This window comes from Nesterenkonia suensis (assembly GCF_054782935.1).
In genome coordinates this window covers 112717-169133 of the sequence record NZ_BAAGRN010000009.1, presented here as the reverse complement: position 1 = coordinate 169133, position 56417 = coordinate 112717, and the positions used below count along the sequence as shown (strand labels likewise).

Sequence of the window (56417 nt, the reverse complement as noted above, 5' to 3'; positions counted from 1 at the left end):
CCGCCCTCGCGCTCGGCCATGGCCGGGGCGATCACGGTGAACAGCTCGTGGACGACCGCCTGGTTGGTGGCGTTCTTGGCACTGAGCTGGCCGACCACCTGGCGGCGAGCCGCGAGGTCGCCCTTCTTCGCGATGGTGATCAGACGCTCGGCGAAGGGGCGCAGGCGCTTGGCCTTCGTCACCGTCGTGGTGATCGAGCGGTGCTCGAACAGGCTGACAGAGAGGTTCTGCAGCATCATCTTCTCGTGCGACGGGCTGCCGCCCAGGCGCGGTCCCTTGGTGGGGGTAGGCATGGTCTCGTTCTCCTTGGATGGTGCGCCGCCGGGTCACAGCCCCCGCGACGCGCAGATGGTGTCGTGTGCGTCAGTTCCTCAGAACTGCTGCTCGCCCTCGAGGTACTCGCCCTCGCCCGCCTCCTGGAAGCGGGCCGCCGTCGGGTCGAAGCCCGCCGGAGAGTCCTTCAGGGACAGTCCGAGCTCGGTGAGCTTGTCCTTGACCTCGTCGATGGACTTCGCTCCGAAGTTCCGGATGTCCATCAGATCTGCCTCGGAGCGTGCCACGAGCTCACCGACCGTGTGGATGCCCTCGCGCTTGAGGCAGTTGTAGGACCGCACGGTCAGCTCGAGGTCCTCGATCGGCAACGCCATGTCCGCCGCCAGGGCCGCATCGGTCGGCGACGGGCCGATCTCGATGCCCTCCGCGGCGACGTTGAGCTCACGGGCCAGCGAGAAGAGCTCGACCAGCGTGGTCCCGGCCGAGGCCAGGGCGTCACGCGGCGCGACGGACGGCTTGGTCTCGACGTCGACGATGAGCTTGTCGAAGTCGGTGCGCTGCTCGACACGGGTCGCCTCGACCTTGAAGCTCACCTTCAGGACCGGCGAGTAGATGGAGTCGACCGGAATCCGGCCGATCTCCGAGTCGCCCGCCTTGTTCTGCGAGGCCGAGACATAGCCGCGGCCACGCTCGACGGTCAGCTCCATGTCGAGCTTGCCGTCCTCGTTGAGAGTGGCCAGGTGGAGCTCCGGGTTGTGGATCTCCACGCCGGCCGGCGGCGTGATGTCGGCAGCGGTGACCTCGCCCGGGCCCTCCTTGCGGAGGTAGGCGACGACGGGCTCGTCATGCTCTGAGGAGACCGAGAGCCGCTTGACGTTGAGGACGAGCTCAGTGACGTCCTCCTTCGCACCGGCGATGGTCGTGAACTCGTGGAGCACACCGTCGATCCGGATGCTGGTCACCGCGGCACCAGGAATGGAGGAGAGCAGGGTGCGACGCAACGAGTTTCCCAGGGTGTAGCCGAATCCCGGCTCCAGGGGCTCGATGACGAAGCGCGAACGATTCTCTGCGACGACTTCTTCGGTCAGCGTGGGGCGCTGTGCAATGAGCACTGATGGTTCCTTTCAGAGTGCATCCGCTATATGACGCAATCTCAGCGATGATGATGCTCAGCTCCGCCGCGGCCCGTCAGGCCGCGGCGGAGTTCGGTGTCCTGTCGAAGGTCGCTCAGACGCGACGGCGCTTCGGCGGCCGGCAGCCGTTGTGCGCGCTCGGGGTGACGTCCGAGATGGACCCGACCTCGAGGCCGGCGGCCTGCAGGGAGCGGATGGCGGTCTCCCGACCGGAACCCGGGCCCTTGACGAAGACGTCGACCTTGCGCATGCCGTGCTCCTGGGCACGCTTGGCGGCCTGCTCGGCGGCCATCTGCGCGGCGTACGGGGTGGACTTGCGGGAACCCTTGTGCCCCACCTCGCCCGACGACGCCCACGAGATCACGGCGCCGGTGGGATCCGTGATGGAGACGATCGTGTTGTTGAAGGTGGACTTGATGTGGGCCTGGCCCTGGGTGATGTTCTTGCTGGCCTTGCGGCGCGGCTTGCGAGCCGCTGCACGTGTCTTGGGGGGCATACTCTCTCCGTGACTCAGTTGGTCTGATCTGCGTGTGCCGACCGGTCCGTGGGACGGACGGGCGCGGACATCACGCCGAACTACTTCTTCTTGCCTGCGACGGTCCTCTTCGGACCCTTGCGGGTGCGGGCATTGGTCTTGGTGCGCTGACCGCGGACCGGCAGGCCACGACGGTGGCGCAGGCCCTGGTAGGAACCGATCTCGACCTTGCGGCGGATGTCGGCGGCGACTTCACGGCGGAGGTCACCCTCGACGGTGAAGCTGCCTTCGATGTAGTCACGCAGAGCGACCAGCTGCTCGTCAGTCAGGTCCTTGACGCGAGTCTCCGGGTCGATCCCGGTGGCCTCGATGGCCAGCTTGGCGCGGGTCTTGCCGACGCCGTAGATGTAAGTGAGTGCGATCACCGTGCGCTTCTCGCGCGGGATGTCCACACCAGCCAGACGTGCCATGTGGCAGTCCTCCTCTTTCCTGTCCGAAGGTCTTCAGCAGTGCGTTCCCTCTGGGATCCGCCGATGCGGGCATCGGCGGCATCCGGTGTCGGAGGTGACACCGTCATCGGGTCTCCGGCCTTCGGCAACCGGAGGTGTGTCCATGCAGCTCATCCACGGACTGCACTGCCATTCATCATTGAGCTGTGGGTCGAACGCGCAGGCGCCCTCACTTCATCGTGTGCAGAAGGTGAGGAGCTCAGCCCTGGCGCTGCTTGTGGCGCGGGTTCTTGCAGATCACACGGATCACGCCGTTGCGGCGGATCACCTTGCAGTCAGAGCAGATCTGCTTCACGCTGGGGTGAACCTTCATGGCTTTCCTCTTTACTTGTAGCGGTAGACGATACGTCCACGGTTGAGGTCATACGGGCTCATCTCCACCACGACCCGATCCTCGGGGAGGATCCGGATGTAGTGCTGGCGCATCTTGCCCGAGATCGTGGCAAGTACCACGTGGTCGTTCTCCAGACGCACACGGAACATCGCGTTGGGGAGGGCCTCGGTCACGCGGCCCTCCACCTCGATCACACCTTCTTTTTTACCCATATGCTCCACACCGTTCGCGACTCCCCCGTCTGGCGCCTGCATGAGCATGAGGACGACGGCGCCCACCGACCCGGTCCAGGACGGCGCAACGCACCGCCTGACCCGTGATCATGAGGAATGATGCCGCCGCACACCTGTGCGGGCCGGGAGAATCTGGTTCTGTTTCTGACAGACGCCGCTGGGCCCCGCCGTCCCGGGGACCGGGGACGCAGGACGCCCGCCGGTCTGCAGGCACGGCTGAACCACAGAGACAACCAGCAGTCAATAGTACCTGAGACCGCGTCGACCCGGCAATTCGTCGAGACGTCAGCGGATCGGGGTCACCGGATCGGCACTGGGGAGACCCCGAGCGGCTCGAGTTCGGAGGCTCCTCCGTCGGGTGCCGTCAGCACCCAGATTCCCCCGTCGTGTCGGGCGACCGAGTGCTCCCACTGGCTGGCACGGGTGCCGTCCTCGGTCACCACAGTCCAGTCGTCGTCGAGCACCCGGGTCTCGATCCCGCCGCGCGTGAGCATCGGTTCGATGGCCAGCGCCAGCCCGGGCTTGATCCTGGTGCCCTTCATGCCGGTGGCGTAGTTGAAGACGTCCGGCGGCAGGTGCATCGCCGAGCCGATCCCGTGGCCGACATAGTCCTCCAGGATGCCGAGGGGCGCTCCTGTCTGGGAGACGACATGCTCCTCGATGGCCTCGCCGATCTCCCCGACATGGCGGGCCGTGGCGAAGGCTGCGATCCCCCGCCACATCGCCTGGCGGGTGATCTCCGAGAGCCGCTCGTCGCCGGCGTCGGCCGTGCCCGTCTCAGAAGAGCCCAGGATGACGGTGCGTGCCGAGTCGGAGTGCCAGCCATCGATGATGCAGCCGCCGTCGATCTTCAGCACATCCCCTGCGTTGAGGATCCGGTCACCGGGGATGCCGTGCACGACCTCCTCATTGACCGAGGTGCAGATGTGCCCGGGGAAGCCGTGGTAGTTCAGGAAGTTCGGCTTCGCCTCGTGAGCGGCGAGCACCTCAGCGAAGACCGCATCGAGCTCCGCCGTCGTGCGTCCCGGCTCGGCGGCGGCGACAGCGGCGTCGAGCGCCTCACACAGCACCGAACCTGCGGCGTCCATAGAGGCCAGCTGCTCGGGCGTCTTGAGCTCGACGCGGGGACGGGAGAACATCAGCCGCGGATCGCTTCCATGATGCGTCCATAGACCTGGTCGATCTCACCCAGCCCGTCGACCTGACGGAGCAGGCCCCGGGAGTCGTACTCGGCGATCATCGGGGCCGTCTCTGTCTCGAAGAGCTCCAGACGGCGGCGGATCGCGGACTCGTCGGCGTCGTCCTCACGCCCCTCGATCTCCGCGCGCTTCTTCAGCCGCTGGGTCAGCTCCTCGCGGTCGGCGGTGAGCTCCAGCACGACGTCGAGCTCCACCCCCAGACGGGAGAGCATCCCGTCCAGAGCGGTGACCTGGGTGCGGTTGCGCGGGTAGCCGTCGAGCAGGAAGCCGCCCGCAGCGTCCTCCCAGGAGAGCCGGTCCTCGACCATGCGATTGGTGACCGAGTCCGGCACAAGCTCACCGGCGTCGACGTACTTCTGCGCCTCCTGGCCCAGTGCGGTCTGGCCCTTGATGTTGGCCCGGAAGATGTCTCCGGTGGAGATGGCCACGATGCCCAGCTCCTCGGCGATCCTCTTCGACTGGGTTCCCTTGCCGGACCCCGCAGGTCCGACGATCAGCATACGCGTCATCGCAGCAGCCCTTCGTAGTTCCTCTGTTCCATCTGAGCGTTGATCTGCTTCACCGTGGTCAGACCCACACCCACCATGATGAGGATGGACGTGCCGCCGAACGGGAAGTTCTGGCTGGCACCGATCAGCACGAAGGCGATCAGCGGGATCAGGGCGATGAAGCCCAGGTACAGCGAGCCGGGGAAGGTGATCCGGGAGATCACGTACGCCAAGTAGCTCTCCGTGGGTCGACCGGCTCGGATGCCCGGGATGAAGCCGCCGTACTTGCGCATGTTCTCCGCGACCTCGTTCGGATTGAACGTGATGGTCACGTAGAAGTACGTGAAGCCGATCGTCAGCAGGAAGAACACGGCCATGTAGACCGGGTGGGTGCCGCCGCCGAAGTATGTCTGGATGAGTTCGGCGAACCATCCGAGCTCCTCCCCCGGAGCCGGCTGGTTGAACTGCAGGTACACCGAGGGAAGCATCAGCACCGAGGAGGAGAAGATCACCGGGATCACCCCGGCCATGTTCACCTTGATCGGGATGTAGGTGGAGGTCCCACCGACCGTGCGGCGCCCCACCTGGCGCTTCGCGTACTGCACCGGCACACGGCGCTGGGACTGCTCCACGAAGACCACTGCCGTAATGGTCACCAGACCGATGAGCATCACCAGGGCGAAGGTGCGCCAGCCCTGCACAGTCCAGATCTCGCCCATCGCGCCCGGGAAGCCGGCGGCGATGGAGACGAAGATCAGGATCGACATGCCGTTGCCGACCCCACGCTCGGTGATCTGCTCACCGAGCCACATGATCAGCGCGACACCGGAGGTCATCACCAGGATCATCAGGACGATGACCCACAGGGAGTCGTCCGGGATGATCGGGATGTCGCAGCCCAGCAGCGCACCGGTGCGTGCGGTGGCCACCAGCGTGGTGGCGTTCAGCGTGGCCAGACCGATGGTCAGGTACCGCGTGTACTGCGTCAGCTTCGCCTGACCCTGCGGGCCCTCCCGCTGCAGCGTCTCGAAGCGCGGGATGACCACGCGCAGCAGCTGCACGATGATGGCCGCGGTGATGTAGGGCATGATCCCCAGTGCGAAGACGGAGACCTGCAGCATCGCTCCGCCGGAGAACATGTTGACGAAGGAGTAGACGCCCCCCTCCTGGTCGAACAGCGCCAGGCACTGCTGGACAGCGCCGTAGTCCACCCCGGGGGCCGGGATGAAGGCCCCGATGCGGTAGATCGTGATGATCCCGATCGTGAACCAGATCTTACGGCGCAGGTCGGGCGTCTTGAACACCCTGGCTAGTGCGCTGAACAAGCGTCCTCCTGTGGATGGTGCCTCGGCATGGCGATGGTGCGGAGCCGCCGGAGTGCGGCGGCCACACAAGTAGCCATACTAACGTCACATGCGCGGCCGGTGAGAATCCTGCCGGGGCCCAATGCCCCGTCAGGCGTCCTCAACGGTCTCAGCGCGGCGAACGATGGATGGGAAACGGATGCACGACGGCCCCCGTCGCACGCGACGGGGGCCGTCATGGATCAGCGATGGGCCGTTCAGTCCTGAGCCGGAGCCGGACGCAGGTCCAGCCTGGCGACCGAACCGCCGGCCGCGGTGATCTTCTCCTGCGCGGATGCGGAGAAGGCGTGAGCCTTCACCTGCAGCGCGGCGGAGACGTCACCGGTGCCGAGCACCTTCACCGGGCGACCCTTCTTGGCCACACCCTTGGCGACCAGGATCTCCGGGGTGACCTCGCCGCCGTCGGGGAAGAGCTCCCCGAGCGTGGACAGGTTCACCGGGGAGAACTCGACCCGGTTCGGGTTCTTGAAGCCGCGCAGCTTCGGAAGACGCATGTGCAGCGGCAGCTGCCCACCCTCGAAGCCGGCGCGGACCTGGTAGCGGGCCTTGGTGCCCTTGGTGCCGCGGCCTGCCGTCTTGCCCTTGGACGCCTCACCACGGCCCACACGGGTGCGGGCCTTCTTGGAGCCGGGGGCCGGACGCAGGTCGTGGACCTTGAGGACCTCGGACTCGGCAGCGTTGTTCTCTGCCATCACTTGCCCTCCTCAACATTCACGAGATGCTTCACTGAGTTCAGCATGCCCACGGTGACCGCATCGGCGTCCCGGACCACAGTGTGGCCGATCCGCTTCAGACCCAGCGAACGCAGGGTGTCACGGTGCTTCGGCGTGGCGCCGATGGTGGACTTCTTCTGGGTTATCTCCAGCGTGCTGTCGCTGGGGACCAGGTTCTTCGCGGTGGTGTAGTTGACAGTCACCCTCATGCACCTGCCTTCTGCGCACGAGCCTCGCGGTCCGCCTCCATGGTGCGGACCATCGGGGCCGGTGCGACCTCGTCGAGGGCCTTGCCGCGGCGGGCGGCCACGGCCTGGGGCTCCTCGAGCTGCTTCAGGGCGTCGATGGTGCCATGCACGATGTTGATCGCGTTCACCGAGCCCATGGACTTGGTGAGCACGTCATGGATGCCGGCGCACTCCAGCACGGCGCGGACGGGACCACCGGCGATCACACCGGTACCGGCCGAGGCCGGACGCAGCAGCACGACGCCGGCGGCGTCCTCGCCCTTGACCAGGTGCGGGATGGTGGAGCCGACGCGCGGCACGCGGAAGAAGTTCTTCTTGGCCTCCTCCACGCCCTTCTGGATCGCGGCGGGGACCTCCTTGGCCTTCCCGTAGCCCACGCCGACCATGCCGTCGCCGTCGCCGACGACGACCAGCGCGGTGAAGCTGAAGCGACGACCGCCCTTGACGACCTTGGAGACGCGGTTGATGGTCACGACGCGCTCGAGGAACTTGTCCCGGTCGTCCTCGCGGCCACCACGTCCCCGGCCTTCGCCGCGACCGCGCCCACGGCCACCACGGCCGCCACGCTCGTCACGGCCGGAGCTCTTCTCGGCGGCCTGCTGGGTCTCGCCGACCTGCGGCTGCTGAGCAGCCTGGGCGGCGTTCTCGTTGGCCTCAGTCACAGATGAGTCCTTCACAGTGTTGTCGGTGTTCTCACTCACAGCTTCAGACCACCCTCCCGAGCGCCGTCGGCGACGGCGGCCACGCGACCGTGGTACTTGTTGCCGCCGCGGTCGAAGACCACGGCCTCGATGCCGGCAGCCTGGGCGCGCTCAGCGATCAGCTCGCCGACCTTCTTCGCTTTGGCGGTCTTGTCAGCGTCCGAGCTGCGCAGGTCCGCCTCCATCGTGGTGGCGGACACCAGGGTCCGGCTGCGGTCGTCGTCGACGACCTGAGCCACCATGTGGCGAGCGGAACGGGTGACCACCAGGCGCGGACGCTCGGCGGAACCGCTGATCCGCTTGCGCAGGCGGAGGTGACGACGGCCGCGGGCAGCGGACTTCGACTTGCCCTTGATACCAATAGCCATGCGTTACTTACCTGCCTTTCCGGCCTTGCGGCGAATCTGCTCGCCCTCGTAGCGCACGCCCTTGCCCTTGTACGGGTCGGGCTTGCGCAGCTTGCGGATGTTGGCGGCGACTTCGCCGACCTGCTGCTTGTCGATGCCGGAGACCGCGAGCTTGTTGGCACCTTCGACCTGGAAGGTGATGCCCTCAGGGGCGGAGACCGGGACCGGGTGCGAGTAGCCCAGGGCGAACTCGAGGTCCGAACCCTTGGCCTGCACACGGTAACCGGTGCCGACGATCTCGAGCTTCTTGGTGTAGCCCTCGGTCACACCGATGATCATGTTGTTGATCAGGGTGCGGGTCAGACCGTGCAGCGAGCGGGACTCACGCTCATCATCGGGGCGGGTCACCGTGATGGTGCCCTCCTCGATGGTGACGATGATGCCCTCGGAGAGGGTCCGGTGAAGCTCACCCTTGGGGCCCTTCACGGAGATATCACGGCCGTCGAGGGAGACCTCGACGCCGGCAGGGATGGTGATCGGAAGACGACCGATGCGTGACATTGTGCTTCGACTCCTTCCGGTTACCAGACGTAGGCGAGGACTTCCCCGCCGACGCCCTTCTTGGCAGCCTGCCGGTCCGTGAGCAGACCGGAAGAGGTGGACAGGATCGCGATGCCCAGGCCGCCCAGCACGTGCGGGAGGTTGTTGGACTTCGCGTACACCCGGAGACCGGGCTTCGAGATGCGGCGCAGGCCGGCGATCGAACGCTCACGGTTCGGGCCGAACTTGAGGTCGATGACCAAGGTCTTGCCGACCTCGGCCTCCTCCTCGCGCCACTCGGTGATGTAACCCTCGGCCTTGAGGATGTCGGCCACCCGCACCTTCAGCTTGGAGCTGGGCATGGAGACCTGGTCGTGGAAGGCCGAGTTGGCGTTGCGCAGACGAGTCAACATGTCTGCGACTGGATCAGTCATTGTCATGTGGGGCGTGTGCCCTTCCTCGCCGCGGTTTCCGATCTCCGAAGGAACGCATCGCCACCGGCCGGGCCGGCGGTGACGGAACCTCTGGTGAAAGGACCTGCGGCGTAGTGATTACTGTTCGGTCTTGAAGGGGAAGCCGAGCGCCTTCAGCAGCGCGCGGCCCTCGTCGTCGGTCTTGGCGGTGGTCACCACGGTGATGTCCATGCCGCGGGCGCGGTCGATCTTGTCCTGATCGATCTCATGGAACACCGACTGCTCGGTCAGACCGAACGTGTAGTTGCCGTTGCCGTCGAACTGCTTGGGGCTCAGGCCGCGGAAGTCACGGATGCGCGGGAGCGCCAGCGTGACCAGGCGGTCGATGAACTCCCACATGCGGTCGCCGCGCAAGGTGGTGTGCGTACCGATCGGCTGACCCTCACGCAGCTTGAACTGCGCGATGGACTTGCGGGCACGAGTCACCTTCGGCTTCTGGCCGGTGATGTTGGTCAGGTCACGCACCGCGCCGTCGATGATCTTGGAGTCGCGTGCGGCCTCGCCGACGCCCATGTTCACCACGACCTTCACCAGGCCGGGGATCTCCATGACGTTGCCGTAGCCGAACTCGCTCTGCAGGGCATCGCGGATCTCGGAGCGGTACTTGGTCTTCAGACGGGGGGTGATCTTCTCAGTCACGCTCTGCACCTCGGTCATCACAGGTCCTTTCCGGAGGCCTTGGCGTAGCGGACCCGCACCGTCTTGGTGCGGCCGTCACGCTCGACGGTCTCCTCCCGGTAGCCGACACGGGTGGGCTTGCCCGACTCCGGGTCCACCACGGCGACGTTGGAGATGTGGAGGGGGGCTTCGGACTCGACGATGCCTCCCTCGGTGCTGCCGAACTGGCCGGCACGGAGGTGACGCTTCACACGGTTGACGCCCTCGACGACGACCCGTTCCTTGGCGGGCTGCACCTCGAGGACCTTGCCCTGCTTGCCGCGGTCTTTGCCGCTGAGCACCTGGACGAGGTCGTCCTTCTTGATCTTTGCCATGAGTCAGAGCACCTCCGGCGCGAGCGAGACGATCTTCATGAACTTCTTGTCGCGCAGCTCACGACCCACCGGCCCGAAGATTCGGGTGCCGCGGGGCTCCGGAGTGTCACCCTTGAGGATGACGGCAGCGTTCTCATCGAAGCTGATGTAGGAGCCGTCGTGACGGCGGGTCTTCTTCTTGGAACGGACGAGCACAGCCTTGATGACGTCGCCCTTCTTGACGTTTCCGCCGGGGATGGCGTCCTTGACGGTGGCGACGAACGTGTCGCCGATGCCTGCGTAACGGCGTCCGGAACCGCCGAGAACACGGATGACCAAGATTTCCTTGGCACCGGTGTTGTCAGCGATCTTCAGCCGCGATTCCTGCTGGATCACGTAGTTATCTCCTGTCGTCTCGCCGGTTCTCGTCGTCCATCCGACGAGCCTTGCGGAACTTCTTCGGGAACACTCCCCCGCCGCTTACCCCCGTGGTCCATCGCGTCAGGCGCGATCTGTCACTGTCCACGGGGCCGAGGCGGCCTTGGGGGACATGCGCTTTCCTCGACCCTCCCGGCTTCACAGCCGGCGATGAGGGCCCGCGAGATGGATGGTCCCGCTATAAGGGCGCACAGCCTCAATATCATACCTGAAAACAGTTCGGGACCCAACTCACGAGGGTGAGTCGGGTCCCGAACGATGTCCGGCTCTCACAGCCGGGGCCGCTGCGGCGGCTCTGACGAGGCCTCGCAGCAGACGATCATCAGCTGATGATCACTTGGCCTTCTCGATGATCCGCACCAGACGCCAGCGCTTGGTCGCCGAGAGCGGGCGAGTCTCCGAGATCTGCACGGTGTCGCCGATGCCGGCCTCACCGTTCTCGTCGTGGGCCTTGAACTTCGAGTGCCGCTTCATCACCTTCCCGTACAGGGAGTGCTTGCGGCGGTCCTCGACCTCGACCACGATGGTCTTGTCCATCTTGTCGGACACGACGACACCGCGGAGGTTCTTGCGGTAGTTGCGCTCCGTGCCCTGTGCTTCTGTGCTGTTCTCGCTCATGATCAGTCCTCAGCCTTCTCTTCAGTGGACTCCGCCTCGGCGCCGACCATCTCGCGGATGCCCAGCTCACGCTCCCGGAGGACCGTGTAGATCCGGGCGATGTCCCGCTTGACGGCCTTCAGACGACTGGAGTTCTCCAGCTGACCGGTGGCGGACTGGAAGCGCAGGTTGAACAGCTCCTCCTTGGCGCTGCGCAGCTGGTCAGCCAGCGCAGCCTCATCCATGGTCGAGAGCTTCTCAACCGTCAGATCCTTGGATCCAACTGCCATCGTCACTCACCACTCTCTCGACTGATCACGCGTGCCTTCATCGGCAGCTTGTGGATTGCCAGACGCAGGGCCTCCTTGGCGACCTCTTCGCTGACACCGGACAGCTCGAACATCACGCGTCCGGGCTTGACATTGGCGACCCACCACTCGGGCGAGCCCTTGCCGGAGCCCATACGGACCTCCGCGGGCTTCTTGGTCAGCGGGTGGTCCGGGTAGATGTTGATCCACACCTTTCCGCCTCGCTTGATGTAGCGGGTCATCGCGATACGTGCCGACTCGATCTGCCGGTTCGTCACGTAGGAGTGGCTCAGGGCCTGGATCCCGTACTCACCGAAGGCGAGCTCGGTGCCACCCTTGGCCTGGCCGCGACGCTTGGGCTTGTGCGGCTTGCGGTACTTGACTCGACGGGGCATCAACATCAGCCCTGACCTCCTTCTGCACCAGACTCGGCGCCCTGGGGCTGAGCCTGCTCGTCACGGCTGCGACCGCCACGACGACGACGCTCACCGCCGCCCGGGCCGCCACGACCACCGGGGCCGCCACGACCGCCGCGACCGCCACGCCCCGAGGGCTGGGCGGCCTGCTGTGCGGCCAGCTCCTTGTCGGTCAGGTCACCCTTGTAGACCCAGACCTTGACGCCGATGCGACCGAAGGTCGTCTTGGCCTCGTGCCGGCCGAAGTCGATGTTCGCCCGCAGGGTGTGCAGCGGCACGCGACCCTCACGGTAGAACTCCGAACGGGACATCTCGGCGCCGCCCAGACGACCGGCGCACTGGATACGGATGCCCTTGGCCCCGGCACGCATCGCCGAGGAGATGGCCTTCTTCATCGCACGGCGGAACGCCACGCGCGAGGCGAGCTGCTCGGCCACACCCTGGGCGACCAGCTGAGCGTCGGTCTCGGGGTTCTTCACCTCGAGGATGTTCAGCTGGATCTGCTTGCCGCTGAGCTTCTCGAGCTCCCCGCGGATGCGGTCGGCCTCGGCACCCCGGCGACCGATCACGATGCCCGGCCGGGCCGTGTGGATGTCCACCCGGACGCGGTCACGAGTGCGCTCGATCTCGACCTTGGAGATGCCGGCGCGCTCGACGCTCTTGTTGAGCAGCTCCCGGATCTGGACGTCTTCCTTCACGAAGTCCTTGTAGCGCTGACCCGGCTTGTTCGAGTCGGCGTACCAGTGGGAGACGTGGTCAGTGGTGATGCCCAGACGGAAACCATTGGGGTTGATCTTCTGTCCCACTACTGATCCCCACCTTTCTCTTCCGTACCGACCACGACGCTGACGTGGCTGGTGCGCTTGTTGATGCGGTATGCCCGACCCTGGGCACGCGGCCGGAACCGCTTCATGGTCGGTCCCTCGTCCACACGGGCCTCGGTGACGTAGTAGTCGTCCTCGTTGAAGGCGACACCGGCCTTGTCGGCGTGCTGGCGAGCATTCGCCAGAGCGGACGCGACCACCTTGTACACCGGCTCAGAGGCAGCCTGCGGGGCGAACTGGAGAATCGCCAGTGCCTCGTTTGCCTGCTTGCCGCGGACAAGGTCGACGACGCGCCGGGCCTTCATAGGCGTCACACGCAGGTAGCGCGCAATTGCCTTGGCTTCCATTGCTTTCCTTCTCTCGTCTCTCGATAGAAGAGGCTCACGTTCACTCATCCCTTGCACGGGATCAGCGACGCTTGCCCTTCTTGTCGTCCTTCACATGGCCGCGGTACGTGCGGGTCAGAGCGAATTCGCCGAGCTTGTGCCCGACCATCGACTCGGTGATGAACACCGGGATGTGCTTGCGACCGTCGTGCACGGCGATGGTGTGGCCGAGCATGTCCGGGATGATCATGGAACGGCGGGACCAGGTCTTGATGACGTTCTTGGTGCCCTTTTCGTTCTCAGCGACGACCTTCAGGTACAGGTGCTGATCAACGAAGGGGCCCTTCTTCAAGCTGCGTGGCATGTCTCCAGGCTCCTATCGCTTGTTCTTGGTACGACGGCGACGCACGATGAGCTTGTCGCTCTCCTTGTTGGGGCGACGGGTGCGACCCTCGGGCTTGCCGTTCGGGTTCACCGGGTGGCGTCCGCCGGAGGTCCTGCCCTCACCACCACCGTGCGGGTGGTCGATCGGGTTCATGACCACACCGCGGACGGTCGGGCGGATGCCCTTCCACCGGTTGCGGCCGGCCTTGCCCCAGTTGATGTTGGACTGCTCGGCGTTGCCCACCTGACCGACGGTCGCACGGCAGCGGACGTCGACGTTGCGCACCTCACCGGAGGGCAGCCGCAGCTGGGCGAACCTGCCCTCTCGGGCCACCAGCTGGATGGAGGCTCCGGCGGAACGGCCGAGCTTGGCACCGCCGCCCGGACGCAGTTCCACCGCGTGGATCACGGTGCCCAGAGGGATGTTGCGCAGCGGCAGGTTGTTGCCGGGCTTGATGTCGGCGTTCGGACCGGACTCCACCGGCGCACCCTGCTCCAGCTTGGCCGGGGCCAGGATGTAGCGCTTCGTCCCGTCGGCGAAGTGCAGCAGCGCGATGCGAGCGGTGCGGTTCGGGTCGTACTCGATGTGCGCGACCTTGGCCGGGACGCCGTCCTTGTCTGCCCGACGGAAGTCGATCAGACGGTACTGGCGCTTGTGACCGCCACCCTTGTGACGAGTGGTGATCTTGCCCGAGCTGTTGCGGCCGCCGCTCTTGGACAGCGGGCGCAGCAGGGACTTCTCCGGGGTGTCCCGGGTGATCTCTGCGAAGTCGGCCACCGACGAGCCACGCTGGCCCGGAGTGGTCGGCTTGAGGTTACGGATAGCCATGTTCTACTTCCTCGATTAAGTGGTCTCCGCCAGGCGTCAGCCCAGCGGACCTCCGAAGATGTCAATGTTGCCCTCTTTGAGGGTCACGATCGCGCGCTTGGTGTCGTTGCGCTGCCCCCAGCCGAAGCGCGTGCGCTTCCGCTTGCCGGAACGGTTGATCGTGTTCACGGAGTCGACCTTCACGGAGAAGATCTTCTCCACGGCGTACTTGATCTCCGACTTCGTGGCCTTCACGTCGACGAGGAACGTGTACTTGCCCTCGTCGATCAGGCCGTAGGACTTCTCCGAGACGACCGGTGCGATGACCACGTCCCGGGGGTCTTTCTCGGTCAGGACGCTCACTTGGTCTCCTCCTTCTCGGCGCCCGCCTGCTGCGCGAGGAAGGCGTCATAGCCGGCCTGGGTGAACACCACGTCGTCGGAGACGACGACGTCGTAGGTGTTCAGCTGGTCCGAGTACAGCGTGTGGACGTTGGGCAGGTTGCGGGTCGACAGCGCGGCGACGTCGTCGCTGCGGTCGATCACGACCAGCCAGTTGCGGTTCTGGCCGCTCAGCGAGGCCAGTGCCTCCTTGGCGGCCTTGGTGGACGGCGTCTCGGTGACGAGCGCGTCGACCACGTGGATCCGACCGTTGCGTGCCCGGTTGGACAGGACACCGCGCAGAGCGGCGGCCTTCATCTTCTTCGGGGTGCGCTGCGCGTAGCTGCGCGGGGTCGGACCGTGGACGATGCCGCCGCCGATCATGTGGGGGGCGATCATCGAGCCCTGACGAGCACGACCGGTCCCCTTCTGACGGAACGGCTTCGCGGTGGTCCCGGACACTTCGGCGCGCGTCTTGACCTTGTGCGTGCCCTGACGGGCGGCGGCCTGCTGTGCGACGACGACCTGGTGGATCAGCGCGACGTTGGTCTTGGCGTCGAAGACCTCGGTAGGGAGGTCGACGGAAACCTTGTTGGCCATGTGGATCATGCTCCCTTCACTGCCGTGCGAACCAGGACGACCTGGCCGCGGGCGCCGGGGACGGCGCCCTTGATGAGCAGCAGGTTCTTCTCGGCGTCCACGCCGTGGACGGTGAGGTTGTGCGTGGTGTGACGCTCGTTGCCCATCCGACCGGCCATGCGCACACCCTTGAAGACGCGGCCCGGGGTGGCGGCGCCACCGATCGCGCCCGGCTTGCGGTGGTTCTTGTGCTGGCCGTGGGAGGCACCCACACCGGCGAAGCCGTGACGCTTCATGACGCCGGCGAAGCCCTTGCCCTTGGTCTTGCCGATGACGTCGACCTTCTGGCCGGCGTCGAAGGCCTCCACAGAGAGGTCCTGACCGGCCTCGTAGGCGGAGGCGTCCGCGGTGCGGACCTCCACCAGGTGCCGACGCGGGGTCACACCGGCCTTGGCGAAGTGCCCGGCCAGCGGCTTGGTGACCTTGCGCGGGTCGATCTGGCCGTAGCCGATCTGTACGGCGTTGTATCCGTCGGTCTCGTCAGTGCGGACCTGCGTGATGACGTTGGAGTCGGCTTGGACGACAGTGACCGGGATGAGGTTGTTGTCCTCGTCCCAGACCTGGGTCATGCCGAGCTTCGTGCCCAGCAGTCCCTTGACGTTCAGTTCGACGCGGGAAATGTTGGTCATAGTTCTCTCAGCACCTCCCTGCTTCAGAGCTTGATCTCGATGTTGACATCTGCAGGCAGGTCGAGACGCATCAACGAGTCGACCGCCTTGGGCGTGGGGTCGACGATGTCGATGAGGCGCTTGTGGGTGCGCATCTCGAAGTGCTCGCGGCTGTCCTTGTACTTGTGGGGAGAACGGATCACGGCGTACACGTTCTTCTCCGTCGGCAGCGGAACCGGGCCCACTACCGTCGCACCTGCGCGCGTGACCGTGTCAACGATCTTCCGGGCTGAGGTGTCGATGACCTCGTGGTCATACGACTTCAGCCGGATGCGGATTTTCTGTCCCGCCATGGCGTCTGCCTCTTTCTGGTCAGTGCTTCTTCGTCTGGTCTTCTCGCAGTCCACTGCTGCGGCTGAGCATGACGCTCCCAGAAAAGGCATCGCCCGGTCCGGTCCCAGACAGGCCCCGGCGGCACTCCCCTTCTGCAGTTGTGGACTGCGCATCAGGCAAAGCCGTGATGCACAACCCGGTCAGGCCGAACCCGTCGTGATGACGGGCTGCTCGCCCTGCCGGTCTCCGACCCCCGCGGTCGGGCGTGTCGCTTTGATGAGCGGAGAACTCCGCGCACAGCAGGACACACCGCGTGGGTCGGGTTGATATCGGGAAAGATCGACAGCTCGTCGGCGCCTGCCGGCGCCGGGACTCCTGCTCCTCTGAGAGAATCTTCTGCAGCTGGGCCGCAGGACGTTCTGCTCGGTGGGCGCACTCGTCCGTGAGCAACTTGTCCATCTTGACAGAAAAACTCTCTCCGCGCAAAACGAGAGCCCCCGACGTCCGTTGGGACATCGGGGGCTCTCGTGCATCCTCGGTGTGCGCCTCGACGTCAGCCGAGGGCCACCTGCGGATCAGGCGAGGTGATCAGATCACTTCAGGATCTTGGTCACACGACCCGACCCGACGGTGCGGCCACCCTCACGGATGGCGAAGCCGAGGCCGTCCTCCATGGCGATCGGCTGGATGAGCTCGACGGTCATCTCAGTGTTGTCGCCGGGCATGACCATCTCGGTGCCCTCGGGCAGCGAGATCACGCCGGTCACGTCAGTCGTACGGAAGTAGAACTGCGGACGGTAGTTGGTGTAGAAGGGGTTGTGTCGGCCGCCCTCATCCTTGGACAGGATGTAGACGTTCGCCTCGAAATCGGTGTGCGGGGTGATCGAGCCGGGTGCGGCCACGACCTGACCGCGCTCGACGTCGTCACGCTTCAGACCGCGCAGCAGCAGACCGCAGTTCTCGCCGGCCCAGGCCTCGTCGAGCTGCTTGTGGAACATCTCGATACCGGTGACCGTGGTCTTCTGCTTCTCGCGGATGCCGACGATCTCGATCTCGGAGTTGATCTTCAGGGTGCCGCGCTCGGCGCGACCGGTGACCACAGTGCCGCGGCCGGTGATGGTGAAGACGTCCTCGATCGGCATCAGGAACGGCTTGTCCTTGTCACGCTCCGGCTCCGGAATGAACTCGTCGACGGCGTCCATGAGGTCCTCGACGGTCTTGACCCACTCGGCGTCGCCCTCGAGAGCCTTCAGGCCGGAGGTGCGGATGACCGGAGCGTTGTCGCCGTCGAACTCCTGCTCGGAGAGCAGCTCGCGGACCTCCATCTCGACGAGGTCCAGCAGCTCCTCGTCCTCGACCATGTCGGCCTTGTTGAGGGCGACCAGCAGCGCGGGGACGCCGACCTGGCGGGCCAGGAGGACGTGCTCACGGGTCTGGGCCATCGGGCCGTCAGTGGCGGCGACCACCAGGATCGCACCGTCCATCTGGGCAGCACCGGTGATCATGTTCTTCACGTAGTCGGCGTGACCGGGAGCGTCGACGTGCGCGTAGTGGCGCTTCTCCGTCTGGTACTCCACGTGGGAGACGTTGATCGTGATGCCGCGCTCGCGCTCCTCCGGAGCGTTGTCGATGCCGGCGAAGTCCTTGACCTGGTTGAGGTCCGGGTACTTGTCGGCCAGCACCTTGGAGATGGCGGCGGTCAGGGTGGTCTTGCCGTGGTCGACGTGACCGATGGTGCCGATGTTGAGGTGCGGCTTGCTCCGCTCGAACTTTGCCTTGGCCACAGGTTCCTCCTATAGAACGTGTCAGGTCAGAAGACTTACTATCAGCCGCACGTGGGTCGAGGCTGAAACTCTCGCAAGTCTACTGGGGCGCATGGTGTTTGGTGAAATTCTCCGGATGCCCGACGGGACGGGGTGACCTGTTCCCGTCAGGACGATGGACGGCGGGACGATTCCGGAGCTCGCCCCGTCCAGGACCCGCTCCCCCGGCGACCGGGACGGCCCCGGGGGAACAGATGGTGAGCTTCAGGAGTGAGGGATCACCTCACTCGCCGCGGCTCTTCTCGATGATCTCCTCGGAGACGGCCTTCGGCACCTCGGCGTAGGAGTCGAAGGTCATGGTGAAGACGGCACGACCCTGAGTGCGGGAACGTAGCTCGCCGATGTAGCCGAACATCTCGGACAGCGGCACCAGGGCCTTGACGACCTTCACACCGGCGGCGTCGTCCATGGACTGGATCTGGCCGCGGCGCGAGTTGAGGTCGCCGATGACGTCGCCCATGTACTCCTCAGGCGTGCGGACCTCGACGGCCATGGTCGGCTCGAGCAGCACCGGCTTGGCGCGCCTCGCACCTTCCTTGAACACCTGGGAGCCGGCCAGCTTGAAGGCCATCTCCGAGGAGTCCACGTCGTGGTACTGCCCATCGGTCAGCGTCGCCTTCACACCGACCATCGGGTAGCCCGCCAGCACACCGAGCTGCATGGCGTCCTGGATCCCGGCGTCCACCGACGGGATGTACTCCCGCGGGATGCGACCACCGGTGACGGCGTTCTCGAACTCGTAGAGCTCGCCCTCGGAGGTGTCCAACGGCTCGAAGTCCACCAGGACCTTCGCGAACTGGCCGGAGCCACCCGTCTGCTTCTTGTGGGTGTACTCGACCTTCTCGACCTTCTGCCGGATGGTCTCGCGGTAGGCGACCTGCGGCTTGCCGACGTTGGCCTCGACCTTGAATTCGCGCTTCATACGGTCGACCAGCACGTCCAGGTGCAGCTCACCCATGCCGCCGATCTCGGTCTGCCCGGTCTCCTCGTTGAGGTTCACGGTGAAGGTGGGGTCCTCGGCCGCGAGCTTCTGGATGGCCGTGGAGAGCTTCTCCTGGTCACCCTTCGACTTCGGCTCGATGGCCACCGAGATCACCGGCTCCGGGAAGGTCATCGACTCGAGCACGATCTGGGAGTTCGAGTCAGACAGGGTGTCACCGGTGGTGGTGTCCTTCAGACCGATCACCGCGTAGATGTGCCCCGCCACGACCTCTTCGACCGGGTTCTCCTTGTTGGAGTGCATCTGGAAGAGCTTCCCGATGCGCTCCTTCTTGCCCTTGGTCGTGTTGTAGATCTGCGCCCCGGAGGTCAGCGTGCCCGAGTAGACCCGGATGTAGGTCAGCTGCCCGAAGAACGGGTGGGCCGCGATCTTGAACGCCAGCGCCGAGAAGGGCTCGTCCTTGCTCGGCTTGCGGTAGAGGATCTCCTCCTCGTTGTTGGGCGCGTGGCCCTCCATCGCCTTCACGTCCAGCGGACTGGGCAGGTAGTCGACCACGGCGTCCAGCATCGGCTGCACACCGCGGTTCTTGAACGCAGAGCCGCAGAGGACCGGGTACGCGTCACCGGCGATGGTGAGCTTGCGGATTCCGGTCTTGAGCTCGTCGACGGTGAGCTCTTCGCCCTCGAAGTACTTCTCCATGAGCTCCTCGTCGGCCTCGGCGACGGCCTCGACGAGCTTGTTGCGGTACTCCTCCGCACGCTCCTTCAGGTCCTCGGGGATCTCCCGGGTCTCATACTCGGCACCCAGGGACACGTCGCCCTTGGCGTCGCCCGGCCAGACCAGGGCCTTCATGTGGAGCAGGTCGACGACGCCGACGAAGTCGCTCTCGGAGCCGATCGGCAGCTGCAGCACCAGCGGCTTGGCCTTCAGGCGCTCGACGATGGTGTCGACGGTGAAGTAGAAGTCCGCACCGAGCTTGTCCATCTTGTTGACGAAGCAGATGCGCGGCACGTTGTACTTGTCCGCCTGGCGCCAGACCGTCTCGGACTGGGGCTCCACGCCCTCCTTGCCGTCGAACACGGCGACGGCGCCGTCGAGCACGCGCAGGGCACGCTCCACCTCGACGGTGAAGTCCACGTGACCCGGGGTGTCGATGATGTTGATCTGGTTGTTCTCCCAGAAGCAGGTCACCGCGGCAGAGGTGATCGTGATGCCGCGCTCCTTCTCCTGTGCCATCCAGTCCGTCGTCGACGCACCGTCGTGGGTCTCACCCAGCTTGTGGTTGATGCCCGTGTAGAACAGGACGCGTTCGGTGGTGGTGGTCTTACCGGCATCGATGTGCGCCATGATGCCGATGTTGCGGACCTTCTTCAGGTCAGTGAGCACGTCTTGTGCCACGGTTGATCCCCTTGTCCTCTCAGGTCTCTCTCAAAAGGGCAGAGCCGTCAGCGCGGGCTGCCGACTCCGAACAGCCTACGCGGACCGTCCGCGCCGGTGAAGCCTCGCCCCGCAGGGCGACGGGCCGACCGGGCGCGGACGAGACGTCTCGCGCAGGCGTCCGTTCACCAGCGGTAGTGGGCGAATGCCTTGTTGGACTCAGCCATCTTGTGCGTGTCCTCACGACGCTTCACCGCGGCACCCAGGCCGTTGGAGGCGTCGAGGATCTCGTTCATCAGACGCTCGGTCATGGTCTTCTCGCGGCGGTCCTTGGAGTAGCCGACCAGCCAGCGCAGGGCCAGCGCCGTGGCACGTCCAGGCTTGACCTCGACCGGCACCTGGTAGGTGGCGCCGCCGACCCGGCGGGAGCGGACCTCGAGGGCCGGGCGGACGTTGTCCATGGCCTTCTTCAGGACGCCCACGGCGTCCTCGCCGGTCTTCTGGTGGACGCCCTCGAGGGCGCCGTAGACGATGCGCTCCGCAGTGGACTTCTTACCGTCGACGAGCACCTTGTTGATCAGCTGGGTGACCAGCGGGGAGCCGTGGACGGGGTCCTGGACGAGCGGGCGCTTGGGAGCAGGTCCCTTACGAGGCATTACTTCTTCTCCTTCTTCGCGCCGTAGCGGCTGCGGGCCTGGCCGCGGCCCTTGACACCCTGGGTGTCGAGGGCGCCGCGGACGATCTTGTAGCGGACACCGGGGAGGTCCTTCACACGACCGCCGCGCACGAGCACGATCGAGTGCTCCTGCAGGTTGTGCCCCTCGCCGGGGATGTAGGCGGTGACCTCGACGCCGCCGTTCAGGCGCACACGGGCGACCTTCCGGAGTGCGGAGTTCGGCTTCTTCGGGGTCGTGGTGTACACACGGGTGCAGACACCGCGACGCATCGGGCTGCCCTGCAGGGCAGGGGTCTTGTTCTTGGCAACCTTGGGAGTGCGCCCCTTGCGCACCAGCTGCTGGATAGTAGGCACTATGCGTTCTCCATACGTGGTTTCGGGCTTGACGCTCCGCGGACACACCGCAGACCGGTCGAGCTGAGGGATGCTGTAGATCCCGCGTGCGATCGGTTCTGACACGATCCGCGGGAAAGGCCCCTGGGCGTGCAAAAATGTGGCATTCGTTGCGCAACTTCCCCGCAACCCGGACCGAGTCCCTCTGCCACACAGAAACAATCGAGTCAACGATACCAGCTCCGGCTCAGCCTGGCGAAACGGAGCGGCCGGGGACCCCTCACCTCCGGCCCCCGCTTCCCCATGCCGACGCCGGCCTGCTCATCCCTCCTCGACCGGCACCTCAGTGACCCTCCAGGGATCAACCCTGGGGACGTTCCACCGATCCGGCTCCCACTCCTCCGGGAGCGTCAGGTCGATGGTGACCTCGTCGGCGTCGACGGCCGGCCAGATGACTGTTGCTCGCACATACGTGCCGACATCCGCGCCACTTCCGTCCACGTAGCGGTCAGCCAATGGGACGAAGAACGTCTCGGCGCTCTCAGCGTCGTCGAGCCGCCCTCCCTCCAAGGGCGTCAGAAAGTAATCCATCGGGTAATACCGCTGATCACCAACGATCATGGTGGGCCCATAGGCCGACCATTGACTGGACTCGGCCACCTCCCCGTCGGCAAGGCCTCGCGGACCCACGCCCGAGGCCCACCCGTGGTTGAGCGCCGTCTGAAAATGCTGCGACTCCCCTGTCGCACCGACGGTGATCCTGCCGATGAACACATCTCCGGCCTGCCGCACGGAGTCGACGGTGATGTCGAAGTCCTCAGCCTCCGCCGTCTCCGGGTGCTGCGCCACCGCACCCAAGGCCTCCGGCAGCTCCGCCTCAGCAGCATCTCTGACCTGCGGCTCCGCGGGAGGAGTGAAGTGCAGCTCCACTCGACGGTTCTGCGCACGCCCCTCCTCCGTCCCGTTCGAGGCCACCGGCTCATGGAAGGCACGTCCGTCCGTGGAGACGCCGTCGAAGGCACTCAGGTCTGTGAGCTCCTCCAGACGGTCATGGACGGATTCCGCCCGCGCCTCGGAGAGCGCCTGGTTGTGCTCCTCATCGAGGACGTCATCCGTGTGGCCGATGATCTCCAGCGCACCGCCCTCAGCCCCGTCAAGCTCTGCGACGGCCGCCTCCAGGACCGCGTCCGCCTCCGGACCGAGCTCCGACTCATCGATGTCGAAGAGCACATCGCTGGCGATGGTCACCGTGGACTGCTCCTCCCCATCCAGCCGCCCCACCTGGTGCTCGACGCCCTCACGGTAGGTCTCCAAGGGCTCCACCCGCGCCTGCAGCACGTCGAGAGGGTAGTGATTGCGCTGCAGAGTGACATGCGTCTCGTCCATCAGGTCTCGGACATCCGGCAGATCCTCGGCCCACGGCTCATCGACCACCGGCACGTCCTCGGCTGCACCCAGCTGACGCATCAGCACATGCACGCTGTCCGACTCCGGAGCGGCGAAGACCGCATAGAAATTCGCCGGATCACGACCCTGGCCCACCGAGTCCGGCCGTGGGGAGATGGCGAAGGAGCCCGTCTCCGAGACGTCAGCGGGCAGGACAGCGGTGTGCGACACCGTCCTGGCGGCGGCGTCGATGAGGCGCAGGTCGTATCCCTGCCGAGTGGAGGTACCCTCCCGAAGGGCGATGCCGACATCCAGCAGATCATGGACTCTCACCTCGTCCGGATGATCGGAGTCGAAGAGGATCGGCAGCACGGCGAGATCTCCTTCGCGGACGATGGGACCGACCTCTGCCGTCATCCGATGCTCCTCATCGGCGCGGAAGTCCCACAGCACCTCCTCCACAGTCACCGGATCCGGCACCTCTGCCGCGGGGGCTTCCGCACCGTCGAGGTCCTCCTGACGATTCTCCTCCTCCGCGTCCTCGACGGGGGTGGCCTGCGTCTCCGGCACGGACCCCACATCGCCGTCCTGCGTGGGCGTCGACCCACCCTCTGGCTCCTGCGCCGCATCGTCGCCACCACCTCCGGTCGGCCCACAGCCGGTCAGCACCAGCAACGCTGCCAGCACGGCTCCTGCTGCGGCGACCTTCGGGCGCCCCGCGCCCGTCTCCCTCGCCCCCATCATTCCTCCTCGTCCTCATCACCGATCTCGTAGTCCGGCTCCGTCTCGCGGCCAGTGGGCTTCACCGTGATGACCACCCGACGGTTCTCCGCCCGCCCCTCCTCGGTGGCATTGTCCGCCCGCGGCACGTCCTCACCGAGGCCTTCGGCTGAGATCACGTCCGCGTCGACGTCGGCCTCCTCAATCAGCCAGTCCCGCACCGAGTCCGCGCGCAGCTCGGAGAGCTCCTGATTGTCGTCGTACTCCTCCGTCGGCACATCATCAGTGTGCCCTTCGACAGTGATCGCGTAGTCGTCGTCGCGGGCGGCGATGTCCTCGGCGATGGCTCGCAGGTCCCCTTCCGCCTCCGCACGGACCTCGTACTCATCCGGATCGAAGAGCACATCACTCTCGGTGATGTAGGCGGTGCGATCGTCGTCATCGGTACGCTCCGTATGCTCGGCATCATCCAGGCGATACGTCTCCAGCTTCTCCGTCGGAATCTTCACCGTCGGCAGCGCCAGCGTCTCGGCGGTGACCGTCTCCAGCGTCATCGTCGACACCCTCCAGTCGTCCCCACTGGTGCTCCCGCGCCGCTCGGACCACTGGCGCTCGGACCACTGGTACTCGGACCAGCGGTAGACCGACCACCGGTAGACGGACCAGATCCAGTCGCCGGACTCTGCATCCTCCGCCTCCTGCTGACACACCTGATCGGCCACTACGCCATCCACCTCGACGGCGGCCAACTCCAGGGCGTCCTGGGCGACCTCCTCCAGCACTGCGCCGTCCGGCAGCTCCACCTCCGGCAGGACACGCTCCGGCAGAGTGACCGCAGGGATGTAGGCGGAGGAGATCTCCACCCGAGGCAGGCAGGCCCCGGGCGCCTCATGCTCGATGAGGCAACCCGCCTGGGCGACGCGCTCGGGGATGACGATCTCGGGCGCCCCGGGGATCTCAATCTCCTCGCCGTCGATCTCGATGACCTCCGGATCGGTCCCGGGGAACACCTGCTCCTCGATCACGACGTCGTCGAGCATGGTGACGGTGTAACCCTCGCCCGGTTCGCACTCCGCGATGTCGATCGGATCCCCGACCTCCGCGACGAGCCGGTCGCCGACGCCGGCACCCTCGTCGTGCCGACCCTCATCGTCGCCAGCGTCGCCGCTGCCGTCGCCGTCATCCTCCACGCGCTCCCCCTCCGCGCCAGGGGCCGCATCGTCATCACCGTCGCTCTCGTCGATGGCCGGCGCCTCCGTCTCCCGAGGGCGCTCCTCGACCTCACTCTGTCCGAGTGGCATGCAGCCGGCAAGCAGCAGAGCTCCCACCGCAGCCCCGCCGAGGATCGCCTGGCCTCGCGCTCTCCCGATGTCCCGCATGACTCATCCTCCTGCTGGAGGCTCACCAGAGTGAGCCCGAAATATTCACTTACGCAAAGCCTATCGGCATGGTTTTGCTGATGCAATATTCTCAGCGGTCTTGGGGAGACTCCTCCGCATGGCCCTCTCCCGCCTCCTCCTGTGGCGCAACACCGAGCCCCTGAGCGCGCACGCTCCGCCGCAGCCCACGACGCCGACCAGCCCGCCGGGCCAGCCACACACCGCCGAACCCTGCCACCACCAGCGCCGGGACCCACGGCAGGAGAACGCCGACCAGCACCAGCACCCCATCAGCGGCTCGCAGCAGGCCGTTCCAACCGGACTGCAGTCCCCCGAAGAAGCCGTCCGCACGGACCGACGCGACTCGCCCGTCGAGCAGCTCCAGCTCAAGCATCGACATCTCCACCTGGTCCGTCAGGACACCCCGCTGGGAGGAGAGCGACTCCAGCTCCGCCTGACGTTCGCTCAACGCGGTCTCCGCCGCCAGTAGCTCCTCACTGCCGGCGGCCTGATCCATGATCTCCAAGAGACGCTCCACCGAGGTCTCGAGAGCCTCGATCCGGGCGTCGAGGTCACGCGCCGTCCCGGTGACATCCTGGGCTCGCTGACTCAGGTCATGAATGCTCCCCACATCGTCGAGATCGTCCAGCAGCTCAGAGAGATGCTCGGCGGGCACACGCAGCGTCAGCCGGGCCAGACTGAGCCGACCATCATCCTCGGCACTCTCCCGCCGCGCCTCGACGTAGCCACCATAGGCCTCCACCTGCTCGACGACGTCGGCGACAGCCGCGCCGACATCACGCACCTCCACGACGGCCGAGGCCGTGGTGACCACGTCGCGATCCTCGGCCCCGGTGCCCGGAGGAGTGCGCTCCTGACCCGGCGCCTCAGGAGCGAACTCCTCGACGGCGTCATGGTCCGCGACCCCCTCACGGTCAGCCTCACCATCACCGACCCCGCATCCGACCAGCAGGAGGATCACCACCACGAGGGCAAGCCCCCAGCGCAGCCCCCGAAGCACCGCCCCGCCGGACCGCCCATCCTCGCCTGTCGCCCCCATGCCCCGACCCTCCACCCCTATAACTTTGCAGATGTGAATCCATGATGCCATTGGACGCATCTGAGGACAAGACCCTGCGTGCAGCACCTCGAACACCACCCGCCGCAGACGCACAAGAGCCCGGACCCCTGCGGGATCCGGGCTCTCATGTCACTGCCGAGTGCTCCGACGACGCAGAGCCTCAACCATAGGTCAGCGGAAGTCGACCTCGGTGTTGTAGTCATCCAGCGGGATGGCGTGGAACTCACCCTCGCCCTCCACACCGGCGTAGTCGAAGCTGGAGCCGTACAGGCTCGGCCCGGTGAACAGGTTCGCCTTGGCCTCCTCCGTGGGTTCCACCGTCGACTGGGTATAGCGGTCCAGACCGGTGCCGGCCGGGATGAGCTTACCGATGATCACGTTCTCCTTCAGGCCCAGCAGCGGGTCAGACTTGCCCTCCATCGCCGCCTGGGTCAGGACACGGGTGGTCTCCTGGAAGGAGGCCGCCGACAGCCAGGAATCCGTGGCCAGCGACGCCTTGGTGATGCCCATCAGCTCGTCACGGCCGGAGGCCGGCTGCAGCCCCTCGGCCACAGCCTTCCGGTTCTCCCGCTGGAAGCGGAAGCGGTCGGTCAGCTCACCCGGCAGCAGCGCCGTGCCACCGGAGTCGATGACCGTGATTCGGCGCAGCATCTGACGGACGATGACCTCCACGTGCTTGTCGTGGATGCCCACGCCCTGGGACTGATAGACGTCCTGGACCTCGGCGACCAGGAACTTCTGCGCGGCCCGCGGGCCCAGCACACGGAGCACCTGCTTCGGGTCCACCGCACCGGCGACCAGCTGCTGGCCGACCTCGACGTGCTCCCCGTCCTCCACCAGCAGACGCGCACGACGCAGCACCGGGTAGGCCTGCTCCTCCGTGCCGTCGTCGGGGGTCAGCACCAGGCGCAGCTGCTTCTCGGCATCCTCCAGGCGCACCCGACCGGCGGTCTCTGCGATCGGCGCCACACCCTTGGGGGTGCGGGCCTCGAAGAGCTCCTGGATACGGGGCAGACCCTGGGTGATGTCATCCGCCGACGCGATACCACCGGTGTGGAAGGTACGCATCGTCAGCTGCGTGCCCGGCTCACCGATGGACTGGGCGGCGATGATGCCCACGGCCTCACCGATGTCCACCGTCTTGCCGGTGGCCAGCGACCGGCCGTAGCAGAGCGAGCAGGTGCCCACGGGAGACTCACAGGTCAGCACGGAACGCACCTTGACCTCGGTGATCCCGGCCTCGAAGAGCCGGCCGATGAGGACATCGCCCACATCCGTGCCGCTCTCGGCCAGCACAGTCCCGTCGGCGTCGGCGACGTCGACCGCGAGAGTCCGCGCATAGGCGGAGTTCTCGACGGCCTCATGGAGCCGCAGCTCGCCGTTCTCGTCGGCGACCGCGATCGGGACCGTCAGCCCCCGAGAGGTGCCGCAGTCCTCCTCACGGACGATCACATCCTGCGAGACGTCCACGAGACGACGCGTCAGGTAACCCGAGTTCGCCGTCTTCAGCGCGGTGTCCGCCAGACCCTTGCGGGCGCCGTGGGTCGCGATGAAGTACTCGAGGACCGACAGGCCCTCACGGTAGGAGGACTTGATGGGACGCGGGATGATGTCACCACGCGGGTTGGTCACCAGACCACGGATCCCGGCGATCTGCCGGACCTGCAGCCAGTTTCCTCGAGCTCCCGAGGTCACCATCCGGTTGATGTTGTTCAACGAGTCCATGCCGTCCTTCATGGCGGCTGCGACCTCGTCGGTCGCCTTGGACCAGATCTCCACCAGCTCGGCGTGACGCTCGTCGTCCCCGATCAGACCCATGTCATGCTGCGACTGGACCTTCGCGGCCTGATCCTCATAGGCATCCATGATGTCCTGCTTGTCCATGTCGGAGGTGATGTCCGAGATGGCCACGGTGACGCCGGAACGGGTCGACCAGTAGAAGCCCGCATCCTTGAGGTTGTCCAGGGTCCGGGCCGTGGTCACGGTCGGGTAGCGCTCCGCGAGATCATTGATCAGCGAGGAGAGCTGGCCCTTGTCCGCGACCGTGTCCTGCCACGGGTAGTCCTCAGGGAGCAGCTCGTTGAACAGCACCTTGCCCAGCGTGGTGTCGACGGTCGCCGGACGACCCTCTTCCCAGCCCTCCGGGGCAGGGATCTCGGCCGAGGGCACGAAGCCCTCCACCGTGATCTTCACCGGAGCGTTGAGGTGCAGCTCGTCGAGGTCGAAGGCCATCTGCGCCTCACCCACCGAGGCGAAAGCCCGGCCAGCCCCGGCCTCGTCCTCGCGGACTGTGGTGAGGTGGTGCAGACCGATGATCATGTCCTGCGAGGGCAGAGCCACCGGCCGGCCGTCCGAGGGCTTCAGGATGTTGTTCGAGGACAGCATCAGAATGCGCGCCTCAGCCTGGGCCTCCGGGCTCAGCGGCAGGTGCACCGCCATCTGGTCACCGTCGAAGTCCGCGTTGAACGCCGCACAGACCAACGGGTGCAGCTGCAGGGCCTTGCCCTCCACCAGCTGCGGCTCGAAGGCCTGGATCCCCAGACGGTGCAGGGTGGGAGCACGGTTGAGCAGCACCGGGTGCTCGGTGATGATCTCCTCGAGCACATCCCACACCTGGGAGCGCTGACGCTCCACCATCCGCTTCGCGGACTTGATGTTCTGGGCGTGGTTGAGGTCCACCAGCCGCTTCATCACGAACGGCTTGAACAGCTCGAGCGCCATCTGCTTGGGAAGACCGCACTCGTGCAGCTGCAGCTGCGGACCCACCACGATGACCGAACGGCCCGAATAGTCCACACGCTTGCCGAGCAGGTTCTGACGGAAACGCCCCTGCTTGCCCTTGAGCATGTCGGACAGCGACTTCAGCGGGCGGTTGCCCGGTCCGGTGACCGGGCGACCGCGGCGGCCGTTGTCGAACAGCGAGTCCACAGACTCCTGGAGCATGCGCTTCTCGTTGTTGACGATGATCTCGGGAGCACCGAGGTCCAGCAGACGCTTCAGACGGTTGTTGCGGTTGATCACACGACGGTACAGGTCGTTGAGGTCGGAGGTCGCGAAGCGCCCCCCGTCCAGCTGGACCATCGGACGGATCTCCGGCGGGATCACCGGCACGGCGTCGAGCACCATGCCCTGCGGAGTGTTGCCGGTGCCCAGGAACGCATTGAGGACCTTCAGACGCTTCAGCGCCCGGGTCTTCCGCTGGCCCTTGCCCGTGCTGATGGTCTCCCGCAGCTTCTCCGCCTCGGCCTCCATGTCGAAGTTCTCCAGGCGCCGCTGGATCGACTCAGCACCCATGGAGCCCTCGAAGTACTGGCCGTAACGGGCCCGCAGCTCGCGGAACAGCGCCTCGTCACCCTCCAGGTCGGAGACCTTGAGGTTCTTGAAACGGTCCCAGACCTTCTCCAGCTGCTCGATCTCGGCGTCGGCACGCTTGCGGATCTGCGACATCTGCTTCTCAGCGGCGTCACGGGCCTTCTTCTTCTCCGCGGCCTTGGCGCCCTCGCCCTCCAGACGCTCGAGGTCGCCCTCGAGGTCCTTCGCGACGGCGGCGATGTCGGCGTCACGCTGGTCGGCCAGGTGCTTGATCTCCTGGTCGTACTCGGCCTGCAGGTTCGGCAGGTCCTCATGACGACGCTCTTCGTCCACGGAAGTGATCATGTAGGCGGCGAAGTAGATGACCTTCTCCAGGTCCTTCGGCGCCAGGTCCAGCAGGTAGCCCAGTCGCGACGGGACACCCTTGAAGTACCAGATGTGGGTCACCGGAGCGGCCAGCTGAATGTGGCCCATCCGGTCACGGCGGACCTTGGCACGGGTCACCTCGACGCCGCAGCGCTCACAGATGATGCCCTTGAAGCGCACGCGCTTGTACTTGCCGCAGTAGCACTCCCAGTCCCGGGAGGGGCCGAAGATCTTCTCACAGAAGAGTCCGTCCTTCTCCGGCTTCAGGGTCCGATAGTTGATGGTCTCCGGCTTCTTGACCTCACCGTGGGACCAGCTGCGGATGTCATCACCGGTGGCCAGCGCGATGCGCATGGTGCCGAATGAGGATTCGTTGGACATAGTCCTGTATCTCTCTTTTCTCTCTCAAGATTCGTGACGCGATGACTGCTGCCGTCGCCGCCGGTCAGCCGACGGCGACGGTGCGGGTGAGGCTCAGACCTCTTCGACCGAGCTGGGCTCCGCACGGGAGAGGTCGATGCCCAGCTCCTCAGCGGCGCTGAACCCGGACTCCTCCGCGTCACGCATCTCGATCGCGCTGCCGTCTGCGGAGAGGACCTCCACGTTCAGGCAGAGCGACTGCATCTCCTTGATCAGGACCTTGAACGACTCCGGAACCCCGGGCTCCGGAATGTTCTCGCCCTTGACGATGGCCTCGTAGACCTTCACGCGGCCGTGGATGTCATCCGACTTGATGGTCAGCAGCTCCTGCAGCGTGTAGGCCGAGCCGTACGCCTCCAGGGCCCAGACCTCCATCTCGCCGAAGCGCTGACCGCCGAACTGCGCCTTACCACCGAGCGGCTGCTGGGTGATCATCGAGTACGGCCCGGTCGAACGCGCGTGGATCTTGTCGTCGACCAGGTGGTGCAGCTTCAGGATGTACATGTAGCCGACCGAGATGCCGTCCGGGAACGGCTCACCGGAGCGGCCGTCGAACAGCTGGGCCTTGCCGTCCGGGCCGACCAGCCGCTCGCCGTCCCGAGTCGGGTTGGTGGAGGCCAGGATGCCGGTCAGCTCGTCCGCCTCGGCACCGTCGAACACCGGGGTCGCGACCTTCGTCGGGCCGGTCTCGCGGGGAAGGTTCGGCAGGTTCTTCAGCCACTCGGGCTCACCCTCGATCGTCCAGCCCTGCTTCGCGGCCCAGCCCAGGTGCAGCTCCATGACCTGGCCGATGTTCATACGACCGGGCACACCCATCGGGTTGAGCACGACGTCGACCGGAGTGCCGTCAGCCATGAACGGCATGTCCTCGACCGGCAGGATCCTGGAGATCACGCCCTTGTTGCCGTGCCGACCGGCGAGCTTGTCGCCGTCGGTGATCTTGCGCTTCTGCGCCACGTAGACGCGGACCAGCTGGTTCACGCCCGGGGGCAGCTCGTCGCCGTCCTCGGTGTCGAAGATGCGCACACCGATCACCGTGCCGGACTCGCCGTGGGGCACCTTCAAGGAGGTGTCACGGACCTCGCGGGACTTCTCCCCGAAGATCGCGCGCAGCAGGCGCTCCTCCGGGGTCAGCTCGGTCTCACCCTTGGGCGTGACACGGCCGACCAGGATGTCCCCGGACTCGACCTCAGCACCGATGTGGATGATGCCGCGCTCGTCGAGCTGGGCGAGCATCTCGTCGGAGACGTTCGGGATGTCCCGGGTGATCTCCTCGGCACCGAGCTTGGTGTCACGGGCGTCGACCTCGTGCTCCTCGATGTGGATCGAGGTCATCACGTCGTCCTGCACCAGGCGCTGGGACAGGATAATCGCGTCCTCGAAGTTGTGACCCTCCCAGGACATGAAGGCCACCAGCAGGTTCTTGCCGATCGCCAGCTCGCCGTACTCGGTGGACGGACCGTCGGCGATGATCGACTGACGCTCCACCCGGTCACCCTCGGAGACCCGGACACGCTGGTTGTAGGTGTTGCCCTGGTTCGACCGCTCGAACTTCATGATCGGGTAGTGCGTGATGGTGCCGTCGTCGTTCATCACCGAGACGAGGTCGGCGGCCACCTTGGTGACCACACCGGCCTGCTCGGCGGTGACCGAGTCGCCGGCGTCGACCGCGGCGTACTTCTCCATGCCGGTGCCGACCACCGGGGACTCGGACTCCAGCAGCGGCACCGCCTGACGCTGCATGTTCGCGCCCATGAGCGCACGGTTGGCGTCGTCGTGCTCCAGGAACGGGATCAGGGCGGTCGCCACCGACACCATCTGGCGCGGAGAGACGTCCATGTAGTCGATGTCCTCGGCGCCGACGAGCACCGGCTCACCCTCACCACCGCGCTGACGGCACAGCACGTGCTCCTCGGCGAAGCTGCCGTCCTCGGTCAGCGGCGCGTTGGCCTGGGCGATCTGGGCGGCCAGCTCGTCATCGGCGGTCAGGTAGTCGATCTGGTCGGTGACCTTGCCGTCGACGACCTTGCGGTACGGCGTCTCGATGAAGCCGAAGTTGTTGATCCGCCCGTAGGTCGCCAGCGAGCCGATCAGACCGATGTTCGGACCTTCAGGGGTCTCGATGGGGCACATGCGGCCGTAGTGCGACGGGTGGACGTCACGGACCTCCATGCCGGCACGGTCACGGGACAGACCCCCCGGACCCAGCGCGGAGAGACGACGCTTGTGCGTCAGCCCGGCCAGCGGGTTGTTCTGGTCCATGAACTGCGACAGCTGCGAGGTGCCGAAGAACTCCTTGATGGAGGCCACGACCGGACGGATGTTGATCAGCGTCTGCGGGGTGATCGCCTCGACGTCCTGGGTGGTCATCCGCTCACGGACCACCCGCTCCATGCGGGACAGACCGGTGCGGACCTGGTTCTCGATGAGCTCGCCCACCGCCCGGATGCGCCGGTTGCCGAAGTGGTCGATGTCGTCGACGGTGATCGGCAGATCCCGTTCCTCGCCGTCACGGATGCCCCGGAAGGTCTCATGGCCGGCGTGCAGCGCACACAGGTAGTGGATCATCGCGACGATGTCCTCCTCGGTGAGGACCGAGGCGTCGGGATCCGTGAAGTCCTTGTCCACGCCCAGCTTGCGGTTGAGCTTGTACCGGCCCACCTTGGCGAGGTCGTAGCGCTTCGGGGTGAAGTACAGGCCCTTCAGCAGGCCCTCCGCGGCCTCGACCGTGGGCGGCTCCCCCGGACGCAGCTTGCGGTAGATGTCGAGCAGCGCGTCGTCCTGGGTCTCGAAGGTGTCCTTCTCCAGAGTGGCGCGGATGGAGTCGAAGTCGCCGAACTCCTCGATGATGCGGGACTCGGTCCAGCCCAGCGCCTTCAGCAGCGCGGTGACCGGCTGCTTGCGCTTGCGGTCCAGACGCACCCCGACCTGGTCACGCTTGTCGATCTCCAGCTCGAACCAGGCACCGCGGGACGGAATGACCTTCGCGGTGAAGATGTCCTTGTCGCTGGTCTTGTCCGGGCTCCGCTCGAAGTAGGCACCCGGGGAGCGCACCAGCTGCGAGACCACGACACGCTCGGTGCCGTTGATGATGAAGGTGCCGCGGTCGGTCATCAGCGGGAAGTCGCCCATGAAGACCGTCTGCTGCTTGATCTCGCCGGTGTTGTGGTTCATGAACTCGGCCTTGACGTACAGCGGAGCCGCGTAGGTGGTGTCGCGCTCCTTGCACTCGGCCATCGGCATCTTGGGGTCGGCGAACTCCGGCTCCGAGAAGCTCAGGGACATGGTGCCCTGGAAGTCCTCGATGGGAGACATCTCCTCGAAGATGTCAGCCAGCCCAGAGGTCTCGGAGACACCCTTGATGCCCTTCTGGCGGGCCTCCTCCACACGAGCGGCCCAGCGCTCGTTGCCCACCAGGCGGTCGAAGGAGTCGATCTGCAGAGCCAGCAGCTCCGGAACATCGAGGGGTTCGTGGATCTTTGCGAATGAGAGTCGGCCGGCGTATTCAGCGGTCCGGGCCGAGGCAGCGGTTTGAATTGAGGTGCTCGAGGCGACCAAGAGGGATCCTTCCACAGACCTTCGTAGCTTCCTTGGCACGCTTCCCCGTCCCCGAGGACGCGGACGATCGCGTCCGATCCGACACCGAAGCAGACGTCGGACGGTCCAGTCTTGAAAAGGAGACGATGCAGATGCCCACCGCTATTTGAAGGCACGCGCATAAGAGGGGAGGCGCAAAAGTACAGCATAAACGACGAATGCACGGACGCGCAACGCCGAGTCGCGGAGGTCACACGCGACGACAGTGATGATCACACAGGCCACCCTGCCCCGAACCGGCAGGACTGATTCCGGGCGACGAGTTTAGCACCGACACCGGCCGCCTGTCCGCCGCCCGACACGCCCGCCAGGGGTCAGACCCGCAGCGCCTCGAGGTGCCGGGCGATCACATCGGCCATGTCCACCTGCGGATCGTAGAGCCACTGGGCCTGCAGTCCGTCGGCCAGCGCCATGAGGGCCCGCGCCGTACTCTCCGGCTCGAGGTCCGCCCGCATCCGCCCCGCCTCCTGCTCCGCGCGCACCGCCCGCGCCAGATACCGGCGGACACGCTCCTGGCGCTCACGGAAGAAGGCATGCCCGGCATGCGAGGTATCGACCGCCTCGGCCTGCATCCGCGTGTAGAGATGCACCAGACCCGGCACCTCGGCGTTGTGCCGGATGATCTCCAGGAAGCCCTGCACGCCGTACCCACCGTCCGCTGTCCCCTCCTCGAGCTCCGCGCCGCGGTCGACGTCGACCTCGTCGCGGGCCCGCAGGACCTCGATGAACAGCTCCTCCTTGGTGCCGAAATGGTGCAGCAGGCCCGCCTGGCTGAGCCCGACGGCACCGGCGAGCTCGCGGACCGACGCGCTGGAGTATCCGCTGCGGGCGACCACCTCCAGGGCCGTGCGCAGGATCTCTCGGCGTCTGGCCAGCCCTTTGGCATAGGACCCTCGTCTCCCCATACCGACGATTCTAGGGCCGAGCGGGGCACGCGTCGTCACGGCCCGCTGGTCGGCACCACTTGCCGCACGAAAACCGAGTGTCGTACAGTTTTCAGAGTGAGCAGTGCCACATCGCGGCTGATCGACGGCCTGCCTCCCCACTCACCCGCTCCCTCCCCCTCCCCCCCCCGTCACGCACTGACCCGCACGACCCACACAGCCCCACTGACTCACACTGACTCACACCGACCCCCACGGGCTGCCCGCCCCTCTCGCACCAGGAGCTCACCGATGACCACCCCTCCGACACCCTCAGACATCCGCACCGCCCACCCCCGCGACGTCGTCGCCGACCTCACACTCGAGCAGAAGGCCGACCTCGTCGTCGGCGCCACCTTCTGGACCACCGCCGCCGTGGAGGAGGCCGGGATCCCGTCGATCATCGTCACCGACGGTCCGCACGGACTCCGCAAGCAGGCCGGTGCGGCCGACCACCTCGGCCTCGAGAACAGTGTGCCGGCCACCTGCTTCCCGCCCGCCGTGGCGCTGGGATCCTCCTTCGACACCGAGCTCGCCGAGCGCGTGGGCGCCGCCATCGGCACCGAGGCCCGCGCCGAGGACGTCAGCGTGGTCCTCGGCCCCGGGCTGAACATCAAGCGCTCCCCGCTGTGCGGCCGCAACTTCGAGTACTTCTCCGAGGACCCCCTGGTCTCCGGCGAGCTCGCCGCCGCCGTCACCCGGGGCATCCAGTCCCGCGGAGTCGGCGCCTCGCTGAAGCACTTCGCCGCGAACAACCAGGAACACGACCGCATGCGGACCTCCAGCGACGTGGACCCCCGCCCGCTGCGGGAGATCTACCTGCGGGGCTTCGAACGCGCCGTCAAGGCCACCCGGCCGTGGACGATCATGAGCTCCTACAACAAGATCAACGGCACCTACGCCTCCCAGGACCCCTGGCTGCTCACCGAGGTGCTCCGTGACGAATGGGGCTTCGACGGACTCGTCGTCTCTGACTGGTTCGGCGTCGCCGACCGCCCCGCGGCCCTGGACGCGGGTCTGGATCTGGAGATGCCCACCAACGGCGGCGTCAGCCAGGAGCGGGTCCTCTCCGCCGTGCGCTCCGGCGAGCTCGCCGAGGAGGCGCTGGACACCTGCGCGACCCGGGTGGTCGAGCTGGTGCAGAAATCCCTGCGCGGCGCCGAGACCGAGGCCGAGCCCTGGGAGGAGCAGGCTCACCACGACCTGGCACGCGAGGCGGCCACCCGCTCGGCCGTGCTGCTGAAGAACGAGGACGCCCTGCTGCCGCTGAGCCCGGAGAGCTCCGTGGCCGTCATCGGCGAGTTCGCCCGCACGCCCCGCTACCAGGGCGCCGGCAGCTCCCAGATCAACCCCACCCGCGTCGACGACGCGCTGACGGCCATCACCGGAGCGTCCTCGGCCGAGGTGCGGTTCGCCCCCGGCTTCCGCCTCGAGGGCGTCTCCCAGACTGCCGAGTCGCGGGACGCGGACCTGCGCGCCGAGGCCGTCCAGGCCGCCGGCGACGCCGACGTCGCCGTCGTCTTCCTCGGTCTGCCGCCCGCGGCAGAGTCCGAAGGGTTCGACCGGGTGCACATCGAGCTGCCCGCCGAGCAGCTGGACCTGCTCGACGCCGTGGCCGAGGCGAACCCGCGCACCGTCGTCGTGCTCTCCCACGGCGGAGTGGTGGCCCTGCCCTTCGCCCAGAAGGTGCCAGCGATCCTGGAGGGCTGGCTGCTCGGACAGGCCGGCGGCTCCGCCACCGCCGACCTGCTCTACGGCGCCGCGAACCCGTCCGGCCGACTCACCGAGACCATCCCGCTGCGGCTGGCGGACTCCCCCGCCTACCTGGACTTCCCCGGCGAACACGGACACGTCCGGTACAGCGAAGGCCTCTTCGTGGGATACCGCTGGTACGACGCCCGCCAGCTGGAGGTGGCCTTCCCCTTCGGGCACGGACTGAGCTACACCAGCTTCGATCACACCGACCTGCAGGTGAGCTCCGACGACGGCGGCCTGCACCTGCAGATCACCGTCACCAACACCGGCGACCGTTCCGGACGCGAGATCGTGCAGGCCTATGTGGGTCGTCCCGGATCGGCTGTGGCGCGCGCCCCGCGGGAGCTCAAGGGCTTCGCCCCAGTGGCGCTCGACGCCGGAGAGTCCCGCACCGTGGAGCTGTCTGTGGCACGGCAGGACCTCGCCCACTGGGACGTCCGTCTGGCCGACTGGGTGGTCGAGGGCGGCGAGCACGTCGTCGCCGTCGGCGCCTCCTCCCGGGACCTGCGCCAGGAGACGACGGTGGAGGTGCGCGGCGACGAGGTCGCCATCCCGCTGAGCGAGGAGTCCACCCTCGGCGACGCGCTGGAGCACCCGGTGACCGGGCCGCTCATCCGTGACTCGCTGCAGCAGGCCGTGCAGGCCGGCGAGAGCGACGTCTTCAGCGCCGACGGACTGCTGCGGATGATGGAGTCATTCCCCCTGGGCCGGATCAGCGGATTCGCCGCCGCCGGGCTGGACCAGGACCGGATCGCCGAGCTCATCGCGATGACGCAGAAGGCCTGACCGGAGCCTGCGCCGGGGGAACGCCGAGACGGACCCGTCGTGATGCTCAGACCTCTCGACCAGTCGCGGGGTCTGAGCATCACGACGGGGTCAGATGATCCGGCGCTGCTCCGCCCACCGGGTCAGCTCATGCCGTGAGGAGAGCTGCAGCTTCCGCAGCACCTTCGAGACATGCGACTCCACCGTCTTGACCGAGATGAACAGATCCGAGGCGATCTCCCGATACGTGTAGCCGCGGGCGATCAGCCGCATCACCTCCACCTCCCGGGCGGAGAGCAGGTCCAGCTCCTCGTCCCGGACGTCCTGTGCCGCCGAGGAGGTCCCGAAGGCATCCAGCACGAACCCGGCCAGCCGCGGGGAGAACACCGCATCCCCGGTGGAGACCACCGCCACGGCCTCGACCAGCTCGTCGGAGCTGATCGTCTTGGTCACGTAGCCGCGAGCGCCCGCCCGGATCACCGAGACGACGTCTTCGGCCTGGTCGGAGACGCTGATCGCCAGGAAGCGGACCTCCTCGAGCAGATCCCGGCAGGCGGTGACCACCTCCGCTCCGCCGCCGCCGGTGCCGCCCGGCAGGTGCACGTCCAGCAGGACCACCTGCGGGCGGTGCTCCCGGACGGCGCGGACCGCGGAGTCGACGTCGTGGGCCTCTCCGACGACGGCGACCCGCCCCTCCAGCTCGGCACGCAGCCCGGAGCGGAAGATCGCATGGTCGTCGACGATCACCACCCGGTGCCGGTCCTGCCCCTCGGATGCGGCTGGATGCTCATTCATGGCCGTTGTCCTCCTCTGCGGCGGCGCCCACCGGCAGGAACAGCTGCACCTCGGTGCCCCGGCCGTTCGAACGGATGCGTGCCTCACCGCCGGCGCGGCGCATCCTGCCGATGATGGACTCGCGCACTCCCAAGCGGTCCTGGTCGATGCGGTCGAGGTCGAAGCCGGGCCCGCGGTCGCGGACGAACACCGCGTCCTGGGCGGCGTCGGACTCCACATAGACCGACGCGGGTCCGGCGTGCTTGAGGGCGTTGACGATCGCTTCGCGGGCCGCGGCCACCAGCACCCGGTGGTCCTGACGCCGGGACTCCCCGACGGCGACGACCTCGACGGTGCCGGAGTGCATCTCCTCCAGTGCGGCGGCCGCCGCACTGAGCTGATCCTTCAGGGTGCCGGGCTCATGCTCCTGCTGGCGGTAGAGCCAGCTGCGCAGCTGCCGCTCCTGGCTGCGCGCCAGCCGTTCCACCGAGGACGGGTCATGACGCTGTTTCTGGATCATCGCCAGGGTCTGGAGCACCGAGTCGTGCAGGTGGGCGGCGATGTCCGCCCGTTCGGCCTCCGCGGCCGCGCGGGCCCGTTCGGTGGTGGCGGTGCGGTAGAGGCGGATCAGCCAGGGGGCGATCACCAGAGCGATCCCGGCCAGCAGCATGATCGCCACGATCAGCCCCAGCAGCAGGTCGCCTCCCGGGAGGATGCCCCCGGCGATGGCCAGCAGCGCGACGACCACCAGCCCCGCCCCACCGATGATCTGCCACAGCGCGGCATGGTCGGTGCCGCCACGACCGGTCTTGTCCACCTGGGACCAGGCCAGCAGGATGCCGACGACGAGCACCGCCGGCGGACCGAAGAGCCGCCAGTTCACGGGCACCCCCGCCAGGGACAGGGCCAGCAGCGCGGCGGCACCCAGCAGCAGCCCGCCCAGCAGCACCTCCGGGGAGCCGGTCAGGCTGTCCAGGATGCGTCGGATCCGCGCTCCGAGATCCTCCGGCGGGGACAGTGCCGTCGAGCCGCGCCCGGCGGCCGACTCCTCACCGAAGCCGTCCGCCGTCGGACCATCCACCTCGGGGCCGGCCACCTCGGGTCCGACCGCTGCAGGGCCCTGCGCTGCCGGGCCCGAGAGACCTCGCACCCCGGCTGAGGCCTCCGGCTCGTCCTCCGACGGGACGAAGATCCACAGCCAGCAGTACAGCAGCACCCCCACGCCCCCGGCGATGGCCAATCCGATCATCACGGCGCGCACCACCGGAGGGGAGAGCCCCAGATGACGGGAGAGGCCCAGGCAGACCCCGGCCACAGGGGTCCCCACGCCCCTGCGCAGCGGAGGTCGCTCCGTCTCGGTCACCATGGATCCATCCTGCCACGCCGGCCCACCCTGAACCCCGGCGAGGCCCGGATTTCCGGGGATCCCCAGGAAGGATCAGGGTCGAATCAGGGTGGACCCCCATAGCGCCCGAGGCTGCGGGCAGAGGACCCTGGAGGCATGGATGACTCGACCCCCCTTCCCGACGAGGGAGCCCCGCCCCGGCGTGACGCTCCCGGCCGCCGACCCGAAGCCGGCCACCAGTTCTTCGACTGGGTCCGATCCACCGGCCTGCGCCGCCCCTCCCACGGATGGTTCGGCGGGGTCCTGGCGCTGCTGGCGGAGAAGCTCCGCTGGGACCCGGCGCTGGTGCGCGGCCTCGGCGTCGTCGCCGTCGTGCTGTTCTTCTCCCCGACGATCCTGCTCTACGGGCTGGCCTGGATCCTGGTGCCGGACCGCAGGGGCCGGATCCCTCTCCAGCAGGCGCTGCGCGGAGACTTCACCGCCGGACTCTTCGGCGGCGCCGCACTGGCGGTGGTGGGCGCGCTGAACGTGGCCACTCCGCTGAGCATCGTCGGCCCCTTCGCCGTGCTGGTGAATCTGCTGGTCATCGGGGTGGTGGCCTGGATCGTGGTGATCATGGTCCGTGACCATCGGCGCCGTGCCGCCGCCACGGCCGCGGCCTCCGAGAGCTCGCCCGAGACGTCCCGGGCCGCCGACCAGCAGGCCCGCCGGGAGGCGCGTCACGCGCGCCGAGAAACCCGTCAGCAGGCCCGGCAGGCGCGCCACGAGGCTTGGGAGGCCCACCGGGAAGCCGATCAGGAGACCCACCAGGAGGCTCCGGGAAAAGCGCAGGCCGGGAGCTCGTCATCCGTCCGCGATGACGGCCGCCCGGCCTGGTACCCCCGTCACACGGCGGATTCGCCCGACGCCCCTGACCCCGGGACCCCGTACGGAGGCAACACCACCGGAACCTCGACGTCCTGCTCGGCAGCGGTGCGCAGCCCGCACGAGAGGGACCAGGCACGACGGCGGCGGATGATCTCGTTCGGCCTGCTGCTGGCCGCCGCCTCCGGCGTCCTGTTGGCGGTGGCGGTGCTGGGCCTCTCGGGCACCTCTGCTGTGCTGGTCGGTCTCATCGGACTCGTGACCGTGCTGGCCCTGCTCCACATGGCGGCGGCTCTGCGGGGTCGCCAGGGCCGGGGGCTCCTGCTGACCCTCGCCACAGCGGCGATGCTGCTCACGTTCTTCCTGCACCAGAACCCCGGCAGCTCCCCGGATGTGAGCGGCTCCAACGTCGCCTTCGGCCAGTACACGAGCCAGGAGGACTCCCTGAACTCCGCCTTCGCCAACACCACGATGGATCTGCGTCACCTGAGCATCGCCGAGAGCGGCACGACCGAAGTGGTCCATGCCGAGCTCAACAGTGCCTTCGCCCGCACCACCGTGGTGATTCCCGACGACGCCGCCCTCACCGTCCAGTCTCGGCAGGCCCTGGGCCGGTTGGACATCCACACGCAGGACGAGCAGCGCAGCGCCCGCGGGATGGACACCTCGGAGCACACTGTCGGAGACCCCGACTCTGCGCTGCAGATCCTGCTGACCGCCAACACCGCGTTCAACCGGGTGACCATCTACGACGCCACCACCTACGCCGAGCAGATGGAAGGCGCCCCGCCACGGGACGGCGTCGGGCGCGACGGCGCCGATCGCTCCAGCTATCCGGTGCCCGGCGCCAGCACCGGTCCCAGCGCCAGCACCAGCCCCATGGAGATCTCCCTGGAAGGAGCCCCGCGATGACCTCCGGACCCCGCCGGTATTCCCGCCCCGCATCTCCGGCGTCCCCCGCATCCCCCGCATCCCCAGGACGCCAGGACGCGTCGGCGCCCCCGGCCGCTGCTGACACGCCGTCTGCTACGACGGCTCCCCTCCCGCCGGAGCCGGAGGACGTCGACGCCCTGCTGGCCGACTCCCTGCGAGCCCAGAGCGAGCAGGAGTTCACGTGGCGGGAGCCCGAACGGCGTCCCCGATGGTACGAACGCGCCGAGATGGCGCAGACCGGCACGGTCGCACCGGATTCAGGCGGCGGGCCCGCCGCGCCGCAGCCGACTGTCGGTGAGACACCGCCCAGGCCGGGACGGCGTCGCGTGGGCCAGTTCGTCGTCGGGGCAGTCTGCCTGATGCTCGCCCTGTGGTGCCTCGCCGCGCTTGTGCTGGGCGTGGTGGTCGATCCGCTGATCGTCGCACTGGCGGTCTGCGCCGTCGCCGGCCTCTGCCTGGTCGGAGCCGGGCTGCGTCCCCCGCCGGGCACCCGCCTGTAGCGACCCTCACGCACCGCCCCACACAGACGAATCCCCGGAAGCATGCCGTCAGGCGTCGCTTCCGGGGATTCGTCATGCAGCCAGGTCAGGTGACCGGCCAGAGGCGGCTCTCAGGCAGCCAGAATCACTTGAGGGTGACGGTGGCGCCAGCGCCCTCCAGGGTCTCCTTGGCCTTCTCGGCGGCCTCCTTGTCGACGCCCTCGACGACCGGCTTGGGGGCACCGTCGACCAGCTCCTTGGCCTCCTTCAGGCCGAGGGAGGTCAGACCGCGCACCTCCTTGATGACGCCGATCTTCTTGTCACCGGCGGACTCGAGGATGACGTCGAACTCAGTCTGCTCCTCGGCCTCCTCGGCCTCGTCACCGCCGGCGGGGGCGGCACCGGCGACGGCCACCGGGGCCGCGGCGGTCACGTCGAAGGTCTCCTCGAACTCCTTCACGAACTCGGAGAGCTCGATGAGGGACATCTCCTTGAACTGCTCGATCAGCTCTTCGTTGCTCAGCTTCGCCATGGTTGGCGCTCCTTCTCATGTCTCGGCGTGCCTGACCGCGGGTCTCGCGACAGGGCACATGCGGATCTTGATGGTCACCGCCGCTCCGAGGAGCGACGTGATGAGGGCCCCGGTACGCCGCCGGGGACTCACCCTCGTTTCACTCGGCTCAGGCGGCCTCTTCCTGCTTGGCCCGCAGCGCGTCGGCTGCCCGGGCGATCTTGGAGATCGGGGCCTGGAAGGTGGAGGCAGCCTTGGACTGGACGCCGATGAGCGCGCCAGCCAGCTTGCCGAGCAGAACCTCACGGGATTCAAGATCCGCGAGCTTCTTCACGCCCTCCTCATCGAGAGCGGCGCCATCCATGTAGCCGCCCTTGACGATGAGCTGAGGGTTCTTCTTGGCAAAGTCACGCAGTGCCTTGGCCACGTCCACGGGGTCCCCGTGGACGAAAGCGATCGCGGACGGACCGGTCATCTTGCCCTCGAAGGCATCGACGCCGACCTCCTTCGCCGCGATCTCGGTGAGCGTGTTCTTCACCACGGCGTAGTTCGCGTTCTCCCGCACGGACCGGCGCAGAGTCTGCAGCTGGCCCACGGAGAGGCCGCGGTATTCCGTGAGCACTGCGGCGTTGGAGCTGCGGAACTGGTCCACAAGCTCGGCAACGGCGGCAGCCTTCTCAGGATTCGCCATGGCACTCCTTCCGATCAATCGAGCCGGCCAGACCTGCCGGGGACCTTCGAGGCATGAAAAAAGCCCCGGTGCGCAGGCACGGGGCTCGTCTGGCCTCCAGGGGGAAGGACTGTGCGGACACAGCACTCCTGCTGGAGAACGGCTCAAGGTGCACCTGCGCAGGTCGCCCGGATGGGTCTTTACAGTTGTCTCGCACCTCGGACATGATGCCCGACGACCGTGGAGCTCAGTGCCACTGCTCTCCACGCGACGACAACGACCGGCGGTCTTTGGTCATCGGCCATCTTACACAACCCCCGACATCTCACCTAATCACCGCCGATCAGACACTCAACATCCCGGCAGTCCCGCGCCGCTCCCCCACCACTCCGACTGGCGGATGCGTGACATGGCGCACATGCGCCACGCCCTCCCCCTTCACCCGGACCGCTGCGACGGCCAGCATGGTGATCACCCGTCACTCGATCAGCCTGACCAGGAGGACACCTGTGATCACCACGTCCATGACGACCCGCACAGCGGCCATCGCCGCGGTCGGGGCCCTGACGCTGAGCCTCGCGCCGGCGGCCAGCGCCGCCCCAGGAGCCGGTGACGTCACCGTCCCGGCCTCACCCCACGCCACCCATGCCGACGCCGGCGAGCTCGGCGCCCACCTGGTGGACCAGGACCTGGACTGGGAGACCTGCGCCTTCCCCGACCTCGCACCGGCCACCCAGGAAGCGCTGCAGGAGATCGAGGGGCTCGCCTGCGCCGACGTCGTCGCTCCACGGGACTGGCACGACCCCACCGACGGGGAGACCATCACGCTGCGCGTCTCGGTGACCGACACCGCCGACCCTGAGCGCTCTCAGGGCATCGCCTTGGTGAATCCGGGAGGCCCCGGCGGCTCGGGCCTGCCTTGGGGGGCGGCCATGGCCATGCGCTCACCGCAGCTCGCCGAGGAGTTCAACTTCGTCGGCTTCGACCCCCGCGGCGTGGGCCAGTCCACCCAGCTGACCTGCGAATACCAGCCGGACGCCGCGCATGACGCTTGGGAGGACGGCGCCGCAGCCGTGGCCGGATGCCTGGACAACCCGCTCACCGAGTTCATCACCACCGAACAGACCGCCTACGACATGGACTTCATCCGAGCCGTCCTCGGCGAGGAGCAAATCAGCTACGTCGGATATTCCTACGGCACCTGGCTGGGCAGCTGGTACCAGACCCTGTTCCCCGGCCACTCCCACCGGTTCCTGCTGGACTCCGCCACCGATCTGACGCGGAAGTCCCTGCAGGAGACCTGGGACCTGCAGCCACGCAGCCGGGACCGCCAGTTCCAGGACATGCTGCTGCCCTATATGGCCCGCAACCACGAGACCTACCAGCTCGGTGAGGACCCCATGGAGATCCGTCGCGCCTGGGAGGAGGCCGGCGGCACCCGTGACCCGCTCGGCGCGCTGATCACCGCCCAGATCGTCATCCCCGCGATGTACAGCACCGCCGGCTACCCGGGCGCCGCCGAGGCGATCGCCACGTTCATCACCCTGGACGCACCCGAGGCAGACGGCGCCGAGGATCTCGCCGCCCAGCTCGAGGACTTCATCGCCGCCTCCTCCGATGTGGCCGTCGACGACGCCGAGGCGGTCACCGTCCAGGCCCAGCTCTTCGAGAAGGCCCGCGAGGAGGTCCAGCGCCTCGTCGACGTCGAGCGGGCCGCCCAGACCGGGGAGACCGTGAGCTTCTCCGGCACGTTCAACGCCATCCGCTGCCAGGACGGACAGTGGAACCAGTCCCGAGGTTACTGGGACGCTTGGGTCTCCGATCTGAACAACAAGGCCCCCTACATCGGCCCCTTCATGGGAGCTCCGCTGTGCGCCCACTGGCCCGCGGTGACCGAGAAGCCCAAGCCCCACCAGCGCTCCCACCCGGATACGCTCATCCTGCAGTCCGAGTTCGATGCCGCCACTCCCTACGAGGCCGGCGAGCGCTCCGCGAAGATCATGCCGCACACGGCACTGATCAGTGTGAGCAACGAAGGCTCGCACGGGCTGTACCCCTACGGCACCACCTGTGTGGACGACCCCGTGGAGACGTTCTTCCTGGACGGCAGCCTTCCTGAGAACGACGTCTGCGGGGCGCTCCCGCTGCCAGGCGAGGACCAGGCCTACCACGTCGGCGGTGACATCCACGAGGCGCAGCAGAAGGTGAAGGTCACCATGCGGACCGAGTCCGTCAAGGAGGCCAACCGGATGGTCCGCGAGATGCTGATGGACCAACACCACGGCGAGTGATCTTCATGATCGGGTGATCCTCAGGAGATCCAGCCCCGGCGCGCGGCCTGCACCCCCAGTTGGAAGCGGGTCCGCGCGCCGGTGTGCTCCAGCAGCTGCTGCACCTTCCTGGAGAGGGTACGGCGGCTGATCCCCAGCTCGCGGGACATATGCTCATCCGTCATCCCCGAGGCCATCAGCTGGAGCAGCCGCCGGGTGTGATCGTCGACGTCGGCGAAGCGGGGGATGTCCTCGGAGACTCCCAGCGGCACCGAGGTTGCCCAGATCGAGTCGAACAGCCCGATCAGCACCGCCAGCAGCGGCGAGGGATGGACCAGCACTCCGGTGACCCGTTCCTCCTCGTTGAGCACGATCAGCCCGAGATCGTCGTCCATGATCCGCAGCCGCATCGGCACGGCCGCATGGACCCGAGCCTCCTCGCCCAGGTCCATCGCCTCACCGATCGCCCGGCGGATGTGCGGCGCCGAGGCAGCGTCCTCTCCGTAGACCGTGCGGTACCGGATGCCGCGCGGCAGCATCTCCCGCTGGATCGGGCACATCGTTCCCGCTGTGGAGGGTGAGTACGGGCCCCTGTCCAGGGACCTCACCTGGTGGCGCACTGCGAGCTGGGAGGAGTCCGCCACCTGGGTGACGGCGTGACGGCCGTGCAGCACCTCCACGATCTCAGTGCCGGCCTCACTCGGACGGTCCCACAGCGCGCCGAGCTGATGCTCCAGATGCAGCACTGCCTCCGCCTGCCGCCGGTGCCGGCGCGCCACGGCGCGCAGCACCTGCCGGGGGTCGTTGAGCAGCCAGACTCCGTCCTCCGCAGTCTCGCCCAGCAGGCCTGCCGCGGCCAGCTCGGCACACTCAGGCTCGGGGACTCGCACCCGGCGGCCTCCCTGGGCCAGCAGGTCCAGATACACCATCCCCGCGGCATCGGAGAGTCCCAGGCGATACAGCTCCTGGGCATTCTGCAGACCCTCGATGAATCCGTCCATCGTGCCGTCCACTGTGCCGCCCCTCCCGGTCTGCCGCCATGCACTCTGACGCCACGTTACCGGAGCGTCACCGAGCGACCTGTCAGCGCAGAGGAAGATCCCTGGAGTACGCTCGTCGTCACGAGACGGTCAGCACAGGCGCTGGCCGGGAGGGGGACACCATGCTCGACGAGCTGGAACGCCGTATCGCTGAGGCCCTGCAGGTCGACCCACGGGCCAGCTGGCGACGCATCGCGCGGGCACTGGGCGAGCATGAGCGGCTGATCACCCGCCGCGGGAACGCCCTGCTGGAGTCGCGCCGCGTCGTGGTGGCCGGGGTCAGGCACGAGGGGCTGAGCACCCTGGTGCGCGGCATCTGCCATCCCGGTGCGCGACTGACGGCCGCCGAAGCCCTGGCACTGCGCCCGGACTCCACCTTCACGTACATGCTCAGCGGGGCCTTCGACGTCGCCGCGGAGGTCGTGCGGCGACCACGCTCTCCCGCCTACTCGCTCGATGCCTCCATCACCCCCGGGCTGGCCCACGCCGAGACGCTGCCGATCCTGCGATATTTCCGCACCATCCGCGGCTGGAGGCTGGGGGCTCTCACCGCCGCCGAGGCGCACTCCCTGACCCACGGCCCCGCCGACACCTTCCCCGACGGCCAAGCCCCGGCGACCGAGTCCGCGGTGGACTGCGCCATCGTCGACGCGCTGACCGCCGACGCCCGGATGAGCTTCGATGAGATGGCCCGGCGCGCAGGGGTGTCCGAATCCACGGTGCGACGTCGCCTGGACCTGCTGCTGGAACAGAATCAGCTGAGCATCCGCGCACTGATAGAACCGGCCGAAGCGGGCCTGCACACCGAGGCGCTGCTGTGGATGCGGGTGCCCCCACACCGGATCGAGCAGGTCGGCACGGCGATCGCCGAAGATCCCCGGGCCCGCTACGTGGCGGCGGTGGCCGGAGCCTGCCAGCTCGTGGCGGACCTCACGGTGAGGGACCCGCAGGCGCTCTACGCCTGCCTCACCGAGAGCCCCTGGGCTCGGCACGTCGACGCCGTCGACGTCTCCGTGGTGGTCGGCGCCCGCAAGCGGGGCGGTCAGCTGCTCAGCATGCCCGGCGCCACCGACGACCAGCCGGCCGCCCTCTCATAGGCCCAGCCGCACTGCAAGAGCCACGGATCCTGCAGGTGGTCGGCGCTGAGCTGGACCCCGGTGGGCAGCCCGTCGTCGTCGAAACCGGCAGGAAGAGCCAGCGTGGGGATCCCGACGGCGGAGATGATGCTCGCCGAACGCATCCAGTCCAGGTAGGTGTGCATCCTGCGGCCGGCTACCTCCTGCGGCCAGCGCATGGCGGCATCGAAGGGGCTCAGCTGCGCCCCGGGGCTGAGCAGCAGATCGACCTCGCCAAAGCAGGTCCGGGTCGCGGCCCGCAGCTCGGCCCGCAACCGACGGGCGGTGAGGATCTCCTCCGCCGTCAGCGCCAGACCCTCCTCCACGTTCCAGATGATCTCCGGCTTGATCTGGTCCCGGTGGTCACGGACCAGGCCACCCAGCGCCCCGGCAAAGTCCAGCGCGCGGGTGACGTGGAAGACCTCATCGGCACCGGTGAAGTCATGCGCGGAGTCGACGATCTCCGCTCCGAGCTGTTCGAACACCGCCGCGGCGCGTTCGAGCGCATAACGCATCCCCGGCTCCACCGGGACGTCCAGCCCATGGTCCGTACTGACTCCGACCCGCACTCCGGTGAGGTCCTGGGTGCGTCGCTCCCGTCCGGTCAGGGCGAAGGCCTCCGGCGGCAGATACGGGGTGCCGGGACTACTCGTGGTCCCGGCGACCGCCACCCGCATGAACAGCGCGAGATCCTCCACCGTTCGGGCCATGGGTCCGCTGCGCCCCAGCCAGGCCTCCACAGTCGACGGTGAAGCGTCCGGCATCAGCCCGTGCGAGGGCCGGAACCCCATGATGTGGCACCAACAGGCCGGATTGCGCAGGGACCCGCCCATGTCGCTGCCTTCGCCCAAAGGCTGGATCCGCGCAGCGATCGCCGCAGCGACCCCTCCGGAGGATCCCCCCGCACTGCGCGAGGGATTCCAGGGGTTGACCGTGGTGCCGAAGACGTCGTTGAAGGTATGGGATCCCGCGGCGAACTCGGGAACATTGGTCTTCCCGGTGGAGACCACGCCCGCGGCACGGAGCCGGGCGATCAGCGGATCGTCGACGTCGGGGACGTGGTCGGCGAACAGCGGGGAGCCCTGGGTGGTGCGCATCCCGGCCACCGCGTGGGTGTCCTTGTGCGTCATCGGCAGACCCAGCAGCAGCCCTGCCCGGTCACCGCGGGCCCGCGATTCGTCCGCCGTGCGCGCCTCACGCAGAGCCCGCTCCTCGTCCACGGTGACCACCGCGTTCAAGGCGGCGTTCACCGCACTGATCTGGCCCAGGTGGGCCTGGGTCAGCTCCACGGAGCTGAGCTCACCTCGGCGCATCCGACGCACGAGTTCGCTGGCGGACAGTTCCAGCAGCTGGTCCATCAGGCACTCTCCTCAACAGGTGGCGCAGGCGTGCGGTCCTCGCGAGCCACGCGCCCTGAACTGCTTCCACTGTGACCTGCGGCTCGCCCCCTCCACCAGTGTTGCCGGAATCCGACATTCGCCCTGTCAGATTCCGCAGACCCTTGATGTGCCAGTGTGTCTCCGATCACACTCGAACCACAGCGTGGGCTTCGCACCCCGACGGTCTCGTCCGTCAGATCCTGACCTGAGCCGCCCACTCGCCCCACTCCGAGGAGGACCGCCCCGTGAGACTCGCCGCAGACGTCTCGGCCCCCGCCGAGATCGGTTCCATCGCCCAGTCCCCCTGGCTGTGGGGCTGCGCCCTGCTGATCTTCGGCATCATCGGTGTGCAGTCCTGGATCTACCTGCGCGCAGCCCGCGCTGCCGGTGACGGCATCGGCCTGAGCAGGCCAGAGCTCCGCAGCGCATTCCGCTCTGGAGCCGCTGCCTCCGTCGGCCCCTCACTGGCCGTGGTGCTGGTAGCCATCGCCCTGCTCGCTCTGTTCGGCTCTCCGGCAGTGCTCATGCGCATCGGGCTGGTGGGCTCGGCGGCCACGGAGACGGCCTCCGCTTCGATCGCCGCCTCCACTATGGGGGCAGACCTGGGCGGGACAGGCTGGGGTCAGGAGGTCTTCGTCGTGGCGTTCTTCGTCATGTGCGTCTCCGGCAGCGCCTGGATGCTGTTCACCCTGGTGCTGACCCCGCTGCTCGCCCGAGGCAGCACCAAGCTGAAGAGCATCAATCCGCGTGCGATGACCATCATTCCAGGCGCCGCCCTGCTGGCGGCCTTCATGGCCGTAGCGATCGCAGAGATCCCCAAGTCCTCCCTCCACGTCATCACCCTGGCGACCTCAGGGCTGGCCATGGCCGGCATGCTCGCGATCGCTCGGCGCTGGTCACTGGGGTGGCTCAAAGAATGGGCGCTGGGCATCGCCATCCTGGTCGCGCTGGTCGTGATCTTCTTCGTCCACCATGGACACCTTGGCTGAGCCCGCCGCCGGAGACGCCCTCCGAGGGTCCCTCCTCGACTCGCCCCGACTCCCGACCGCACCGCCAGAGAGGTCACCATGAGTGTTGCAGATCAGTCCATGCTCCGATTCCAGCAGACCACGTCCCGCTGGGGACAGCTGACCATGACCGCCGGCCTCGTGGTCTCCCTGGCCGCGCCGCTGCTGCTACTGATGATCGCCGACGTCGACGTCACGGCCGGTCAGCTGGCCACGGCATACCTGGCCGTCGCGGCAGTATTCCTGGCCTTCGCCGTCATCGAACCGATCACCTATTTCCCGATCCTCGGTCGGGCTGCCATGTACCAGGCCTTCATGATCGGCAACATCTCCAACAAGCTGCTCCCGGCAGCGGTGGTCGCCCAGAACCGCGTCGGGGTGCAGCCCGGCAGCCGTAAGGGAGATCTCGTGGCCGTGGTCGCCATCTGCGGTGCTGCGGTCGTGCACATCGTCTCGCTGCTGCTCTTCGTCGGCATCCTGGGGACCTTGCTGCTCCGGATCGTGCCCGAATCCGTCATGGAGGTCACCCAGCTGTACATCCTTCCTGCGATCCTCGGGGCAGTGGTCGTCCAGGCCGTGGTCACAGTGCGTCAGGCCCGCAGCACAGCCATCGCGCTGATCATCGCCTCTCTCGTCATCCTGGTGGTGGTGCCGCTGATCCCCGCCATCACCCACTACGGCGTCGCGATCTCCGTGGTGCTGACCGTGGTCGCCGCCTGGATCTTCCGTGGCGCCGGCCCGAGCACCCAGGATGGGTCAGAGGCTGCGGAGGCACAGAAGGACGCGCTGTCGACCGACGCCCACGAGCGGGAGTGACCGCCCATCCGCACCCTCTCTTCGGCCGAACACAGGAGGACCCATGACCCAGACCACCGCCCCCGCACCGCACGGATTCGCCCTGGACGCCACTGAGCGGGACCAGATGCATCAGCTCTACCGCACCCTGCACGCCGACCCCGAGCTCAGCATGCAGGAGCACCGCACGGCCGGGCGGCTCGAAGGGATCCTCGACGAGCTCGGCGTGGAACACTTCCGCTGCGGCGGCACCGGCGTGGTGGGCGTGCTGCGCAACGGCGACGGCCCGGTGGTCGCCTTCCGGGCCGACACCGACGGACTGCCCATCGAAGAGCAGACCGGACTGGACTACGCCTCGGCCACACGTGGCACGCTGGAAGACGGCACCGAGGTCCCGGTCATGCACGGCTGCGGCCATGACACCCATGTCGCCGCACTCGTCACGGTGACCCGACTGCTGCTGCGCGAGCGCCACCGCTGGTCCGGCACCGTGGTGCTGATCTTCCAACCCGGGGAGGAGACCGCCTCCGGAGCCCGGGCGATGGTCTCCGACGGGCTCTGGGACCGCGCGCCTCGCCCCGAGGTGGTGCTGGGTCAGCATGTCTCTCCGGCACGAGCGGGCACTGTGCGCCTCAGCCCCGGACCCGCCATGGCCATGGCCGACTCGCTGCGCGTGCGGGTGCCCGGACAGCAGACCCACGGCTCCCAGCCGCAGAACGGCCGGGATCCCATCGTCGCAGCGGCGGCGATGGTCACCCGGCTGCAGACGATCGTCTCCCGCGAGCTCGACCCGCAGGCCCCCGCCGTCGTCACCGTGGGCACCTTCCATGCGGGGCTGAAGGAGAACATCATCCCCGCCGAGGCGGAGTTCACCATCAACGTCCGTACCCTCACCCCGGCCGTGCGGGAGAAGGTGCTCGCCTCGATCCGCCGCATCGTCCACGCCGAGGCTGTCGCCGCCGACCTCGACGAGCCCGAGATCAGCGAGATCTATGACTTCCCGCTCAACCACAACCATGAGGACACCGCACAGGCCGTGCTGGCCAGGCTGCGTGACGCCCTCGGCGAGGAGCAGGTGGAGGAGTCCGGCCCGATGATGGGCTCCGAGGACTTCGGCTGGTTGGGCGAGTCGATCTCAGTGCCCACGGCGTTCTGGTTCTTCGGCGGCACTCTCGATGGCGACCCGGAGGGTCCGGTCAACCACTCTCCGCACTTCGGCCCGGTTCTGGAGCCGACGTTGAGCACCGGCGTGACGGCGGCGCTGGCCGCGCTGCTGCACTGGGTGGGGACCGGGGACTGACCGCACACGGCCCCCCTGCCACCAGACACCGCCAGACACCGCCAGACACAGCAGGACCCCGAAGCAGCGGGTGCTTCGGGGTCCTGCTGTGTCTGGGCCGAGCCTCAGCGACTCAGCGGGGCGACGAGGACGCTCAGGCGTCGACGACGACCTTGGTGACGTTCGGGTCGACCTGGATGCCCGGACCGAAGGTGGTCGAGATGGTCGCCCGCTGGACGTACCGGCCCTTCGACGCCGACGGCTTCAGCCGGAGGATCTCGTCCAGCGCGGCGGCGTAGTTCTCCGCCAGCTGCTTCTCGTCGAAGTTGGTGCGGCCGATGATGAAGTGCAGGTTGGAGTGCTTGTCGACACGGAAGTCGATCTTGCCGCCCTTGATCTCGGAGACTGCCTTGGCGACGTCGGGGGTGACAGTGCCGGTCTTCGGGTTCGGCATGAGGTTGCGGGGACCGAGGATCTTGCCCAGTCGGCCCACCTTGCCCATCATGTCGGGCGACGCGACGGCGGCGTCGAAGTCCGTCCACCCGTCGGCGACCTTGGCGATCAGCTCGTCGCCGCCGACGAAGTCCGCACCGGCCTCCTCGGCCTTGGCGGCGTTGTCACCCTGGGTGAAGACCACCACGCGGGCGGTCTTGCCGGTGCCGTGCGGCAGGTTCACGGTGCCGCGCACCATCTGGTCGGCCTTGCGGGGGTCCACGCTCAGCCGGAAGACGACCTCGACGGTCGTGTCCTTCTTCGACGGGTTGGTGGACTTGGCCAGGCCCACGGCCTCAGCCGGGGAGTAGACGGAGTCCACGTCGAACTTCTCGAGAGCCGCCTTGTATGCTTTGCTGCGCTGTGCCATCTGCGATGTTCTCCTTAGCAGGTGTGGTGTGTCGGACCGCGCCCGGCCCTTCCCACGATGTTCTGTTCAGCCCGCGGGCTGGTGTGCCGGGGCTGGTGTCAGCCCTCGAGCGTGATGCCCATGGAGCGGGCGGTGCCGGCGACGATCTTGGAGGCGGCCTCCAGATCGTTGGCGTTGAGGTCTTCCATCTTGGTCTGAGCGATCTCTTCGACCTGGGACTGGGTCAGCGTGCCGACCTTCTCGACGTGCGGCGCGCCGGAGCCCTTCTGCACACCGGCGGCCTTCTTGATGAGCTCGGCGGCCGGCGGGGTCTTGGTGATGAAGGTGAAGGAACGGTCCTCGTAGACCGTGATCTCCACCGGAATCACGTTGCCCCGCTGCGACTCGGTCGCGGCGTTGTAGGCCTTGCAGAACTCCATGATGTTCACGCCGTGCTGACCGAGGGCAGGGCCGATCGGCGGGGCCGGGTTGGCGGCACCTGCCTGGATCTGCAGCTTGATCAGGCCGGCGACTTTCTTCTTCGGGGCCATGTTGAAGCGTCCTTACATGTCGTGCGGTTTCCCTGCTGCCACAGGAGTGTGGCCAGAGGGGGTTGGTCACCATGGCGGCGATGACCGGCTCGACGCCGCGGACCAAAGCAATCCGCGACGTCGAAAGGCTGTGGAATTGTGGTGGCTCCCCGCCGCCTCGCGGAGAGCGGTGAACCTCAGTAGATCTTGTCGACCTGGTTGAAGTTCAGCGTCACCGGAGTCTCGCGCTCGAAGATCGACACGAGCACCACGAGCTGGCGGCTGTCCGCATGGATCTCGGAGATCGACGCCGGCAGGGTGGCGAACGGCCCGTCGTTGACGGTCACCGACTCGCCGACCTCGAAGTCGACGGTGACGTCCTTCGCCGGAGCGGAGGCCGCGCGGGTCTCGTCCTCGCCCTCGGCTTCGCTCTTCCGGGGGGCGTCCGGCTTGCCCAGCCGGTGCTCGGCGAGCATGTCGAAGACCTCGTTGACGGTCAGCGGGTGCGGATCGTGCGCGTTGCCGACGAAGCCGGTGACACCGGGGGTGTGGCGGACCACGCCCCAGGAGGCGTCGGTGAGCTCCATGCGCACGACCACGTAGCCGGGGATCCGCACCCGGTTGACGACCTTGCGCTGGGTGCCCTTGATCTCGACGACCTCCTCCATGGGGACGTCGATCTCGTAGATGAAGTCCTCCATGTCCTGGGTCTGGATGCGGGTCTCCAGGTTGGACTTCACGCGCTTCTCGTACCCGGCATAGGTGTGCACCACGTACCAGTCACCCAGCTGACGACGCAGCGTGCGGCGCAGCTCCTCGGCACGCTCTTCGTAGGACTTCTCCTCCTCCGGCGTCTCCTCGGCCTGCTCGGAGTCCTCCGCAGAGTCCTCGGCGGCGGGAGTCTCGGCGTCCTCAGCGGACGCCTGCTCGGCCTGCTCGGAGTCCTCGGCCGCGGGAGTCTCGGCGTCAGGGGCCTCAGCCTCACCCGGCACGACGGCCCCGCTCTCCTCAGCTTCGACGGCCTGCGCCGCCGTCTCCTCGGCCTCAGCCTCGGTGTGCTGGGAAACTTCCTGATCAGACACTGTTCTCCTGCTTTCCGTGGTGCTCGCAGCGGTCCGCCCTGCAACGGGCTCCGCAGCCGCTTCGTCTCTCACTTCATCGCTCGCCCTGCCGACGACGACGACGTCGACGGCTCATTCGCCGGCGCCGCCACCTTCGACCGGGAGGTCTGCGGGCGCCTCAGTGGAGCCGTCCCCGAAGATCCACTCCGCGCCGTTGCCGAACATCCAGTCCAGCCCGGAGACGATGCCGATCACGATGATCACGAAGACCAGGACGACCAGCGTGTAGTTGGTCAGTTCGCGACGGGTCGGAACGACGACCTTCTTGAGCTCGTCGATGACCTGGCGCAGGAACAGCCACACTTTCCCGAAGGGACCCCGCGGATCGCCTCCATCAGGCGTCGACCCTTGCACATCAGTGGAAGGCGTCTGTGACACGGAGGGCTCCATCTGGTCGAAGGGACGTTCTGTGATGCTGTATGCCTGAGATGCCGTCACGACGACGCTCAGCGCAGGGCAGACAGGACTCGAACCTGCAACCTACGGTTTTGGAGACCGTTGCGCTACCAATTGCGCCACTGCCCTTCAGGGACACCCTGTGGACCTGCTCGACCCATTCTCGCACCGAAGCGCTCCGCCGCAAACTGCGGGCCGGATCCCCTCAGGCGGGCATGGCCGTATCAGGTGCACAAGACACCGATGGCCCAGTTTACGGCCAGGCCCCTCGGACGGCAAACCGAGGGCGACCCGCCCGACAGACTCCGTGCCGGTGCCGGTAATGTGGAGCGCGCAGGGGCACCTGCTCCCCGTCAGCGTCGACCACCGTGTCGACCCCGTCCACGCTCGCGACAGACAAGGAACTCCCATGACCGCCCCGTCCTCCCGCGTCTCCGACCGCATCGGCTCCATCGCCGAGTCCGCGACCCTCGCCGTCGACGCCAAGGCGAAGGCCCTGAAGGCCGCCGGCGAGGACGTCATCGGCTTCGGAGCCGGCGAGCCGGACTTCCCCACTCCTGACTACATCGTCTCCGCGGCCGTGACGGCCGCCTCCGACCCGCGCTTCCACCGCTACTCCCCCGCCGCCGGGCTGCCTGAGCTGCGCCAGGCGATCGCGGAGAAGACCACCCGCGACTCCGGCTTCGCCGTCGAGCCGCACCAGGTGCTGGTGACCAATGGAGGCAAGCAGGCCGTCTACAACACCTTCGCCACCCTGCTGGACCCGGGCGACGAGGTCATCGTCCCCTCCCCCTACTGGACCACCTACCCGGAGGCCATCAAGCTTGCCGGCGGTGTGGCCCGCGAGGTATTCGCCGGCCCGGAGCAGAACTACCAGGTCACCGTGGAGCAGCTGGAGGCCGCGCTCACCGAGCGCACCAAGGTGCTGCTGTTCGTCTCGCCGTCGAACCCCACCGGCGCCGTCCACTCTCCCGAGGCCACTGCCGAGATCGGCCGCTGGGCCGCCGAGAAGGGCCTGTGGGTGGTCACCGATGAGATCTACGAGCACCTGACCTACGACGGCGTGCCCTTCACCTCCATCGCCTCGCTGCCCGAGCTGGCCGATCAGGTGGTGGTCCTCAACGGCGTTGCGAAGACCTACGCGATGACCGGCTGGCGGGTGGGCTGGATGGTCGGCCCCGCCGACGTGATCAAAGCTGCGGCGAACCTGCAGTCCCACGCCACCTCCAACGTCGCCAACATCTCCCAGATGGCCGCCCTGGCCGCGGTGACCGGTCCGCTCGACGCCGTCGAGGAGATGAAGACCGCTTTCGACCGCCGCCGACGAGCCATGGTGGAAGGCCTGAACGCCGTCGCCGGGTTCTCCTGCCCCACCCCCGAGGGTGCGTTCTACGCCTATGTGGACGTCCGTGAGGCACTCGCCGGTGGCGAGCAGGCCGTGGAGATCGCCGGGCGCACCCCGGTGACCTCGGCCCAGCTGGCCGAACTGATCCTCGAGGAGGCCAAGGTCGCCGTCGTGCCAGGCGAAGCCTTCGGACCCAGCGGGTACCTGCGGCTCTCCTATGCACTGGGTGACGAGGACCTCGCCCGCGGCCTGCAGCGGATCCAGGAGCTGCTGGGCACCGCCTGAGCTTCACCGTCGGCGCCGCACCGGAGCTCACCGCCGCCTGCCTGGGGTGTGAGCATCACGCGCGGCACACCATAGACTGGGAGCAACCACCTGCCGAGGGCGCCAGGTCATTCACCACTGATCACACAGGAAAGGGATGAACTGAACCATGCGCATCGGACTCCTCACCTCCGGCGGCGACTGCCCCGGGCTCAACGCCGTCATCCGTTCCGCCGTGCTGCACGGCATCAAGAGCTACGGCGATGAGTTCGTCGGCTTCCGCGGCGGCTGGCGCGGCCTCATCGAGGGCGACTACATGGAACTCGGCCGCCAGGACGTGCGCGGTCTCGCCCGCGAGGGAGGCACGATCCTGGGCACCTCACGGACCCACCCGTACAACCACCCCAAGGGCGGCCCGGAGAACATCCGCAAGGCGATGCGCCGTCATGACATCGACGGCGTCATCGCCATCGGCGGAGAGGGCACCCTGGCGGGGGCCCGACGGCTGGCCGACGACGGCATCCCGGTGATCGGCGTGCCCAAG

General features: G+C 67.4%; 59 protein-coding genes and 1 tRNA gene (2 of these 60 only partly in view). 10 read left to right on the top strand and 50 right to left on the bottom strand.

From position 1 onward, the window contains the following. From rplQ to ACYVKI_RS09245, 39 genes are all read right to left on the bottom strand, one after another. Positions 1 to 293: the 5' portion of a 50S ribosomal protein L17 gene (gene rplQ, locus ACYVKI_RS09435; RefSeq protein ID WP_460690092.1), read on the bottom strand. Its footprint begins 214 nt before the window's first position; 293 of the gene's 507 nt are visible here — the first part of the coding sequence; the start codon lies at positions 291 to 293; its stop codon lies beyond the left edge, outside the window. Positions 294 to 371: 78 nt separating this feature from the next. Further along, complete coding sequence (locus ACYVKI_RS09430) at positions 372 to 1385, bottom strand: DNA-directed RNA polymerase subunit alpha (protein WP_460690091.1); 1014 nt, start codon at positions 1383 to 1385, stop codon at positions 372 to 374. Positions 1386 to 1500: 115 nt separating this feature from the next. Next, complete coding sequence (gene rpsK / locus ACYVKI_RS09425) at positions 1501 to 1902, bottom strand: 30S ribosomal protein S11 (protein WP_179540869.1); 402 nt, start codon at positions 1900 to 1902, stop codon at positions 1501 to 1503. Between the two features lie 80 nt (positions 1903 to 1982). Further along, a complete protein-coding gene (gene rpsM, locus ACYVKI_RS09420) occupies positions 1983 to 2351 on the bottom strand; it encodes a 30S ribosomal protein S13 (RefSeq protein ID WP_460690090.1) in 369 nt (122 codons plus the stop codon). A gap of 238 nt (positions 2352 to 2589) precedes the next feature. Then, the gene (rpmJ, locus tag ACYVKI_RS09415; RefSeq protein ID WP_070162531.1) at positions 2590 to 2703 is read right to left on the bottom strand and encodes a 50S ribosomal protein L36; all 114 of its coding nucleotides are present in this window, start codon (positions 2701 to 2703) and stop codon (positions 2590 to 2592) included. Between the two features lie 11 nt (positions 2704 to 2714). Then, positions 2715 to 2936 carry a translation initiation factor IF-1 gene (gene infA / locus ACYVKI_RS09410; RefSeq protein ID WP_070162529.1) on the bottom strand — a complete coding sequence of 74 codons (222 nt, stop codon included), beginning with the start codon at positions 2934 to 2936 and terminating at the stop codon, positions 2715 to 2717. 320 nt (positions 2937 to 3256) lie between these two features. Beyond that, a complete protein-coding gene (gene map, locus ACYVKI_RS09405; RefSeq protein ID WP_460690089.1) occupies positions 3257 to 4096 on the bottom strand; it encodes a type I methionyl aminopeptidase in 840 nt (279 codons plus the stop codon). Beyond that, positions 4096 to 4665 (bottom strand): adenylate kinase, encoded by a 570-nt coding sequence (locus ACYVKI_RS09400; RefSeq protein WP_460690088.1) that lies wholly within the window; start codon positions 4663 to 4665, stop codon positions 4096 to 4098. Before ACYVKI_RS09400 ends, map begins: the two co-directional genes overlap by 1 nt. After that, a complete protein-coding gene (gene secY, locus ACYVKI_RS09395) occupies positions 4662 to 5969 on the bottom strand; it encodes a preprotein translocase subunit SecY (protein ID WP_460690087.1) in 1308 nt (435 codons plus the stop codon). The genes ACYVKI_RS09400 and secY overlap by 4 nt, the downstream gene beginning before the upstream one ends. Positions 5970 to 6205: 236 nt before the next feature. Beyond that, positions 6206 to 6700, bottom strand: coding sequence for a 50S ribosomal protein L15 (gene rplO, locus ACYVKI_RS09390; RefSeq protein WP_460690086.1), 495 nt, complete (start codon positions 6698 to 6700; stop codon positions 6206 to 6208). After that, a complete protein-coding gene (gene rpmD / locus ACYVKI_RS09385; RefSeq protein ID WP_460690085.1) occupies positions 6700 to 6930 on the bottom strand; it encodes a 50S ribosomal protein L30 in 231 nt (76 codons plus the stop codon). The genes rplO and rpmD overlap by 1 nt, the downstream gene beginning before the upstream one ends. Continuing rightward, positions 6927 to 7670: a 30S ribosomal protein S5 gene (gene rpsE, locus ACYVKI_RS09380; RefSeq protein ID WP_460690084.1), complete on the bottom strand. Its 744-nt coding sequence runs from the start codon at positions 7668 to 7670 to the stop codon at positions 6927 to 6929. Before rpsE ends, rpmD begins: the two co-directional genes overlap by 4 nt. Then, positions 7667 to 8038 carry a 50S ribosomal protein L18 gene (gene rplR, locus ACYVKI_RS09375; RefSeq protein WP_460690083.1) on the bottom strand — a complete coding sequence of 124 codons (372 nt, stop codon included), beginning with the start codon at positions 8036 to 8038 and terminating at the stop codon, positions 7667 to 7669. Before rplR ends, rpsE begins: the two co-directional genes overlap by 4 nt. A 3-nt stretch (positions 8039 to 8041) precedes the next feature. Continuing rightward, a complete protein-coding gene (gene rplF / locus ACYVKI_RS09370; RefSeq protein WP_460690082.1) occupies positions 8042 to 8578 on the bottom strand; it encodes a 50S ribosomal protein L6 in 537 nt (178 codons plus the stop codon). Between the two features lie 20 nt (positions 8579 to 8598). Then, a complete protein-coding gene (gene rpsH / locus ACYVKI_RS09365) occupies positions 8599 to 8997 on the bottom strand; it encodes a 30S ribosomal protein S8 (protein ID WP_460690081.1) in 399 nt (132 codons plus the stop codon). A 111-nt stretch (positions 8998 to 9108) separates the two neighbouring features. After that, a complete protein-coding gene (rplE, locus tag ACYVKI_RS09360) occupies positions 9109 to 9687 on the bottom strand; it encodes a 50S ribosomal protein L5 (protein WP_460690080.1) in 579 nt (192 codons plus the stop codon). After that, a complete protein-coding gene (gene rplX / locus ACYVKI_RS09355) occupies positions 9687 to 10022 on the bottom strand; it encodes a 50S ribosomal protein L24 (RefSeq protein ID WP_460690079.1) in 336 nt (111 codons plus the stop codon). The genes rplE and rplX overlap by 1 nt, the downstream gene beginning before the upstream one ends. Before the next feature lie 3 nt (positions 10023 to 10025). Beyond that, a complete protein-coding gene (rplN, locus tag ACYVKI_RS09350) occupies positions 10026 to 10397 on the bottom strand; it encodes a 50S ribosomal protein L14 (RefSeq protein WP_460690078.1) in 372 nt (123 codons plus the stop codon). A gap of 375 nt (positions 10398 to 10772) precedes the next feature. Next, positions 10773 to 11057, bottom strand: a complete 285-nt coding sequence (gene rpsQ, locus ACYVKI_RS09345; protein WP_460690077.1) for a 30S ribosomal protein S17 — start codon at positions 11055 to 11057, stop codon at positions 10773 to 10775. A gap of 2 nt (positions 11058 to 11059) precedes the next feature. Further along, entirely contained in the window at positions 11060 to 11326 is a 267-nt protein-coding gene (rpmC, locus tag ACYVKI_RS09340) for a 50S ribosomal protein L29 (RefSeq protein ID WP_460690076.1), read from the bottom strand. 2 nt (positions 11327 to 11328) lie between these two features. Further along, on the bottom strand, positions 11329 to 11745 hold the full coding sequence (gene rplP / locus ACYVKI_RS09335) for a 50S ribosomal protein L16 (RefSeq protein WP_460690075.1): 417 nt from the start codon (positions 11743 to 11745) through the stop codon (positions 11329 to 11331). Further along, positions 11745 to 12566 carry a 30S ribosomal protein S3 gene (rpsC, locus tag ACYVKI_RS09330; RefSeq protein WP_460690074.1) on the bottom strand — a complete coding sequence of 274 codons (822 nt, stop codon included), beginning with the start codon at positions 12564 to 12566 and terminating at the stop codon, positions 11745 to 11747. The genes rplP and rpsC overlap by 1 nt, the downstream gene beginning before the upstream one ends. Next, complete coding sequence (gene rplV / locus ACYVKI_RS09325; protein ID WP_179540887.1) at positions 12566 to 12931, bottom strand: 50S ribosomal protein L22; 366 nt, start codon at positions 12929 to 12931, stop codon at positions 12566 to 12568. The genes rpsC and rplV overlap by 1 nt, the downstream gene beginning before the upstream one ends. Positions 12932 to 12992: 61 nt before the next feature. Continuing rightward, positions 12993 to 13274, bottom strand: a complete 282-nt coding sequence (gene rpsS / locus ACYVKI_RS09320; protein WP_179540888.1) for a 30S ribosomal protein S19 — start codon at positions 13272 to 13274, stop codon at positions 12993 to 12995. Positions 13275 to 13286: 12 nt separating this feature from the next. Further along, positions 13287 to 14123, bottom strand: a complete 837-nt coding sequence (rplB, locus tag ACYVKI_RS09315) for a 50S ribosomal protein L2 (protein WP_460690073.1) — start codon at positions 14121 to 14123, stop codon at positions 13287 to 13289. Positions 14124 to 14159: 36 nt separating this feature from the next. Further along, the gene (gene rplW, locus ACYVKI_RS09310; RefSeq protein ID WP_460690072.1) at positions 14160 to 14465 is read right to left on the bottom strand and encodes a 50S ribosomal protein L23; all 306 of its coding nucleotides are present in this window, start codon (positions 14463 to 14465) and stop codon (positions 14160 to 14162) included. Beyond that, positions 14462 to 15082, bottom strand: coding sequence for a 50S ribosomal protein L4 (gene rplD, locus ACYVKI_RS09305; RefSeq protein WP_460690071.1), 621 nt, complete (start codon positions 15080 to 15082; stop codon positions 14462 to 14464). Before rplD ends, rplW begins: the two co-directional genes overlap by 4 nt. 5 nt (positions 15083 to 15087) lie before the next feature. Continuing rightward, positions 15088 to 15750 (bottom strand): 50S ribosomal protein L3, encoded by a 663-nt coding sequence (rplC, locus tag ACYVKI_RS09300; protein WP_460690070.1) that lies wholly within the window; start codon positions 15748 to 15750, stop codon positions 15088 to 15090. Between the two features lie 23 nt (positions 15751 to 15773). After that, positions 15774 to 16082: a 30S ribosomal protein S10 gene (gene rpsJ, locus ACYVKI_RS09295; protein WP_022871716.1), complete on the bottom strand. Its 309-nt coding sequence runs from the start codon at positions 16080 to 16082 to the stop codon at positions 15774 to 15776. Between the two features lie 573 nt (positions 16083 to 16655). Further along, positions 16656 to 17846 (bottom strand): elongation factor Tu, encoded by a 1191-nt coding sequence (tuf, locus tag ACYVKI_RS09290; protein WP_460690069.1) that lies wholly within the window; start codon positions 17844 to 17846, stop codon positions 16656 to 16658. A 262-nt stretch (positions 17847 to 18108) separates the two neighbouring features. Then, positions 18109 to 20223: an elongation factor G gene (gene fusA, locus ACYVKI_RS09285; protein WP_460690068.1), complete on the bottom strand. Its 2115-nt coding sequence runs from the start codon at positions 20221 to 20223 to the stop codon at positions 18109 to 18111. Between the two features lie 164 nt (positions 20224 to 20387). Beyond that, positions 20388 to 20858, bottom strand: coding sequence for a 30S ribosomal protein S7 (gene rpsG / locus ACYVKI_RS09280; RefSeq protein WP_460690067.1), 471 nt, complete (start codon positions 20856 to 20858; stop codon positions 20388 to 20390). Beyond that, entirely contained in the window at positions 20858 to 21232 is a 375-nt protein-coding gene (gene rpsL / locus ACYVKI_RS09275) for a 30S ribosomal protein S12 (RefSeq protein WP_070161800.1), read from the bottom strand. Before rpsL ends, rpsG begins: the two co-directional genes overlap by 1 nt. Positions 21233 to 21532: 300 nt before the next feature. Further along, positions 21533 to 23341, bottom strand: coding sequence for an OmpA family protein (locus tag ACYVKI_RS09270; protein WP_460690066.1), 1809 nt, complete (start codon positions 23339 to 23341; stop codon positions 21533 to 21535). Continuing rightward, positions 23338 to 24618: an OmpA family protein gene (locus tag ACYVKI_RS09265; protein ID WP_460690065.1), complete on the bottom strand. Its 1281-nt coding sequence runs from the start codon at positions 24616 to 24618 to the stop codon at positions 23338 to 23340. The genes ACYVKI_RS09270 and ACYVKI_RS09265 overlap by 4 nt, the downstream gene beginning before the upstream one ends. Before the next feature lie 169 nt (positions 24619 to 24787). Continuing rightward, positions 24788 to 25807, bottom strand: a complete 1020-nt coding sequence (locus tag ACYVKI_RS09260; RefSeq protein WP_460690064.1) for a DUF4349 domain-containing protein — start codon at positions 25805 to 25807, stop codon at positions 24788 to 24790. A 141-nt stretch (positions 25808 to 25948) separates the two neighbouring features. Beyond that, positions 25949 to 29836: a DNA-directed RNA polymerase subunit beta' gene (locus ACYVKI_RS09255; protein ID WP_460690063.1), complete on the bottom strand. Its 3888-nt coding sequence runs from the start codon at positions 29834 to 29836 to the stop codon at positions 25949 to 25951. A 93-nt stretch (positions 29837 to 29929) separates the two neighbouring features. Further along, positions 29930 to 33433 carry a DNA-directed RNA polymerase subunit beta gene (gene rpoB / locus ACYVKI_RS09250; RefSeq protein ID WP_460690062.1) on the bottom strand — a complete coding sequence of 1168 codons (3504 nt, stop codon included), beginning with the start codon at positions 33431 to 33433 and terminating at the stop codon, positions 29930 to 29932. 353 nt (positions 33434 to 33786) lie between these two features. Further along, entirely contained in the window at positions 33787 to 34377 is a 591-nt protein-coding gene (locus tag ACYVKI_RS09245) for a TetR/AcrR family transcriptional regulator (RefSeq protein WP_460690061.1), read from the bottom strand. A 270-nt stretch (positions 34378 to 34647) separates the two neighbouring features. Here ACYVKI_RS09245 and ACYVKI_RS09240 point away from each other — a divergent pair, with 270 nt between their 5' ends. After that, positions 34648 to 36936 (top strand): glycoside hydrolase family 3 C-terminal domain-containing protein, encoded by a 2289-nt coding sequence (locus ACYVKI_RS09240; RefSeq protein WP_460690060.1) that lies wholly within the window; start codon positions 34648 to 34650, stop codon positions 36934 to 36936. 90 nt (positions 36937 to 37026) lie between these two features. Here ACYVKI_RS09240 and ACYVKI_RS09235 read toward each other — a convergent pair whose 3' ends face one another. Together ACYVKI_RS09235 and ACYVKI_RS09230 are read right to left on the bottom strand one after the other, a co-directional pair. Further along, the gene (locus ACYVKI_RS09235; protein WP_460690059.1) at positions 37027 to 37710 is read right to left on the bottom strand and encodes a response regulator; all 684 of its coding nucleotides are present in this window, start codon (positions 37708 to 37710) and stop codon (positions 37027 to 37029) included. Further along, the gene (locus ACYVKI_RS09230) at positions 37703 to 39055 is read right to left on the bottom strand and encodes an ATP-binding protein (RefSeq protein WP_460690058.1); all 1353 of its coding nucleotides are present in this window, start codon (positions 39053 to 39055) and stop codon (positions 37703 to 37705) included. Before ACYVKI_RS09230 ends, ACYVKI_RS09235 begins: the two co-directional genes overlap by 8 nt. Before the next feature lie 135 nt (positions 39056 to 39190). On the opposite strand from ACYVKI_RS09230, the gene ACYVKI_RS09225 reads away from it, so the two are divergent. Next, positions 39191 to 40810, top strand: coding sequence for a PspC domain-containing protein (locus ACYVKI_RS09225; RefSeq protein WP_460690057.1), 1620 nt, complete (start codon positions 39191 to 39193; stop codon positions 40808 to 40810). After that, positions 40807 to 41331 carry a hypothetical protein gene (locus ACYVKI_RS09220; protein WP_460690056.1) on the top strand — a complete coding sequence of 175 codons (525 nt, stop codon included), beginning with the start codon at positions 40807 to 40809 and terminating at the stop codon, positions 41329 to 41331. The genes ACYVKI_RS09225 and ACYVKI_RS09220 overlap by 4 nt, the downstream gene beginning before the upstream one ends. 124 nt (positions 41332 to 41455) lie before the next feature. On the opposite strand, the gene rplL is transcribed toward ACYVKI_RS09220, so the two are convergent. Further along, complete coding sequence (gene rplL, locus ACYVKI_RS09215; RefSeq protein ID WP_460690055.1) at positions 41456 to 41842, bottom strand: 50S ribosomal protein L7/L12; 387 nt, start codon at positions 41840 to 41842, stop codon at positions 41456 to 41458. 148 nt (positions 41843 to 41990) lie between these two features. Then, positions 41991 to 42512 (bottom strand): 50S ribosomal protein L10, encoded by a 522-nt coding sequence (gene rplJ, locus ACYVKI_RS09210; protein WP_460690054.1) that lies wholly within the window; start codon positions 42510 to 42512, stop codon positions 41991 to 41993. A gap of 488 nt (positions 42513 to 43000) precedes the next feature. Between rplJ and ACYVKI_RS09205 the strand changes: the two genes are divergently transcribed. Continuing rightward, the gene (locus ACYVKI_RS09205) at positions 43001 to 44782 is read left to right on the top strand and encodes an alpha/beta hydrolase (protein WP_460690053.1); all 1782 of its coding nucleotides are present in this window, start codon (positions 43001 to 43003) and stop codon (positions 44780 to 44782) included. Positions 44783 to 44802: 20 nt separating this feature from the next. Here ACYVKI_RS09205 and ACYVKI_RS09200 read toward each other — a convergent pair whose 3' ends face one another. Then, entirely contained in the window at positions 44803 to 45762 is a 960-nt protein-coding gene (locus tag ACYVKI_RS09200) for a hypothetical protein (RefSeq protein WP_460690052.1), read from the bottom strand. A 161-nt stretch (positions 45763 to 45923) separates the two neighbouring features. On the opposite strand from ACYVKI_RS09200, the gene ACYVKI_RS09195 reads away from it, so the two are divergent. Beyond that, positions 45924 to 46898, top strand: coding sequence for an AsnC family transcriptional regulator (locus ACYVKI_RS09195; RefSeq protein ID WP_460690051.1), 975 nt, complete (start codon positions 45924 to 45926; stop codon positions 46896 to 46898). On the opposite strand, the gene ACYVKI_RS09190 is transcribed toward ACYVKI_RS09195, so the two are convergent. Continuing rightward, positions 46844 to 48274 carry an amidase gene (locus ACYVKI_RS09190; RefSeq protein ID WP_460690050.1) on the bottom strand — a complete coding sequence of 477 codons (1431 nt, stop codon included), beginning with the start codon at positions 48272 to 48274 and terminating at the stop codon, positions 46844 to 46846. The two genes, ACYVKI_RS09195 and ACYVKI_RS09190, sit on opposite strands and share 55 nt — an antisense overlap. Positions 48275 to 48540: 266 nt before the next feature. Between ACYVKI_RS09190 and ACYVKI_RS09185 the strand changes: the two genes are divergently transcribed. The 3 genes from ACYVKI_RS09185 (at position 48541) to ACYVKI_RS09175 (ending at position 51397) form a co-directional block, all read left to right on the top strand. Further along, positions 48541 to 49284, top strand: a complete 744-nt coding sequence (locus ACYVKI_RS09185) for a DUF5058 family protein (RefSeq protein ID WP_460690049.1) — start codon at positions 48541 to 48543, stop codon at positions 49282 to 49284. Between the two features lie 78 nt (positions 49285 to 49362). Further along, positions 49363 to 50118: a hypothetical protein gene (locus ACYVKI_RS09180; RefSeq protein WP_460690048.1), complete on the top strand. Its 756-nt coding sequence runs from the start codon at positions 49363 to 49365 to the stop codon at positions 50116 to 50118. A gap of 43 nt (positions 50119 to 50161) precedes the next feature. Next, complete coding sequence (locus tag ACYVKI_RS09175; RefSeq protein WP_460690047.1) at positions 50162 to 51397, top strand: amidohydrolase; 1236 nt, start codon at positions 50162 to 50164, stop codon at positions 51395 to 51397. Positions 51398 to 51530: 133 nt separating this feature from the next. Here the strand turns inward: ACYVKI_RS09175 and rplA are convergent, their stop codons facing one another. The 5 genes from rplA to ACYVKI_RS09150 form a co-directional block, all read right to left on the bottom strand. Continuing rightward, positions 51531 to 52238: a 50S ribosomal protein L1 gene (gene rplA / locus ACYVKI_RS09170; RefSeq protein WP_460690046.1), complete on the bottom strand. Its 708-nt coding sequence runs from the start codon at positions 52236 to 52238 to the stop codon at positions 51531 to 51533. A gap of 98 nt (positions 52239 to 52336) precedes the next feature. Further along, positions 52337 to 52768, bottom strand: coding sequence for a 50S ribosomal protein L11 (rplK, locus tag ACYVKI_RS09165; RefSeq protein WP_460690045.1), 432 nt, complete (start codon positions 52766 to 52768; stop codon positions 52337 to 52339). Between the two features lie 176 nt (positions 52769 to 52944). Then, positions 52945 to 53829 carry a transcription termination/antitermination protein NusG gene (gene nusG / locus ACYVKI_RS09160; RefSeq protein WP_460690044.1) on the bottom strand — a complete coding sequence of 295 codons (885 nt, stop codon included), beginning with the start codon at positions 53827 to 53829 and terminating at the stop codon, positions 52945 to 52947. Positions 53830 to 53940: 111 nt separating this feature from the next. After that, on the bottom strand, positions 53941 to 54246 hold the full coding sequence (gene secE / locus ACYVKI_RS09155) for a preprotein translocase subunit SecE (protein ID WP_460690043.1): 306 nt from the start codon (positions 54244 to 54246) through the stop codon (positions 53941 to 53943). 74 nt (positions 54247 to 54320) lie between these two features. Then, positions 54321 to 54393 (bottom strand) — tRNA-Trp (locus ACYVKI_RS09150). Positions 54394 to 54673: 280 nt separating this feature from the next. Between ACYVKI_RS09150 and ACYVKI_RS09145 the strand changes: the two genes are divergently transcribed. Beyond that, positions 54674 to 55894, top strand: coding sequence for a pyridoxal phosphate-dependent aminotransferase (locus ACYVKI_RS09145; RefSeq protein WP_460690042.1), 1221 nt, complete (start codon positions 54674 to 54676; stop codon positions 55892 to 55894). Positions 55895 to 56042: 148 nt separating this feature from the next. Beyond that, a protein-coding gene (locus ACYVKI_RS09140; protein WP_460690041.1) for a 6-phosphofructokinase crosses the window boundary here: on the top strand, positions 56043 to 56417 show its start. It continues 657 nt past the right edge of the window; only the first 375 of its 1032 coding nucleotides appear in the window; it begins with the start codon at positions 56043 to 56045; the stop codon falls past the right edge of the window.

Coding starts and splice junctions, on each gene's coding strand:
- ACYVKI_RS09195 (WP_460690051.1), top strand. CDS start 45,924: ATGCTCGACGAGCTGGAACGCCGTATCGCTGAGGCCCTGCAGGTCGAC.
- ACYVKI_RS09220 (WP_460690056.1), top strand. CDS start 40,807: ATGACCTCCGGACCCCGCCGGTATTCCCGCCCCGCATCTCCGGCGTCC.
- rplD (WP_460690071.1), bottom strand. CDS start 15,082: ATGGCCAACAAGGTTTCCGTCGACCTCCCTACCGAGGTCTTCGACGCC.
- ACYVKI_RS09240 (WP_460690060.1), top strand. CDS start 34,648: ATGACCACCCCTCCGACACCCTCAGACATCCGCACCGCCCACCCCCGC.
- ACYVKI_RS09230 (WP_460690058.1), bottom strand. CDS start 39,055: ATGGTGACCGAGACGGAGCGACCTCCGCTGCGCAGGGGCGTGGGGACC.
- ACYVKI_RS09235 (WP_460690059.1), bottom strand. CDS start 37,710: ATGAATGAGCATCCAGCCGCATCCGAGGGGCAGGACCGGCACCGGGTG.
- rpsG (WP_460690067.1), bottom strand. CDS start 20,858: ATGCCTCGTAAGGGACCTGCTCCCAAGCGCCCGCTCGTCCAGGACCCC.
- rpsS (WP_179540888.1), bottom strand. CDS start 13,274: ATGCCACGCAGCTTGAAGAAGGGCCCCTTCGTTGATCAGCACCTGTAC.
- rpmD (WP_460690085.1), bottom strand. CDS start 6,930: ATGAGGGTGACTGTCAACTACACCACCGCGAAGAACCTGGTCCCCAGC.
- ACYVKI_RS09190 (WP_460690050.1), bottom strand. CDS start 48,274: ATGGACCAGCTGCTGGAACTGTCCGCCAGCGAACTCGTGCGTCGGATG.
- rplO (WP_460690086.1), bottom strand. CDS start 6,700: ATGGCAGAGAACAACGCTGCCGAGTCCGAGGTCCTCAAGGTCCACGAC.
- rpsH (WP_460690081.1), bottom strand. CDS start 8,997: ATGACAATGACTGATCCAGTCGCAGACATGTTGACTCGTCTGCGCAAC.
- rpsQ (WP_460690077.1), bottom strand. CDS start 11,057: ATGAGCGAGAACAGCACAGAAGCACAGGGCACGGAGCGCAACTACCGC.
- map (WP_460690089.1), bottom strand. CDS start 4,096: ATGTTCTCCCGTCCCCGCGTCGAGCTCAAGACGCCCGAGCAGCTGGCC.
- ACYVKI_RS09225 (WP_460690057.1), top strand. CDS start 39,191: ATGGATGACTCGACCCCCCTTCCCGACGAGGGAGCCCCGCCCCGGCGT.
- rpmJ (WP_070162531.1), bottom strand. CDS start 2,703: ATGAAGGTTCACCCCAGCGTGAAGCAGATCTGCTCTGACTGCAAGGTG.
- rplJ (WP_460690054.1), bottom strand. CDS start 42,512: ATGGCGAATCCTGAGAAGGCTGCCGCCGTTGCCGAGCTTGTGGACCAG.
- rplC (WP_460690070.1), bottom strand. CDS start 15,750: ATGACCAACATTTCCCGCGTCGAACTGAACGTCAAGGGACTGCTGGGC.
- rpsM (WP_460690090.1), bottom strand. CDS start 2,351: ATGGCACGTCTGGCTGGTGTGGACATCCCGCGCGAGAAGCGCACGGTG.
- rplR (WP_460690083.1), bottom strand. CDS start 8,038: ATGGCTATTGGTATCAAGGGCAAGTCGAAGTCCGCTGCCCGCGGCCGT.
- rpsK (WP_179540869.1), bottom strand. CDS start 1,902: ATGCCCCCCAAGACACGTGCAGCGGCTCGCAAGCCGCGCCGCAAGGCC.
- ACYVKI_RS09245 (WP_460690061.1), bottom strand. CDS start 34,377: ATGGGGAGACGAGGGTCCTATGCCAAAGGGCTGGCCAGACGCCGAGAG.
- ACYVKI_RS09175 (WP_460690047.1), top strand. CDS start 50,162: ATGACCCAGACCACCGCCCCCGCACCGCACGGATTCGCCCTGGACGCC.
- infA (WP_070162529.1), bottom strand. CDS start 2,936: ATGGGTAAAAAAGAAGGTGTGATCGAGGTGGAGGGCCGCGTGACCGAG.
- rplV (WP_179540887.1), bottom strand. CDS start 12,931: ATGGAAGCCAAGGCAATTGCGCGCTACCTGCGTGTGACGCCTATGAAG.
- rplA (WP_460690046.1), bottom strand. CDS start 52,238: ATGGCACAGCGCAGCAAAGCATACAAGGCGGCTCTCGAGAAGTTCGAC.
- rplE (WP_460690080.1), bottom strand. CDS start 9,687: ATGACCGAGGTGCAGAGCGTGACTGAGAAGATCACCCCCCGTCTGAAG.
- rpmC (WP_460690076.1), bottom strand. CDS start 11,326: ATGGCAGTTGGATCCAAGGATCTGACGGTTGAGAAGCTCTCGACCATG.
- rplK (WP_460690045.1), bottom strand. CDS start 52,768: ATGGCCCCGAAGAAGAAAGTCGCCGGCCTGATCAAGCTGCAGATCCAG.
- ACYVKI_RS09255 (WP_460690063.1), bottom strand. CDS start 29,836: ATGTCCAACGAATCCTCATTCGGCACCATGCGCATCGCGCTGGCCACC.
- ACYVKI_RS09180 (WP_460690048.1), top strand. CDS start 49,363: ATGAGTGTTGCAGATCAGTCCATGCTCCGATTCCAGCAGACCACGTCC.
- rplB (WP_460690073.1), bottom strand. CDS start 14,123: ATGGCTATCCGTAACCTCAAGCCGACCACTCCGGGCCAGCGTGGCTCG.
- ACYVKI_RS09260 (WP_460690064.1), bottom strand. CDS start 25,807: ATGGCATCATGGATTCACATCTGCAAAGTTATAGGGGTGGAGGGTCGG.
- ACYVKI_RS09265 (WP_460690065.1), bottom strand. CDS start 24,618: ATGCCACTCGGACAGAGTGAGGTCGAGGAGCGCCCTCGGGAGACGGAG.
- rplL (WP_460690055.1), bottom strand. CDS start 41,842: ATGGCGAAGCTGAGCAACGAAGAGCTGATCGAGCAGTTCAAGGAGATG.
- ACYVKI_RS09145 (WP_460690042.1), top strand. CDS start 54,674: ATGACCGCCCCGTCCTCCCGCGTCTCCGACCGCATCGGCTCCATCGCC.
- rplF (WP_460690082.1), bottom strand. CDS start 8,578: ATGTCACGCATCGGTCGTCTTCCGATCACCATCCCTGCCGGCGTCGAG.
- ACYVKI_RS09270 (WP_460690066.1), bottom strand. CDS start 23,341: ATGATGGGGGCGAGGGAGACGGGCGCGGGGCGCCCGAAGGTCGCCGCA.
- rpsJ (WP_022871716.1), bottom strand. CDS start 16,082: ATGGCGGGACAGAAAATCCGCATCCGGCTGAAGTCGTATGACCACGAG.
- ACYVKI_RS09400 (WP_460690088.1), bottom strand. CDS start 4,665: ATGACGCGTATGCTGATCGTCGGACCTGCGGGGTCCGGCAAGGGAACC.
- rplX (WP_460690079.1), bottom strand. CDS start 10,022: ATGGCAAAGATCAAGAAGGACGACCTCGTCCAGGTGCTCAGCGGCAAA.
- ACYVKI_RS09200 (WP_460690052.1), bottom strand. CDS start 45,762: ATGGACGGATTCATCGAGGGTCTGCAGAATGCCCAGGAGCTGTATCGC.
- rplP (WP_460690075.1), bottom strand. CDS start 11,745: ATGTTGATGCCCCGTCGAGTCAAGTACCGCAAGCCGCACAAGCCCAAG.